Genomic DNA, 57,258 nt, shown 5'->3' with positions numbered 1-57,258 from the left:
AATATGGCCAATATTTTAATCATCGAAGATAACAACGATATTCATGACATTTTAAAAGATTTGTTTGAAACTGAGCACAGGGTTTTCTCGGCTTATTCTGGAACGGAAGGACTTCTTGTTTTTGCGCAGGAAGCAATTGATTTGGTATTGCTGGACATTATGCTGCCAGGGAAAAATGGCGATCAGGTCTTGGCAGAAATTCGCAAAAGCAGTCAGATTCCGGTGGTCATGCTGACAGCTTTGGGTGAGAAATCGCTGGTCAGTCAATATTTGTTGGATGGTGCCAATGACTATATTGTCAAACCGTTCGATCTGGATGAGGTTTTTGCACGTGTGACCGTGCAGCTTCGTAACCACCTTTTACAAGAGCAAGCAACAGAAATTCAAGGGATAAAAAATATCCGTCTTTCACCAGACACATTTGAAGTGGTCAATGGAGAAAAGCGAGTTCGTTTAGGCAAGAAAGAGTATCAGATACTTCAAACCTTGCTTCATCATCCGAAGAAAATTTACACAAAAGAAGAACTGTTTGAGTTGATTTGGGAAGAGGCATATTTTCCGGGAGATAATACGCTCAACACTCATCTAAGCAATCTTCGTAAGAAATTGGCACAAGTAGATGATTCGGAAGAATATATCGAAACGATTTGGGGACTGGGTGTACGGCTTAAGGAGGACTGAGAATGCTTGAATTTATACTAATTATGTTCATTGGTCTGCTTGGGTTCTTGCTCGTGCGTTATCATGTTGCGGTCCGTAATTTTTCACAGCAGATTCGTGAGAAACGAGAAACTGGTAGTCAAATTCGTTTGGCACCTCAAAACCACAGCCAAACGATTGTTGAGTTGGCAAATGAAGTTGAAAAGCTCTTTCAAGAAGTAGAGCAGACACGTTTTATCGCTCGTCAGGAAAAGAAAACCTTGGATATGGCGATTAGCAATATTGCTCATGATATTCGCACACCCTTGACCATTGCTAGTGGCTATACCCAACAACTTATAAAGGGAAAAGAAGAAAATGAACAGCTGTTGAAAATTGCGACCAATCTGTCCGTTGTTTCCAATCGTTTAGAAGCTCTCATGGAATACCGCCGTCTTATGGAAGGTGCAGTTCGACCACAATTTCGGCAAATAGACATTTCCAAACTGGTTGCAAAGCAAATGCTTCCTTATTATGATGTCTTTCAAAAGCAAGGAATTGAATTGCAAGTAAATTTGCAGGAGAGTTTAATGATAGAGTCAGACCCAGAAATTTTGGAGCGGATTGTCCAAAATATGCTGAGTAATGTCCTCAAGCATGGAAAGGAAACTGCCCAGCTGTCTTTAATCCGAAAAGATGCGGCTATTCATTTAAGTGTAAAAAACATTGTCCGTCAGCCCATTCAACATTTGGAAAAATTGACCAATCGTTTTTATTCTGAAAACCTCTCTAACACGGAAGAATCTTCTGGTTTGGGACTTTATATCACTCAACAACTGGTAGATATTCTTGGCGGTGATTTAACCATGAAAGCTAAAGGAGAATGGTTTGAATTGCTTATCCGTTTGTGAATATTTTATACAGAAAAACAGCTAATCTTTGACTAGCTGTTTTCTTTTGTTATAAATCTTTTCTTTTAAATACCTGTATACCACTAAATGTAAAAAGAAGTGTGATGAGAAGAGCGATGGTTATGGTTTTGAAGACCATATCCTGTTTAGAAACCATGTCAAAATAGAATTGCATGTTCAAGTATTTCAACCAGTCAATATCTGGATAAAAGGCAGTTGGCAGACTTAGCAGGGAAACACCGATCAAATAAGTGAAAATAGCAGCTATAATAGAGTTGGTAGCATACAGTACGAAAGAAACAAGGCTAACCCAAGCTAGGGTACAAATAAATTGAACCCCTATCGTAATGAGAAAATTAGAAAGAAAATGTTTGGGTGCGGTTCCCATACCATTGATGAGCGTAGCTGGAATAAATGAGGAATAGGTTAGAATCAATTGAAGTACGATGAGAGTTGCCAGAACAAGGAATTTAGATAAATAGAATTCTGCCCGTGAAATACCACTAGTAATAGAATTTTTATATAATTTCTGAGTGAGATCAATTCCAATCAATAAAACAACAAGGATAATAGTAAAGATAATGGTATTACTAAGATTATCAGAGGTTTTAGTGATAGCCTCAAAGCCAGTCCAACCTCCGTTATCACCCAGTTTTTCAAAAGCTTTTGTATCTGTATGAACTCCGATACTTCCCACAACACCGTAGAGCACACCTAATAAGAGTGTGATGATAAAAAGGATTTCTGTAATCCAAAAACCTTTTGAACGAAAAAGACGATAAAAGTCTGCTTGAATTGTGTGGAACATGATAAACCTCCCTATTCTACCAAATCTGTAAAGTATTTTTCTAAATCTTGGCGAGCATAGTAAATTTCGTTAATGGTAACATTCTCTGCCCCTAGCGTTTGAACAATCTTGTTGATTTCGTGCGAGTGAGTGAAGATGTGTATTTCATCTGTCGCATTCACGACTTTGAGACGGTAGCCTAGTTGATCGTGGAGGATTTTGCTTGCTTTAGCGAGGTCACTTGTTTTCAAAACGATATAATCTTCATTTTCTTCTTCAAACTCTGCTTTAGTGATTTCTTTGATGAGATGACCATTTTCAATGATGCCGAATTTTGTAGCGACCAAGTATAGTTCGCTTAAAATATGACTGGAAATGATGAAAGTCATATTCAATTCTTCATTGAGACGCTGCACCAATTGCCGAAATTCTTTAATCCCGACGGGATCAAGCCCGTTAATCGGTTCATCCAAAATCATCAAATCTGGTTTTGATAGAAGTGCAATGGCAATGCCCAAGCGCTGTTTCATACCAAGAGAAAAATCTCGGAATTTTTTCTTACCAGTATTAGTCAAGCCCACATAAGAGAGAGTTTCTCGGATAACCTTGTCCGCATTTGGGATATGCCGTATCTTACAGCAATAGTTTAAGTTTTCATAGGCCGTCAAGTGATTGTAAGCAGCGGGTGCTTCAATGACAGAACCAACTCGCTTGAGAGCGTGCGTCCATTCGGAGTTATTAGAAGAGCCAAAGAGAGCGACCGTACCGCTATTGGGCTGAATCAACTGGGTAATCACTTTAATAAGCGTTGTCTTACCAGCTCCATTTTTCCCAATCAGACCGTAAATTTCTCCTTGTTTCACGGTGAGACTGACATCATTCAAAGCGAGTTGTTGTCCAAATCTCTTGCTGATGTGTTTCACATTTACAACAGTTTCCATAACATGACCTCCATTTTTTCTATCGTAGAGTTCTCCCTCTTTTCACTATTTAGTATACAAAATGCTTGTCAAATAAGTCTCAAGCAATTCTCAAATATTTCTAAAATTTAAAAAATCTGAGAAAACCTCAGATTTCACAATTTTGTAGGATAAATCTTTCAATCATAGCGGCCATTTCTTGAGGGTGGTCTGTGTTAAGTGTATGATTTCCACCTGAAAGTGTCACAAAATCTGCTTGTGGTAAAGCTGTAGCTAATTTTTTAGAGGAAGGCAGGTTAGGCCAATCTTTGCTGCCACAGATGATGAGGCTGGGAAGTTGTATTGCACTTAGTTGACTTGATAAATCTAAATTTTTCAAGTCTTTTAACAGGCCAACAAAAGATTTTTTATGAAGTCCCTCTTTTTTAAATAGAGAGTCTGGTAGGCAAGAGAAAATAAGCAGCTGGAGTTTATAGAGTAGATTGGAGCTTAGTTTATATTGAGTTCCTGATAAAACGAGTGCTTGGAGCTGAGGAAATTGTTGCCCCACCTTTAAGGCAAGAGTTCCACCGAGGGACAATCCAACTAGAACAAATGGTTCGTTGATGGCTTGAAGTTCCTGACAAAGGTGTTGTTCTAGCTGAGAGACTGTAATGATGTTGTTATTTGTGTAAAAGAGGTCTAAAGCCTCGGTGTCATATTGTGGCAGAAGTTCACGGACTTTATCCCAAGAGTGTTTATCCTGTCCAAGACCGTGTAAAAAAATGATTTTCATGAGTGATTCCTTTTTATTTTCAACAAAAGAGATGGGAACGATTGTAAGAGTAAACCTATTAAAATCTATCATAAATTGGATTACTTGATATCATTATAGCATAAAGAAGGTGCTTGTGTTGCGATAGAATTAGACGATGACCTACTTTAAATGGATAAAAAGACCTTCTAAAAAATAAAATTGATTGTAGTGTTTTTTGTATCAAATTCCTACTTTGGGATAAAAAGGGTTAGATTGATAAGGAGGAAAATCAAGAAGCAAGCAAGGGTGGTGCTTTTTGGTGTTTCTAAATGTCGGTAATAGCTTCGCTTGACAGTCTCATCAAAGCCGTGTGCATACATAGCTTCTACATAGGAATCTCGCCAGTTGAAAGCGATAAAAATTGCTTTGATATAAAAGATTGGCGACCAGAAATGTAAGGTTTTACCTCGCAAGAGACTAGCTTCGCGAACAGCTTGGATTTCTTTTTGAATGACTGGAATGGCGTTTAAGACAACGAGCAGTCCGTAGGTAAAATGACTCGGGAGCCCTTTTTGATGCCAGTAGCGCAAGAGTTGATTGAGATTGACGCCGTATAAAAAGGTCATTCCCAGAGCCGCTAAAGCAAAGGAACGTGTAAAAAGAACAATCGCTTGACTTTTGTCGCCGTGAAGCTGAATAGCCCAAAAATTTGCTAACGCCGGAAGCAATGGCAGAAGGAACACCCAGAAAATGCCCCACCATTTCCTAATATAAGTAAGGTAGATAAGTGTTCCTGCGACAATAGCGCAGTTGAGCCACGTTGATCTGATAAAGGAGATTTCTAATGTCAAGGCAATGAGAAGGAACACAAGTGCGAAGACATTTGTTTCTTCTTTTTTCATAGCGACCTCCTTTCTGTCAGCCCGTCGGACGTCAGCTCGACCAAATGATCACTAATGCCGTCCAAGGGCTCCAAACGATGAGAAATAATTATAAAGCTTTGTTGAGCAGCCTTGTCTTTAATCCAATTGGCAAAAAAATCACAGGATTTTTTATCTAAGCCAGTAAATGGTTCGTCCATGAGTATAACAGGGGTTTCCAAGGTCAAGATAGCCAATAATTGAATGATTTTTTTCTGCCCACCACTTAAGTGGAAAAGACTAGAATCCATTTTTCTGTCTAAACCAAATAAAGTTAAGGCTTCTTGTACCTTTGCTTGGTTTTCATTGGAAAGAGAGGGCAGGTTTAATTCCTCTGCGGGGGTCGTCCGAATGAATTGCTTTTCAGCATCTTGAACAACAGCAGTAATATGGCGATATAACTTCTTGTTCTTCTTAATTTTTCGGCCCTGATAACGCATACTGCCTTTGTATTTTTGCAATTGCAAAATGGCACGAAAGAGAGTGGACTTGCCGACACCGTTAGCTCCGATGAGAGTCGTAATACCTTGCTGAAAAGTAAAGTCCTCAATTGTAAAAAGTATTTTTTTGTCAAATTGACAGGAAACATGTTGCAATTGTAAGAGAGGACTTCGCTGGGTATTTTTACGTACCAGTTGATAGCTTGGGTGAGCCTTTTTTAAAAGAGCTACATCTTGTTCAAAAAGTTTCCCATTTTTTAATTCAACAAGACAGTCGACATAGTCAGCATAGAGGCTACGATCATGGTCACATAAAATAACGGTCTTCCCCATTTTTGTCAAATCTGCTAGTAAATGAATCAAGCGTTTGCGTGCTACTTGATCGACAGAAGCAAAGGGCTCGTCCAACAAAATAATTTGTGAAACCATAGCTAGCAGAATGGCTAGAGAAACTTGTTGTTTTTCTCCGCCAGATAAGGTCAGAAAATTACGATGGAGCAAGTGTTCCACTTTCCCAAGAGTGACAGCGTGCTTGATTTTTTCATCAATCTGTTCAGCAGGCGTTTGGAGATTTTCCAAGGTAAAAATCAATTCCTCATAAAGGGTTGTCATGGTGAATTGACGGCTTGGATTTTGAAACATCATACTAAGATAGGTAACTCGTTCATGAATCGGTAAATGAGACAGCAATGTATGACCTAACTTTACCTCTCCAGCGAAGTCTAATTCATTGAAATTTGTTAAAATCCGAAAAAGGGTTGATTTGCCAGCACCGGTATCACCAATCAAGAGTGTCATTTTTCCGGTTTCAAAGGTAAAGGTTAAGTCTTCAAAGACATCTCTAAGATAAATATGCTCTAATATTAATCCCATATTATTTACCAGCGGCTTGGTTAATCTTGTCATAAAGATTCATAATAATTTTAACTAGAACAGCGCAGAAGAAGAATACAGAGAAGAAGCGAACAATAAGCAATGCTAAGACAAAACCGGGTTTGAAAGCGTAGTAACCAATTTTGAAATATTCATAGGTAAAGCTCAAAAGGGTCGTACCAATGGCGCTGTAAGTAAGTGACAACCAATCATAACGTTTGTATCGTGTTGCTGCAAAACCAAGTTCACTACCAAACCCTTGAATGAGACCAGAAATCAAAGTGCTCATGCCAAATTGGCTACCATATAGTACCTCTGCGAGGGCTGCAAGTACTTCTCCAATCGTGGCGCTACCAGTTTTGCGAATGAGCATAGCTGACATAGGAGCTGCCATGCACCAAAGCCCGAACAAGACTTCATTGGCGAAAGGCTCCAAACCTGCCGGCGCTAAAATAGCTGTCAAAATGTTGTAAAGAAAACCTGAACCGACAAAAATCCCACCGAAAAGAATAGCTAAAAGAGCTAAGAGGACAACATCTCGTAAACTCCATTTTTGAAACATAAAAAACTCCTTCTAACAGAGCAGATGAGGAGTTTTAGCGCGACAAAATAAAATCTAATCACATAAATGATTAGAACGGTTTGGTCTTTCTTATACATTTCCCTGCGGCAGCATTAACTGCATCAGGTTCAATGGGTATAATCTCAGCCTCAGCACCCCAAATGTTCTTTGCTTTTTATTATGTTGTTATTCTAACATCTATTTTCAAAAATAGCAAGCAAAGGATTTTCAAAAATTTTAATGTATGCGGCTGCCATAGCCTTAAACTATATCAAATCATAAAATGTTAAACGACACGCGATGAAATCAACGTTAAATATATATTTGGAATCTTGTTATAGTTTTTAACTATAACAAGATTCCTAGAAATTCCAATTATACAGAGCTTAGATTTTCTGATAAGATAGGTTCGACAAGAAATTTTGGAGGATGACTATGTCAACTACGATTATTGACTTCCCGCGTTTGGGAGAATTCCGAGAATTAAAATTCACAACTGAAAAATACTTTAGGAATGAAATTTCAGCTCAGGAGCTTCTGGCTGCTGCCAAGGAGCTGCGCGCCAAGCACTGGAATATCGTCAAAGAGCACGGGATTACTGAAGTGCCGTCCAACGACTTTTCTCACTATGATAATGTTTTGGATGCCGCCTTCCTCTTTAACGTAGTGCCGTCCTCTGTTCAGGGCCTGGATCTGTCTGATCTGGAGCGTTACTTTGCCCTAGCCCGTGGCTACCAAGGAGAAAAAGGGGACGTCCGTGCCCTGCCCATGAAAAAATGGTTCAACACCAACTACCATTACATCGTTCCAAAGTTTGAAAAAGACACCGAGGTCAAACTGGCCGGTTACAAGATCTTTGATGAATTTGCTGAAGCTAAGGAACTGGGCCTCCTGACCTGTCCGCCGAAGAGAAGGCCCTCTTCCTAGACCTTTATAAGAAGCTATTAGCGGACAAGAAAGGCCTGGGAGTTCTGATCCAAACCTACTTTGGCGACATCCGTGACATCTATGCTGACCTAGTAGAGCTGCCAGTAGACGCCATCGGTCTGGACTTCGTCGAAGGCAAGAAAACCCTGGAGCTGGTCAAGTCCGGCTTCCCGGTCGACAAGACCCTCTATGTCGGAATTGTCAACGGTAAGAATATCTGGCGCAACAATTACGAAAAGAGCCTGGCTATCTTGGAGCAGGTTCCGGCTGAAAAGCTTGTGCTGACCAGCTCTTGCGCCCTGCTGCATGTACCTTTCACCACATCTAATGAAGACTTTGAAGAAGCCATCCTTAAGCACTTTGCCTTTGCGGCTGAGAAGTTGAATGAGCTCCGGGACTTGGATGCTATCCGCAATGACGGTGGTGCAGAAGCACTTGCTGCTAACAAAGCTCTCTTTGCAGCAGAGCGTGTTGGGCAAAATGCAGAGCTGGCTGCTCGCATCGCTGGCTTGACGGATGCGGACTACACTCGCCTGCCGATCTTTGCAGAGCGTGAGGAAATTCAGCACAAGGCGCTCAATCTGCCACCATTGCCGACTACGACAATTGGTTCCTTCCCTCAAACCAAGGAAGTTCGTGCCAAACGCTTGGCTTTCCGCAGGGGCGAGCTGTCAGCAGAAGACTATGACAAGTTCTTGGCTGATCAGATTGATGAATGGCTCAAATGGCAAGAAGAAGTTGGCTTTGACGTGCTGGTGCATGGTGAGTTCGAGCGTAATGACATGGTTGAGTACTTCGGTCAAAACCTGTCAGGTTACCTCTTCTCTAAGAATGGTTGGGTACAATCATACGGTATGCGTGGGGTGAAACCACCAATCATCTGGGGTGATGTGACTCGCCTTAACCCAATCACTGTTAAATGGGTCTAGCTATGCGCAAAGCCGTACTGACAAGCCGGTTAAGGGAATGCTGACGGGACCTGTAACCATCCTCAACTGGTCCTTCCCACGGGAAGATATTCCCATCAAGGACGAAGTTCTGGACCTGGAAGCTACCGGCGTTAAGATTATCCAAATCGATGAAGTTGCCCTGCGTGAAAGCTGCCGCTCCGTCGCAGCGACTGGTATGAAGACTATCTGGACTGGGCTATTCCGGCCTTCCGTCTGGTCCACTCTACCGTTGCACCGGATACGCAGATCCATACCTACATGTGCTACTCAGAGTTTACCGATATTATCTCGGCCATTGACAACATGGATGCGGATGTCATCTCCTTTGAGGCCAGCCGCTCCAATCTGGAAATTCTGGATGAGCTCAAGGGCAAGAACTTCCAGACAGAAGTGGGACCTGGAGTTTACGATATCCACTCTCCTCGTGTACCAAATGAAGGGGAAATCGACCACACCATCGAGGCCATCCTGGCCAAGGTGCCGAGCCGCAAGGTCTGGATCAATCCTGACTGCGGTCTGAAAACGCGTGGTATTACTGAAACCAAGGCCAGCCTGGTCCGTCGGGTAGAGGCAGCCAAGGCAGCGCGTGAAAAACTTTAATCAAAAAATAAGAGCTGACAGAAGGGAGGGCCTGCCCCTGCCCTTGCTGTCCTATACTCTTCGAAAATCAAAATGATACTTTGCCAGTTTCAACAGTCCAGTGGACTGTTGAAAGTTGCGGATAAAGGGAATGCAGTTCCTGTCAAAAACTGTCTGGGAGACTGTTAGAGGTTGCAAATAAAGAAAGCGAAGCTTTTCTCTTATGTAACTCCAGTGCTTTTAATGCAAACTAGGCTTGCTTTATCTGCAACCTCGCCTCGCTTTCGCGTCTAATTTTGATTTTCATTGAGTATTAGTAAAGGGATTGTAAAACATGTCTAGCCCAAGCCCGTCTCTCTCTTTTGAAGTATTTCCTCCCAATCCAGCAGTAGGCAATGAAAAGATTATGGCGGCCCTGAAGGAAATGCAGGATCTGGTGCCTCATTTCATCAGTGTTACAGCGAGTAATAATAAGTTCAATATTGAAGAAACAACGGTGCGTCTGGCGGACTTTATCCGCAATGACCTGCACATCCCGACCATTGCTCACCTGCCTGCGGTTTATCTGACTAAGGAAATGGTTACAGAAACTCTGACAGCACTTGATAAGGTAGGTGTTCATAAAGTATTGGCACTCAGAGGGGATATCCTCCCAGATGTGGAGCCCCAAAAGGATTTCGTCTATGCAACAGATTTGATTGAGTATATTAAGAAAGAAGCTCCTCACTTTGAGATTGTGGGGGCCTGCTATCCGGAAGGTCATCCGGACTCGCCCAATCAAATCTCAGATATCCAAAATCTCAAAAAGAAGGTGGATGCCGGCTGTTCCAGCCTTTTAACACAGCTTTTCTTTGATAATGAGAGTTTTTACGATTTTCAAGATAAATGTATCTTAGCAGGGATTGAGGTTCCTATTCATGCGGGGATTATGCCGATTTTAAACAGAAATCAGGTTCTTCGTTTGCTTAAAACCTGTGAAAACATTTATTTACCACGAAAATTTTGCTCTATTCTAGATAAATATGAACACGATCCAGAGTCGCTCAGAGCAGCAGGATTAGCTTATGCGATTGACCAAATTGTTGACTTAGTCACTCAAGATGTGGCAGGCGTTCATTTATATACGATGAACAATTCCGATACTGCTCATCGAATTTATCAAGCGACGCATACATTTTTTGATAAGTAAGCATGTCCTGACTTGTTTTGGGAACAGGATGTTCTGACCTTTGTTGTTCTGCAGTTGCAGCTAGAAACCTTGAAAGAGTGCTGAAAATGCGCTCTTTTTGGTTTTCTGATAGATAGGAAATATTAAATAATGAAAGAATAGTATCATTATCTCTGACTATTCTACAAGAAAAGGGTTTCAAAAAAGAGTATAATAGAAGTAATCAAAGAATGAGGTGAATGAAATGACAGAAAAACGGTTTCCGAATGGCTTTTTATGGGGTGGTGCGACTGCTGCCAATCAGTATGAAGGTGGCTGAAATTTAGGTGGGCGTGGTCCGGCTACATCTGGTACAGCTAAAGCAGTGCGACCTGAAGAACGTCAAAATTTAGAAGGTTTCTCTGCGCCCATGACCAAAGCAAAAGTAGAAGCTGCTCTTAATGACAAGGAAGGACTCTACCCTAAGCGCTGGGGCTCTGACTTTTATCATCATTACAAGGAAGATATTGCTCTTTTCGCGGAAATGGGCTTTAAAACCTTCCGCCTCTCTATCGCTTGGAGTCGAATTTTTCCCAAGGGAGATGAAACCCAGCCTAATGAAGAAGGGCTGGCTTTTTACGATGCAGTCTTTGACGAACTCTTGAAATATGGCATTGAACCTTTGGTGACCCTGTCGCACTATGAGACACCGATTCATTTGGCATTAGAGTACGGTGGCTGGAAGGATCGCCGAGTTATTGGCTTTTTCGAGCGCTATGTGCGGACAGTTTTTGAACATTATAAAAATAAGGTGAAATATTGGCTGACGTTTAATGAAATCAATATTATGGGCATTTCTGGCTATGTTGGAGGCGGACTGCTTTTTGAAGACGGGAAACAAAATTTCCAAGACTTGTATCAAGCAGCACATCACCAATTTGTAGCTAGCAGTTTAGCAGTCAAAGCAGCGCGAGAAATCAACCCAGACTTCAAAGTCGGTATGATGCTTGCTCGTATGCAAGCTTATGCGGCTACCTGCAATCCTTTGGATGTCATGGAGGAGATTCAGAAAGATCATGAAAATCTTTTCTTCTCGGATGTACAAGTCAGAGGGGAATACCCAAGTTATGCTCAACGCTTTTTCAAACAAAATGGTATTGAATTGCAGATAGAAGATGGTGACTTGGAGCTTCTAGCACAATACCCAGTTGATTTCATGTCCTTCAGCTATTACATGTCTTCTGTAGCGCGTGTTAAAGGAACAGAAGAAGGTGAAAGAACTGCAGGCTTTCTCTTTGGGTGAAAAAAATCCTTATCTAGAAGCCTCTGATTGGGGTTGGCAAATTGACCCAGTGGGTCTGCGCATTACCCTCAATAAGCTCTATGACCGCTATCAGGTTCCGCTTTTCATTGTAGAAAATAGATTGGGTGCTTTGGATAAAGTAGAAGCAGACGGCTCTATCCACGACAGCTACCGAATTGACTACCTCAAGGCTCACATTGAGCAAATGTATGAAGCGATTGAGGATGGAGTGGAGCTTATGGGTTACACGCCTTGGGGCCGTATTGACTTGGTTTCTGCTTCTACTTCTGAGATGAGCAAGCGTTATGGATTTATCTATGTGGATGCAGACGATGAGGGAAATGGAAGCTATGACCGCTCCCGCAAGGATTCTTTCTTCTGGTATCAGAAAGTGATTGAAACCAACGGGGCAGCGGCCTTGGAAGAATAGAGAGGTCAACAGATGAGCAGAAAAATTATCTTTTTAGATGTAGACGGAACTTTGGTGGATTATGACAATCGCATTCCAGAATCCGCTATCCAGGCTATTCGTCAGGCGAGGGAAAATGGGCATTTAGTCTATGTTTGTACAGGGCGCAGTAAGGCGGAAATGCCAGAGGAAATCTGGGCTGTCGGTCTAGACGGTATGATTGGCGGGAATGGTTCTTATGTGGAGCATGAAGGTCAGGTCATCATGCATCAGTTGATTCCTTTAGAGGTGGAAAAGAGAGTGGTAGACTGGCTGCATGAGAGAGGATTGGAATTTTATTTAGAAAGTAACAACGGTCTATTTGCTAGTGAGCATTTCCGTGATGCAGCGCGTCCGGTCATGAAACTTTATGCCAAGAAAAAAGGAAAAACAGATGCGGAAGTTGAACATCAAGAGGTTGAAGATGTGATGCACGGCATGGTCTTTGGTGGCGAGCTTTACCGAGATGATCTGAATAAAATCAGCTTTATTCTCACTTCTTATCAGGAACACTTGGACTCTAAGGAAGCTTTTCCAGAGCTCAAGGCTGGTACATGGGGTGGTCGTGGAGAGGAAGCTCTCTTTGGCGATCTAGGAGTTAAGGATATTACGAAGGCACATGCGATTGATGTACTGCTAGAGCATTTGGGGGCAAAAAAAGAAGATACAATTGCTTTTGGAGATGCCAAGATTGACATTCCGATGTTGGAATATTGTCAAATTGGGGTTTCTATGGGCAATGGCGGCCCAGAAATATTAGCCATGGCGGATATGGTGACAGATGATGTGGCCGAGGACGGTCTCTACAATGCCTTTGAAAAATTAGAACTTCTTTAGAGGAATATTTTATGACAAAAACACTTTATTTGATGCGACACGGACAAACTTTATTCAATAAGCGGCATCGGATTCAAGGCTGGTGTGACGCCCCTTTGACGGACTTAGGAGTGTATCAGGCTCAGGTGGCTAGGCAATATTTTAAAAATGCAGCAATTACGTTTGATGCGGCTTACAGCTCAACATCTGAGCGAGCTTGCGATACTTTAGAAATTGTTACAAATGGTAGTCTTCCTTATCAGCGAGTTAAAGGCCTCAAGGAATGGAATTTTGGAACCTTTGAAGGAGAAAGTGAAGACCTCAATCCTCCTTTGCCATATGAAGATTTTTTTGTGACCTATGGTGGCGAATCTCAAGACCAAGTTCGAGAGCGCACGGCTGCAACCATCCTACAGCTCATGCAAGAAACGAAAGGCAAGTCTGTTCTCATGGTATCTCACGGTGGTGCTATGGCTAATTTTGCTCGTGCTTGGAAAGATAATTGGCAACTGGATGAGTTGGGTCACATGACAAATTGTGGTATTTTGAAGTTTACTTTTGAACATGACCAATTTTACCTAGAAGAAGTGATTGGTCACGATTTTAGCGGCTGGGAGGAAGCGTAAATGAAAGATTTATATCTAATGCGGCATGGTCAAACTTTTTTCAATCAAGAAGGGTTGGTGCAAGGAGTGTGTGATTCACCGCTGACTGATTTAGGTATAGAGCAAGCCAAGCAAGCGCGAGCTTTTTTCGAGAAAAATGGCATTGAATTTGGCGGTATCTACTCTTCCACTCAAGAGAGGGCTTCTGATACCTTGGAAATTGTGACTGGTCGAACAGATTACACCCGTCTCAAGGGGGTGAAAGAGTGGAATTTTGGACTTTTTGAAGCTCAGCCAGAAAGATTGCAGCCCAAGTTTCGAGCTGGTGCGGTGTCTTTTGAAGATTTATACGTGCCTTATGGGGGTGAAGATGTGGCTCAAGTAGGAGAACGCATGCTGACCTCTCTGACAGAAGTCATGAAAAAAACGCCTGCTGTTGAGAATCCAACATTGGTCGTCAGTCACGGTGGCGCTATGTGGGCTTTTTATCTAAAAGTAGGCTATTTGCCTGATCCTAATATTTATTTCAGTAACTGTGCCATTTGTCATTACCAATATGAAAACGACCAGTTTCTGCTTCGACAAGTTATTGACCCATTGGCTAAAACGGTCTATGACTTGTAACGGCAACTTACTTATTATCGCTTAATCTCTTATAGAGAAAATAGCATAGAGTGACTGTTTAATAGTTGAATAAAAGAAAGAAAATGATGACCAAAACCATCATTTTCTTTCTTTTTATATGTAATTTCTCAAATTTCCTTTTTCTGTAGGTGATTGCATTAGTAAACTATCCTGAGCTCAAGTATTTTACGAAAAATCTCGAAGAATTTTTCGAGATCTGCAATATTATAAAAGCTATTCTTCTGTCACCCACACGCTTCTGGTGAAGATCATGGAGAGTAGGGCTAATCCAGCAAGTCCTACTCCTACGTACCAGTAGGGGAGGTCCATTGTGGTGGAGCGTCCAGACAGGTTGACAATGCCACGAAAGAGAACGCCAGTAGCAATGGTTGCAACCGCAGAATTCCAAAGATTGAGACTGAGCCGTGAAAGATTAGGAATCATTTTTTGGAAAATCAGAAGCACCACTCCTCCTATTAGCGGCACTCCAAAGAGATAATGCATATAAACTGAAGTCTCACCAAAGCTGAAGTGCTCGTAAATACGACTAAAAATGAAGAAAAATACTGTGATTAAGGCATAGACAACGGCTGTCTTTTTGAACCGTTTCTTGCTTGCTTTAGTAACCGATGTAGACAATGTCACTCACCGCCCTTTCTGAAATTGTTCCGTTTGTTGTTGGTTTATTGATGACTTTTCCATTAAAGTAAAGAGTAGACGAACCACCGCCATCCAGATTGTAAGCAGTTTTAACACCATAGGATTTCATCACCTGAGCTAGTTGGTAAAGAGACAGGCCTTGACTTTCAGATGTTCGGCCGTCTGATACAACGATAATATAGTGATTTTTGTCAATCATTCCAATAGCTGTACGCGGATTGGAAGACATGGATTGCCCCACTTCCGAATTGCTTGAAACAGCAATCTTACCGTTTTCAACTAAAGTTGGACCAAAAGCGAGAAGGTTTACAACACCTTTTTTAACCAAGTCATCAGCAGAAACATCATTTTCGTAAACAATTCCGAAGCTCCCATCTTTATAAATTGCTAAGTCACCATTACTAGCATCTTCACGAACGGTATTTCGATAGACAACACCATTGCGGATGACATAGCCAGTCGTGTTGGCTCCGTAGTAGTCTCCGTTGATAGCAAGAATGGCGTTGTTATTGGCTGCTGTGACAGAAGTCTTAGCAGTCACGTTATTTCCATAAGTATTTTGCGCTAGAGCGGTTTTGAGATATTCAGGCGAGCTGACCGTAATATCTGCAATGTATACTTTCGTGTTGCTGACGGTTTTTGTAGTAATCTTTACTGAAATATTATCGTCTTTATAGCTCGTATCAGTCGTTGTGGCATTTGTTGTGGCTTCAGCAGCAGTTGTACTTGTCGAGCTTGAAGAAGATTTTACAGTTGTAATAGACTCTGACAAGACAAAGGTTTTTAGCATTGAATAGGTAAATGATCCTGTTAGCAAAATACCAAAGAGACTGGCATAAGCATAGGATTTTTTAAATAATTTCATAATAAGGTATGAGTCCTTTCCTTGAAAATAATTTTTTTTTGCACGAGCCAAGATAGGCAAAAGAGCAACGCTCCGACAATGATTTTAACAATCAGCAAATTGAGACCGAAGATGGCATAAAAGAGTCTAATCAAAAGGGTGTCAAGGATAAACAGGCCCAAGGCTAAACCGAAATAACCAGTCCCTGTTTTGGCGACACTGTCTTTATTTTTAAAGACCAGTTTTTTATTTGCGGAATAATTGAAAATCGAGCTCGTGACACGAGCCACTCCGTTTGCCAGTAAAATTTTGAGACTAGTTGGTACCGCAGCAAGCACCAAAAGGGCTAGCGCATAGACGATATAGTCAACCAAAAAACTACTAATTGAAGAAAGAGCAAATTTAAACATATCTTTATAAATCATAAGCCCATCTCGTACCGGTCTAAAGTGAGAAGCTTGATTGTCATTGATATAAACCGTCTCAATTGGAACTTCAATGATAGGGTATTCTTTGGAAGCAGCTAGTAACATATTCATTTCATATTCATAACGCTGCCCTTCAACCTTCAACATAAATGGAATCATGTTGGTTGTAAATCCGCGAAGTCCTGTTTGGGTGTCTGTCACGGAAACACCAGTCTGTTGCTTAAACAGAAATCGTGTTAATTTATTTCCAAAAGCCGAACGTAAAGGAACGTTGCCAGAAAAAGATCGAGTTCCCAAAATCAACCGATTAGGGTTTTCTTGAGCCTTTTTGCTCACTCGGAAAATATCCCAAAGTTTGTGTTGACCGTCTGCATCAGCTGTGACCACTGCCCCATATTGACCTAAGGAATCAATATAAGAAAAAGCTGTTTTCAGCGCTTGCCCTTTCCCTTGATTTGTTGTATGGCATAGAATAGTAGCATATTTCTGTGCTTCTCGAAAAATGGAATCATCGTTAGCTGGACTGCCGTCATTTACCACGATGATTTGCAGCGAACTCTTTTCCTTCACCTTTTGCAACAAATGAATAAGATGAAGGTCAGGTCTGTATGCGGGAATGACTAAATAGTTCATGTGTTTACTCCTTTCTTAGAAAAGTGATAGAAAATTTACACAACAGTATATAGAGCATAGCTTAAAACTAACTGATATCAGCTTTTTTTAAGGTTTTGAAGTGGAATGGGTAATGGAGTATAGGGAAAAACTGTGCTTTTTACAAAAACAAAAATCGAATTTTTCTTGCTATTTACCAGAATGTTTAGTATAATAGTTATTCGTGAGAAAACCTCACTTACCCCTTGCAATGTCTGGGGGTCATTAGACCAAAAGGAGGAAAAATCAATGGCTAAATACGAAATTCTTTATATTATTCGTCCAAACATTGAAGAAGAAGCAAAAAACGCTTTGGTAGCACGCTTTGACTCTATCTTGACTGACAACGGTGCAACTGTTGTTGAATCAAAAGACTGGGAAAAACGTCGTCTTGCATACGAAATCCAAGATTTCCGTGAAGGACTTTACCACATCGTGAACGTTGAAGCTGAAGATGCTGTCGCTTTGAATGAATTTGACCGTCTTTCAAAAATCAACGCTGACATTCTTCGTCACATGATCGTCAAACTTGACGCATAAGAAGGGTTACTATGATAAATAACGTTGTACTTGTGGGTCGTATGACCCGAGATGCCGAACTTCGCTATACTCCGCAAAATCAAGCGGTCGCAACTTTTACTCTTGCTGTCAATCGCAACTTTAAAAATCAAAGTGGCGAGAGAGAAGCAGATTTTATCAACGTTGTGATTTGGCGTCAGCAGGCAGAAAATCTTGCAAATTGGGCTAAAAAAGGAGCCCTTATCGGAATTACTGGTCGGATTCAAACGCGTAACTACGAAAATCAGCAAGGTCAACGTGTCTATGTGACAGAAGTCGTGGCGGATAATTTCCAACTATTGGAAAGCCGTGCTAGTCGTGAAGGTCAATCTTCTGGTGGCTATGCTTCCAACAACTTCGGAAATTCATCTTCCAATTTTGGGAACGCAACTTCTGCCAACCAAGTACCTAACTTTTCTCGTGATGAAAATCCATTTGGGAATACCAATCCAATGGATATCTCAGATGACGATCTACCATTTTAATGGACAAACAGAATAAATATATAAAGGAGAAAGAACATGGCTCAACAACGTCGTGGCGGATTTAAACGCCGTAAAAAAGTTGATTACATCGCAGCAAACAAGATTGAATATGTTGATTACAAAGATACTGAGCTTCTTAGCCGTTTCGTTTCAGAACGTGGGAAAATCCTTCCTCGTCGTGTAACAGGAACTTCAGCTAAAAACCAACGTAAAGTAACAACAGCTATCAAACGCGCTCGCGTAATGGCTTTGATGCCTTTCGTAAACGAAGACTAAAATATAAAAATGAGCATGAATTTCATAAAATCATGCTCATTTTTTAAAACTCAATCAGCAATTAAATAGGTTGCTTTTCTTATGCTCAAAATTGTTTGAAACGGTTGTCAAAAATACTTATTAGATCTTATTAAAACATCCACCTGTTGAAACAAGCGGATGTTCAAATAAAAATATGACTAAAGTTGTCTTGGTGCGGTTAAAGCACTGCGGATATTGAATTTCTTTTTGAGATAGAAACGAAGTGCCAAAGTTCCTCCACCAAACACAAGGATAAATAAGTTCGGCAGTTTTGGATTTAAAACTGCTGGCAACAGGAAGGTTGTTCCGTAAAGAACAACAGCCCACAAAATCGTAGCAGCTGAAATGATAAGGAGCGATTTGAAAAATGGTGGTTTTTGACTTTGGTCTTGGTCAGCATAATAAAAGCGGTAAATAAAGTAATACATTCCGTAAAATACGAGTGCCCCCACCGCGCTACCAAGTACAATCGTCACAATACCATAATTGCTAGGATTTTTGGAGAATAAGTTAACACTACTATTTAAGATAGTAAATAAACTAAAGACAAATAAGAAAGCATCCATAATCATGAGATACGGATTGGTATTTTCTTTGATAGTTTGAGCTTCTTTTTGTTTTGCTTCTGAAAAATTCGCTGCCCAAACAGTAGGTGCTCCATAAAATCCGCGAGCGGTGATGCCTTTTGCTTGATTTTCAAGAATGGTTGGGATAATTTCCTCTAGCAAGACTTTGATTTCGTCGTCTGTCTTTCCGTCTTTAATGAGTTGATGGGTTGCGATGCGGATGAATTCTTGATTCTTTTTGCTGAGTTTATCCAAAGAAACTTGTGTCATAAGATCTCCTTTTAATTAGAATAATTTTTTGTGAATAAGGTAAACAGTCAGGGAAACACTTATCGCAAAGGCGATAAAAATAATAATCCAAAAAGCGTGCGGTTCCCCGTTGAGTGGTAAGTCATTGTTTTTGAAGTTCATTCCATAGGCTGAAAAAATCATGGTTGGAATGGACATGACAATCGTCACCAAAGCCAGAGCTTTCATGATGTTGTTTTGATTATTTGAAATGATAGAAGCAAATGTATCGGTCATGCTGTGCAAGATATTTCCATAAATATCTGCCATCTCAATCGCCTGCTGGGTCTCGATGAGTGTATCTTCCAGCAAGTCCTCATCTTCTAAATATTTCTTAATATTGCTTGTAGCGCTAGTTAATTTTTTAATCACACGCTCATTGGTTTTTAAGGACGCTTTGAAATAGACAATCGTTTTTTCAAGCTCCATGAGTTCAATCAATTCTTCATTGCGAGTGGATTTGTGCAGTTGACTTTCGATTTGTTCGCTTTTACGATCAATGGAACGAAGCGCTGTCAAATACAGCTCGGCGTTTCGATAAAGAATTTGGAAAATAAAGCGAGAACGCATGAAAGTATAGAAATTACGCAGCCGTCGATTGATAAAAATATCCAATAAAGGAAGCTTTTCCAAACAGGTGGTAATAATCGCCTCTTCGGTAATGATAATCCCTAGAGGAATAGTCACATAATAAGTCTGATTATTTCGTTCTTCTGTAATTGGAACATCCACGATAATCAGGGTGTACTCATCTTCGATGGTGACACGAGACATTTCTTCTGCATCGAGCGGCGCCCTCAAGTCGGTAATGTCAATATCAAAAGCGTTGGCAATTTCAGTAGACTCGCTTTGAGAAGGGTTGACTAAATTGATCCAAGTCCCCGACTCAAGCGTATCAATTTCTTTAAATTCAGTTGTTGTCGATAGAAAGACTTGTTTCATATTTTCCTCCTTCAGTTATTTGCACACCGTACTATTATACTATAAATTTCCGAGTTTTTGGGTAAAAGATTGCAGAAAATTTTGTTATAATAGAAAGAAGTTTAAAATAAAGTGTGGTAAGAATGCAGGATAAAATTATCATTCATGGAGCGCGAGCTCATAATCTAAAAAATATTGATGTCACGATTCCGCGAGACAAGCTGGTTGTCGTGACTGGTTTGTCTGGTTCAGGCAAGTCTAGTCTCGCTTTTGACACTCTCTATGCAGAGGGACAACGGCGCTATGTAGAAAGTTTGTCTGCCTATGCCCGTCAATTTTTGGGCAATATGGAAAAACCAGATGTGGATTCAATTGACGGTCTTAGCCCTGCTATTTCCATTGACCAAAAAACGACCAGCAAGAATCCGCGGTCAACAGTCGGAACAGCTACAGAGATCAATGATTACCTCCGTTTGCTTTATGCGCGTGTGGGAACTCCATATTGTATCAATGGGCATGGAGCTATTAAAGCTTCTTCTGTAGAACAAATCGTCAATCAAGTTTTGGAATTACCCGAACGTCAGAGATTACAAATTCTAGCGCCAGTTATACGTAAGAAAAAAGGACAGCACAAGACAATCTTTGATAAAATTCAAAAAGATGGATATGTTCGGGTGCGCGTGGACGGAGATATTTATGATGTCACAGAAGTTCCAGAGCTTTCTAAAACGAAAAAACACGATATCGAAGTAGTGGTGGACCGAATTGTTATTAAGGACGGTGTACGCAGTCGGTTGTTTGATTCGATTGAAGCAGCCTTAAGAATTGCGGACGGTTACGTGGTGATCGATACGATGGATGGAAAGGAATTACTCTTTTCCGAGCATTATGCTTGTCCAGTCTGTGGCTTTACGGTACCTGAGTTGGAACCTCGCCTCTTTTCTTTTAATGCACCATTCGGCTCTTGTCCTGATTGTGACGGTCTGGGTGTGAAGTTGGAAGTGGACTTGGATATGGTGGTTCCTGACAGTAGTAAAACCTTGCGGGAAGGCGCCTTAGCTCCGTGGAATCCTATTTCTTCAAATTACTATCCTCAAATGCTAGAGCAGGCAATGACGGAATTTGGTATTGATATGGATAAGCCATTTGAGGACCTGACAGAAGACGAGCGGCAGCTGATTTTCTTTGGCTCTGAAGGGCGAGAATTTCATTTCCATTATGAGAATGAATTTGGTGGTGTGCGAGATATTGACATTCCTTTTGAAGGCGTCGTGACCAATATCAACCGTCGCTACCATGAGACCAATAGTGATTTCACCCGTACCCAGATGCGGCTTTATATGAATGAGCTGACGTGTGCAAGCTGCCATGGTTATCGATTGAATCCACAAGCCTTGTCTGTTAAAGTGGGGGGTGAAGGTGGTCTTAATATTGGGCAAGTATCTGATTTGTCTATTGCAAATCATTTAGAATTACTTTCTCATCTGACTTTGACTGAAAATGAAGTGGCCATTGCAACGCCGATTATCAAAGAAATCCGAGATCGCTTGACTTTTCTTCATAATGTCGGACTTAATTATTTAACTCTGTCTCGGTCTGCGGGAACATTGTCGGGTGGGGAGAGCCAGCGGATTCGCCTGGCCACTCAAATTGGTTCCAATCTCAGTGGTGTTCTTTATATCTTGGATGAGCCCTCTATTGGTCTTCATCAGCGGGATAATGATCGCTTGATTGCCAGTCTCAAGAAAATGCGTGATTTGGGCAATACTCTGATTGTTGTTGAACATGATGAGGACACCATGCGTGAAGCTGATTGGTTAATTGATGTTGGACCTGGAGCTGGTGTTTTTGGTGGTGAAATTGTTGCGGCAGGAACTCCAGAACAAGTTGCGAAAAACAAAAAATCCATTACAGGTCAATACTTGTCAGGCAAGCGTAAGATTGAAGTTCCTCTGAAGCGTAGAGTTGGAAATGGGCGCTTTATCGAAATCACAGGTGCGCAAGAGCACAATTTACAAAATATCACAGCGCGTTTCCCGTTAGGAAAATTTATAGCCGTGACAGGCGTTTCGGGCTCTGGCAAGTCTACTCTGGTTAATTCGATTTTGAAAAAGGCGATTGCGCAAAAGCTCAATCGAAATTCAGATAAACCGGGGAAATTTAAAAAGATTTCAGGCATTGAGCATATCGATCGTTTGATTGATATTGACCAGAGCCCGATTGGCCGAACACCAAGATCCAATCCAGCGACGTATACTGGCGTTTTTGATGACATTCGCGACCTCTTTGCTAAGACCAACGAAGCTAAGATTCGTGGGTATAAAAAAGGGCGTTTCTCTTTCAATGTGAAGGGGGGACGCTGCGAGGCCTGCTCTGGGGATGGGATTATCAAGATTGAGATGCACTTTTTACCAGATGTTTATGTTCCTTGTGAGGTTTGCCATGGAACACGGTACAATAGTGAAACCTTGGAAGTGCATTATAAGGAAAAGAATATCGCACAAGTTTTGGATATGACGGTCAATGACGCAGTCGAATTCTTCAAACATATTCCGAAAATCGAGCGCAAATTACAAACGATTAAAGATGTTGGGCTAGGTTATGTAACTTTGGGACAACCTGCCACAACTCTGTCTGGTGGGGAGGCTCAGCGGATGAAACTAGCCAGCGAACTTCACAAGCGCTCAACAGGTAAGTCTTTCTATATTCTGGATGAACCAACTACAGGTCTGCACACGGAGGATATTGCGAAACTTCTCCAAGTGCTATCACGTTTTGTAGACGATGGCAACACGGTTCTCGTCATCGAACATAATTTGGACGTTATTAAGACGGCCGATCACATTATTGACCTTGGACCAGAAGGTGGTATTGGTGGAGGTACTATTATTGCTACTGGTACACCAGAAGAAGTAGCTGCAAACTCTGCTAGCTATACTGGCCAGTATCTAAAAGGAAAGTTAAAATAAGATTTAAAAGACTCTGCTTTTTTAGGCAGAGTCTTTTTTATAATAAATTACGAATTTTTTCTTTTATAAATGGGTTAAGAGAATAGTGTTTATCCAGATATTCTAGGAGTGCTTGAGCAGACTCAGAAATGCGTTCGTAACCTTGCAAAAAGTGAGGCAATTGCTTGGCTTCCTTTGGATAACCTTCTTCAAATCGTCTGTTGGTATTAAAGACATCTATAAAATTAGATTTAGAAGTTGTTTCCAAACTGATTAGTTCAGTCCAAAGTTTGACGGATCTGTTTTGGATGAAATCATAAGCAGCTAATTTTTCGCCTCGCTGATAGCGACCTAGCCCTAAATATAGATTACATGAAATTTCTCCCAACAGCCATTCACGGTCTCTGTTTTCTTTTGATGGCAGTCTTTGTGGCTGACAGATTGTTTCATCAAAACCGACCTCCTTCCAGATAATCTTGCCTTCAGCAAAGGGAATGTTTACTAGTTCATGAGCTTCAAAGACAGCAAATTCACAAAAAACATCATCTTCAAATAGAACTTTATGTCCATCCACTGTATTTTGGTAGTGAAATGCAATTGGTTTTAGCTTACTTAACCAGGTTAGGTCTTGGATATAGGTCTGCTTGTAACCATCTTTTACAATAACAAAGAAGTCTAAATCTGAGTACTGATCCAATCGTTCTCTTTCTGTTCCGCAAGAACCAAGTGCCAGCAAAGCTAGTGCTTCTTTCGAATCTTTTAGAGACTGACCAATCTCATCTAGTCTTTGTAACAGTAATTCAGTTTTATTCATATCGTTACCTCATTCTTTCTTATTTAACAAAAATTATACATTAATTGTACATTTAGCGCTTTCAAATGTCAATTTCATCTAATCCTAACTATATAGATTGTATTATTTTCGGTATTTTTTTGCTATAATAAATTGAATCATTTTACGGAGGTTTTCTCATGTTATCAAGAGTTGAAAAATTTGAAGTAGCCTTAAAACAGACAGAGCGTGATGCTGTCTTGGTAACCAATTTGAAGAATATTTACTATCTGACGGGTTTTAGCGGAACAGAAGCAACTGTTTTTATCAGCAAGAATCGCCGAATTTTTCTGACCGATTCACGCTATACCTTGATTGCCAAAGGTGTGGTAAAAGGTTTTGATATTGTCGAAACACGTGATGCTTTGTCAGAAATTGCGAAGATCATTGCAGATGATAAAATAAAGACTATTGGATTTGATGACGAAATTTCTTATCGTTATTTCAAAACTCTCGAAGAACTTTTTTCAGATTATAAGCTGACAGCAATGACTGCTTTCATTGAAAATCTACGCATGATCAAAGATGAAGGAGAAATTGCCACGATTCGAAAAGCTTGTCAAATTTCTGACCAAGCCTTTCTAGATGTCTTGGATTTTATCAAGCCGGGGCAAACAACGGAGCTACAAGTCATGAACTTTTTAGATGCTCGCATGCGGCAGCTTGGCGCGTCAGGAGCCTCTTTTGACTTTATTATTGCATCAGGTTATCGCTCTGCTATGCCGCACGGAGTAGCTAGCGAGAAGGTCATCCAAACAGGTGAAACCTTGACAATGGATTTTGGTTGTTATTATAATCACTATGTTAGCGATATGACGCGAACTATTCATGTTGGTCATGTGACGGATGAAGAGCGCGAGATTTACGATATTGTATTACGGAGCAACCAAGCTCTGATTGAAGCGGCGAAAGCTGGTGTGAGTCGTATTGAGTTTGATCAAGTACCGCGTAAAGTGATTAACGATGCAGGTTACGGACAATATTTCACACACGGGATTGGGCATGGGATTGGTCTTGATATTCATGAGATTCCTTATTTTGGGAAATCCTCTGAGCCGATTGAAGCAGGTATGGTCTTAACAGATGAGCCAGGTATTTATTTGGACGGAAAATACGGTGTGCGGATCGAAGATGACATTCTCATCACAGACACAGGCTGTGAGCTTTTAACGCTTGCACCGAAAGAGTTAATTGTTATTTGAGAATTGTCAATGTTTATGATAAAATAAAGAGAAATCTATTTTAAAAGAGGTAATAATAATGATTGAAGCAAGTAAGCTGAAAGCTGGTATGACGTTTGAAACAACGGACGGAAAATTGATTCGTGTCCTTGAAGCAAGCCACCATAAACCAGGTAAAGGGAATACTGTTATGCGTATGAAATTACGGGATGTACGCACAGGTTCAACTTTTGATACAACTTACCGCCCAGAAGAAAAATTTGAACAAGCGATTATCGAAACTCGCCCAGCACAATACTTATACCAAATGGACGACACAGCCTATTTCATGGATACAGAGTCATTTGAACAATATGAAATCCCAGTAGCAAATGTAGAGCAAGAATTGAAATTTATTCTTGAAAATTCAGAAGTGAAAATTCAATTTTACGGAAGCGAAGTTATCGGTGTTACAGTTCCAACGACTGTAGAATTAGTCGTAACAGATACACAACCTTCTATTAAAGGAGCAACGGTGACAGGTTCTGGTAAGCCTGCTACTCTTGAAACAGGTCTTGTGGTCAACGTACCGGACTTTATCGAAGTTGGACAAAAATTGATTATCAATACGCAAGAAGGAACCTACGTTTCTCGTGCATAATTTATGCTGAGAACTAAAAGTTCTTGAATTACTATAAAACATAGGCTCAGAGCCTGATAAAAGTTATTTAGGTTTCTGAACGTTTTTGTGTCTTAAGAAAGGACAAGTTATGGCAACTGAACAATTAGGCGAAATCGTTATCGCACCACGTGTCTTAGAAAAAATTATTGCCATTGCAACAGCTAAAGTGGACGGTGTTTACTCTTTCGCAAATAAAAGCATGTCTGACAGCCTTGCAAAACGCTCTTTAGGACGTGGCGTCTATCTTCATACCGCCAGTGACGGCGAAATAACTGTTGACATTTATTTATATTTAGAATATGGTGTAGGGGTTCCAGCAGTAGCTGTTGCTATTCAAAAAGCCGTTAAAAGTGCTGTTTCTGATATGGCAGAAGTTGAATTATCCGCAGTGAACATCCATGTAGCGGGTATTGTGCCTGAAAAAACACCAAAACCAGATTTAAAAGATTTGTTCGATGAGGATTTCCTCAATGACTGATGTACAACTGGAAGCAAGAAGAGAACTACGTGAACGTGCATTTCAAGCATTAATGAGTTTGGAATATGAAAAAGACATTGTAGAAGCGTGTCGTTTTGCATATCTCTATGATAAAGATATGACAAACGATTCTGATGTGGAAATTCCAGCCTTTTTATTGAACCTTGTCATGGGTGTTGAACAGTCTAAAAACGAGTTGGATGACAAGCTTAGCCAGTACCTAAAAGAAGGTTGGACTTTGGAACGTCTTACATTGATAGAAAAAAATATTCTTCGCTTGGGATTGTTTGAGATGACAGAGTTTGATACCCCTCAACTAGTCGCAATCAATGAAGCAATTGAGCTATCTAAGAAATTCTCAGATGAAAAATCGAGCAAGTTTATCAATGGTATTTTAAGTAAATTTGTTATAGAATAATTTTTAAGAAGAAATGAATATAGAATTGAGAGGACGAATTTCGTTCTCTCTTTTTCAATTTTTTTCGCTGAACAGTTTCAGAAAACCTCTGAAGTGACAGGGATGCTGCTCACGAGACCCAGAAGAGATGCACTAAGATAAAAAATAGATAGAAGAAAACCAAAGGGTTCTCCTTCATGCTATCCTTAAGAGGTAAGAGCAAGGAAGGAGAAGGAAATGGAGTTCAAGGAGTTATATGGCAAGGTGAGAGGAATTGTGCTGAAGTGTCGGAGGGAATATTATGTCCACCTGTGGGAATTAAGCGATTGGGAACAAGAGGGCATGTTGGTGCTCTATCAGTTGGTGAGTCGCTATCCGCAGCTAGTAGAAGAAGATCATCAGCTCTATGTTTACTATAAGACCAAGTTCCGCAATCATATCCTGGACATCCTCCGTAAACAGGAAAGCCAAAAACGCAAACTCGACCGACAAGCTTATGAAGAAGTGAGCGAGATTGGTCACAAGCTCAGCCTGAAAGAGTTGTATCTGGATGAACTGGTGATTCTCCGGGACCAGCTAAAGAGTTACCAATCTCAACTGAGTCCAGAGAAACAAGAACAGTACGAGCGCTTACTAGCCGACGAACGGTTCAAAGGCCGCCAAGCGATGATTCGAGAATTAAGAGCCTACTTAAAAGACTATAGCGATTAAACTAAGTCAGAACTTTTCTTTTTCAAAGGTCACAAAAAACAAGAAAAATAAAAAAAGATGAAAAAAGGTATTGACAAGAAGAGGAGGAGGTGATATACTAAGATAGTTGTCGCTTGAGTGGCGACAAAGACCTTTGAAAACTGAACAAGACGAACCAATGTGCAGGCGACTGTTTAAAGACAGTCCGTCAAACATTAAGAAGAAACAATAAATCTGTCAGTGACAGAAATGAGTGAGAGCTCAAACTTTATATGAGAGTTTGATCCTGGCTCAGGACGAACGCTGGCGGCGTGCCTAATACATGCAAGTAGGACGCACAGTTTATACCGTAGCTTGCTACACCATAGACTGTGAGTTGCGAACGGGTGAGTAACGCGTAGGTAACCTGCCTATTAGAGGGGGATAACTATTGGAAACGATAGCTAATACCGCATAACAGTATGTAACACATGTTAGATGCTTGAAAGATGCAATTGCATCGCTAGTAGATGGACCTGCGTTGTATTAGCTAGTAGGTAGGGTAATGGCCTACCTAGGCGACGATACATAGCCGACCTGAGAGGGTGATCGGCCACACTGGGACTGAGACACGGCCCAGACTCCTACGGGAGGCAGCAGTAGGGAATCTTCGGCAATGGGGGGAACCCTGACCGAGCAACGCCGCGTGAGTGAAGAAGGTTTTCGGATCGTAAAGCTCTGTTGTTAAGGAAGAACGAGTGTGAGAATGGAAAGTTCATACTGTGACGGTACTTAACCAGAAAGGGACGGCTAACTACGTGCCAGCAGCCGCGGTAATACGTAGGTCCCGAGCGTTGTCCGGATTTATTGGGCGTAAAGCGAGCGCAGGCGGTTAGAAAAGTCTGAAGTGAAAGGCAGTGGCTCAACCATTGTAGGCTTTGGAAACTGTTTAACTTGAGTGCAGAAGGGGAGAGTGGAATTCCATGTGTAGCGGTGAAATGCGTAGATATATGGAGGAACACCGGTGGCGAAAGCGGCTCTCTGGTCTGTAACTGACGCTGAGGCTCGAAAGCGTGGGGAGCGAACAGGATTAGATACCCTGGTAGTCCACGCCGTAAACGATGAGTGCTAGGTGTTGGGTCCTTTCCGGGACTCAGTGCCGCAGCTAACGCATTAAGCACTCCGCCTGGGGAGTACGACCGCAAGGTTGAAACTCAAAGGAATTGACGGGGGCCCGCACAAGCGGTGGAGCATGTGGTTTAATTCGAAGCAACGCGAAGAACCTTACCAGGTCTTGACATCCCGATGCTATTTCTAGAGATAGGAAGTTTCTTCGGAACATCGGTGACAGGTGGTGCATGGTTGTCGTCAGCTCGTGTCGTGAGATGTTGGGTTAAGTCCCGCAACGAGCGCAACCCTTATTGTTAGTTGCCATCATTAAGTTGGGCACTCTAGCGAGACTGCCGGTAATAAACCGGAGGAAGGTGGGGATGACGTCAAATCATCATGCCCCTTATGACCTGGGCTACACACGTGCTACAATGGCTGGTACAACGAGTCGCAAGCCGGTGACGGCAAGCTAATCTCTGAAAGCCAGTCTCAGTTCGGATTGTAGGCTGCAACTCGCCTACATGAAGTCGGAATCGCTAGTAATCGCGGATCAGCACGCCGCGGTGAATACGTTCCCGGGCCTTGTACACACCGCCCGTCACACCACGAGAGTTTGTAACACCCGAAGTCGGTGAGGTAACCGTAAGGAGCCAGCCGCCTAAGGTGGGATAGATGATTGGGGTGAAGTCGTAACAAGGTAGCCGTATCGGAAGGTGCGGCTGGATCACCTCCTTTCTAAGGAAAAAACGGAAGCCATTGGTCGTCATGTTTAGTTTTGAGAGGTCTTGTGGGGCCTTAGCTCAGCTGGGAGAGCGCCTGCTTTGCACGCAGGAGGTCAGCGGTTCGATCCCGCTAGGCTCCATTAGGATAGAATCCTACTGAACTTAATAAAGAAGTGAAGTTGAATACGAGACTAACTTCTTAGGAAAAAAGATAAACTTCCTTGTGTTCATGGAACACAGCGTCAGTTTCCTATTTTTCTACAGAAGTTTTCGCAAGCGAACCGTCTCTTACTATCCTAAATTTAGCACATTGAAAATTGAATAACGATATCAAATAGTAACAAGAAAATAAACCGAAAACGCTGTGAATATTAATGAGTATATGACTGAGAGGTCAAAAATAAGGTTAAGTTAGTAAGGGCGCACGGTGGATGCCTTGGCACTAGGAGCCGAAGAAGGACGTGACAAACGACGAAATGCCTTGGGGAGCTGTAAGTAAGCGTAGATCCAGGGATGTCCGAATGGGGGAACCCAACAGGTAGATGCCTGTTACCCGTATCTGTTAAGGATATGAGGAGGAAGACGCAGTGAACTGAAACATCTAAGTAGCTGCAGGAAGAGAAAGCAAAAGCGATTGCCTGAGTAGCGGCGAGCGAAAGGGCAAGAGGGCAAACCGAGAAGTTTACTTCTCGGGGTTGTAGGACTGCGATGTGGACTTAAAGATTATAGAAGAAGACCTTGGGAAAGGTTGCCAGAGAGAGTAAGAGCCTCGTATTTTAAATAGTCTTTATACCTAGCAGGATCCTGAGTACGGCGGGACACGAGGAATCCCGTCGGAAGCTGGGAGGACCATCTCCCAACCCTAAATACTCCCTAGTGACCGATAGTGAACCAGTACCGTGAGGGAAAGGTGAAAAGCACCCCGGGAGGGGAGTGAAAGAGAACCTGAAACCGTGTGCCTACAACAAGTTCGAGCCCGTTAATGGGTGAGAGCGTGCCTTTTGTAGAATGAACCGGCGAGTTACGTTATGATGCGAGGTTAAGTTGAAGAGACGGAGCCGTAGGGAAACCGAGTCTGAAGAGGGCGCATAGTATCATGATGTAGACCCGAAACCATGTGACCTACCCATGAGCAGGTTGAAGGTGAGGTAAAACTCACTGGAGGACCGCACCAGGGCACGTTGAAAAGTGCTTGGATGACTTGTGGGTAGCGGAGAAATTCCAAACGAACTTGGAGATAGCTGGTTCTCTCCGAAATAGCTTTAGGGCTAGCGTCGACAGAAAGATTCTTGGAGGTAGAGCACTGTTTGGGTGAGGGGTCCATCCCGGATTACCAATCTCAGATAAACTCCGAATGCCAATGAATTATGGTCGGCAGTCAGACTGCGAGTGCTAAGATCCGTAGTCGAAAGGGAAACAGCCCAGACCACCAGCTAAGGTCCCAAAATAATTGTTAAGTGGAAAAGGATGTGGGGTTGCACAGACAACTAGGATGTTAGCTTAGAAGCAGCTATTCATTCAAAGAGTGCGTAATAGCTCACTAGTCGAGTGACCCTGCGCCGAAAATGTACCGGGGCTAAAACAATTTACCGAAGCTGTGGATCCTTTAGGGGATGGTAGGAGAGCGTTCTATGTGTGGTGAAGGTGTACCGTGAGGAGCGCTGGAACGCATAGAAGTGAGAATGCCGGTATGAGTAGCGCAAGACAGGTGAGAATCCTGTCCACCGTAAGACTAAGGTTTCCAGGGGAAGGCTCGTCCGCCCTGGGTTAGTCGGGACCTAAGGAGAGACCGAAAGGTGTATCCGATGGCCAACAGGTAGAGATTCCTGTACTAGAGTATAGAGTGAAGGAGGGACGCAGTAGGCTAACTCAAGCGTGCGAATGGAAGAGCACGTCTAAGCAGTGAGGTGTGATAGGAGTCAAATGCTTCTATCTGTAACATTGAGCTGTGATGGGGAGCGAAGTTTAGTAGCGAAGTGAGCGACGTCACACTGCCAAGAAAAGCTTCTAGCGTTAATTTATACTCTACCCGTACCGCAAACCGACACAGGTAGTCGAGGCGAGTAGCCTCAGGTGATCGAGAGAACTCTCGTTAAGGAACTCGGCAAAATGACCCCGTAACTTCGGGAGAAGGGGTGCTCAGTGTAACTGAGCCGCAGTGAATAGGCCCAAGCAACTGTTTATCAAAAACACAGCTCTCTGCTAAATCGTAAGATGATGTATAGGGGGTGACGCCTGCCCGGTGCTGGAAGGTTAAGAGGAGTGCTTAGCGGTAACGCGAAGGTATGAATTGAAGCCCCAGTAAACGGCGGCCGTAACTATAACGGTCCTAAGGTAGCGAAATTCCTTGTCGGGTAAGTTCCGACCCGCACGAAAGGCGTAATGATTTGGGCACTGTCTCAACGAGAGACTCGGTGAAATTTTAGTACCTGTGAAGATGCAGGTTACCCGCGACAGGACGGAAAGACCCCATGGAGCTTTACTGCAGTTTGATATTGAGTGTCTGTGCCACATGTACAGGATAGGTAGGAGCCAAAGAGATCGGGACGCCAGTTTCGATGGAGGCGATGTTGGGATACTACCCTTGTGTTATGGCCACTCTAACCCGGATAGGTGATCCCTATCGGAGACAGTGTCTGACGGGCAGTTTGACTGGGGCGGTCGCCTCCTAAAGAGTAACGGAGGCGCCCAAAGGTTCCCTCAGATTGGTTGGAAATCAATCGCAGAGTGTAAAGGTATAAGGGAGCTTGACTGCGAGAGCTACAACTCGAGCAGGGACGAAAGTCGGGCTTAGTGATCCGGTGGTTCCGTATGGAAGGGCCATCGCTCAACGGATAAAAGCTACCCTGGGGATAACAGGCTTATCTCCCCCAAGAGTTCACATCGACGGGGAGGTTTGGCACCTCGATGTCGGCTCGTCGCATCCTGGGGCTGTAGTCGGTCCCAAGGGTTGGGCTGTTCGCCCATTAAAGCGGCACGCGAGCTGGGTTCAGAACGTCGTGAGACAGTTCGGTCCCTATCCGTCGCGGGCGAAGGAAATTTGAGAGGATCTGCTCCTAGTACGAGAGGACCAGAGTGGACTTACCGCTGGTGTACCAGTTGTTCTGCCAAGAGCATCGCTGGGTAGCTATGTAGGGAAGGGATAAACGCTGAAAGCATCTAAGTGTGAAACCCACCTCAAGATGAGATTTCCCATAACGTTATGTTAGTAAGAGCCCTGAGAGAAGATCAGGTAGATAGGTTAGGAGTGGAAGTTGTGTGAGCAATGGAGCGGACTAATACTAATAGCTCGAGGACTTATCCGAGAAGAAGTAATGAGAACGTGAAGAAAAGCGTATGATTTTAGGGAATCAGCGCAGAAGTCATAGGGACTTCAAGCGGATTTATCTAAATCACTAGCTTTTTAGTTCGAATACAATTACTTAAGTAATGAAGGCAGATCTAGTAAGGATTTAGCCGGAGTACAATTTCATTGAGAAAGATAGCGTAGAGGTAAATCTTTTACAATTTGAGACGTTATTCAATTTTGAGTGTGTTAGATACTCAGCAGTTAAGTGACGATAGCCTAGGAGATACACCTGTACCCATGCCGAACACAGAAGTTAAGCCCTAGAACGCCGGAAGTAGTTGGGGGTTGCCCCCTGTGAGATATGGTAGTCGCTTAGCATTTATCCGGCATAGCTCAGTTGGTAGTAGCGCATGACTGTTAATCATGATGTCGTAGGTTCGAGTCCTACTGCCGGAGTTGATATATGATAGAAGCCTTGATATAATCAGGCTTCTTTTTTTGCGATTTTGTTCAAATAGAATGCGGAATCTCAGGTTAAAAATATTATTTATAACACTAATTCAGGTTCTTTTCTACCATTTGTCAAGGATAATGCGGATTTTCAAATCAAAATATTTTTTGAATGAGTATTAGTGGAATATTTAAAGGATAAGTTCGAGCTGCTTTATTTTCCGAACGGATTGTATTATCTCAATCAAATTAAGATTGTTTGGTTTTTAGACTGCTCATGGATGATTATATTTTGTAATAGATTTCCAGGTGAGATGCCTGACGAGTTCACCTATAAATAATGCACTCTGGGGAGATTACGCATAGCAATCAATCAAAATTTGAAAATTTTTAGTTCGTACTCCTACCTACCCTATGCTGTTGCTTTTATCATCAGCTACTGCATCAAGATTTTGGGGTTAATATAATGCAAATGGCTGAGCAAAAAACTCAATTCATGGTCAAAGTGTAATAATCGCTTATAGCGAAAAAAGCTTAAAATCAACGTTTTAATTAATTTGATTTTAAGCTTTTTGGCTATTTTATGAATTTTTACCTAGACTCTCAATTTTATTCAAAAAAAGCTTTGTATAGTGCTTTTATAGCTGCTTTTTCTTGTTCGGAATTGATAACAATCATGATTGAAACTTCACTTGATCCTTGGGAAATCATTTGGATATTAATGTGATTATCTGATAGTGCTTTAGTTGCGGTAGCGGTCAAACCGATGTGACTTTTCATTTTTTCACCGACAATCATAATGATTGAGAGATCGTGTTCGATTTCTGCGTGGTCGACTTCTAACTTTTGTCTTAATTGACGAAGAATTTCTTCCTCTTTAATGGGGGTTAATTCACGATCCCGAAGAATAATAGATAAGTCATCGATACCGGTAGGCATGTGCTCCCAGCGGATATTTAGATCTTCCAATATTTGCAGAACTTTTCTACCAAAACCGATTTCACGGTTCATGAGGTATTTAGACATGTTAATACTGGTGAAATGGGCATCTGCAGCAATACCTACTACAGGGAAGTCCCTGTTGCTGTGCTTTAAAACAATTTTTGTACCAGGATGAGTAGGGTTATTTGTATTTTTAATAACGAGTGGAATTTTCCCACGGTAAGCTGGAATGAGTGCTTCGTCATGTAATACAGTAAAACCTGCATAAGCTAATTCGCGCATTTCTCGATAAGTTAATTCTGGAATGGAGTGTGGCATGTGGATAATGCCAGGGTGTGCTGCAAAAATACCATCAACATCTGTAAAATTTTCATAAAGATCAGCTTTTACACCTGCAGCAATAATAGAGCCAGTAATATCAGACCCACCACGTGAAAAGGTGCAAATCTGGTCGTCTTTTGTTACTCCAAAGAATCCTGGTATAATCAATACTTCATCAGCTTCATTTAATTCTTCGATTTTATCATAACTGGAAGGGAGAAGTCGAGCATTTCCTGGTTCGCTGGATACAATGAGTCCTGCTTCTCTAGGGTGAACATAACGAGCATCTACGCCATTTTGTATAAAATAAGCCGCAATGAGTTTCGCATTGTTATTTTCACCTGCAGCAAGAAAAGTATCGTACAAGAACTTATTATTTTCGATAGGAAGGCTTGCGAGCTTTTGGAAACTTTTTGAAATTCTCTCTAGAATATTTGGTTTGAGTTGCAGTTCTAACGCCATATCTCGATAACGCTGAATAATCCATTGTTGGTGCTTTGTTACGTCATTACCAGCAACATAGTCTCTATAATATTTAACGAGGGCATCTGTTACCTTTGTATCCTGAGTGCTTCGCTTTCCAGGCGCAGAGACAATCACGAATCGACGTTCAGGATCAGCTTTTATAATCTGTAATACTTTTTCTAATTGACCAGCAGAGGCAAGTGAACTTCCTCCAAATTTAACAACTTTCATAAATTCTCCTATAGGCTGATTGTTTAAATTATAGCAAAATTCTGAAATCTTTTCAAATTTACTTGTGCTTACTTGCTAAAGCAAATATTTTATGTTAGAATGTAACCATATTATTTGATATTCAAATAATTTAATTGACAAAGAAAATAATTGTCGGAGGCAATTAAATGCAATTTGAAAATATTTTATATAACGTTAATGACGGTGTTGCAACATTGACTTTGAATCGCCCAGAGGTTTCCAATGGGTTTAATGTTCCCATGTGTGAAGAAATTTTAAGAGCGATAAAAATGGCTTCTGAAGATGAAGAAATCCAAATTTTGCTCATCAATGCAAATGGGAAAGTATTTTCTGTTGGCGGTGATTTGGCAGAAATGCAACGAGCGGTGGAGGCAGATGATATTCAGTCTTTGGTCAAAATTGCTGAATTGGTCAATGAAATTTCTTACTCAATGAAACAATTATCTAAGCCGGTCGTTATGAGTGTAGATGGGCCAGTCGCTGGTGCAGCAGCTAATATGGTAGTCGCCGCGGATTTCTGTATTGCAACGGATCGTTCTCGTTTTATTCAAGCTTTTGTGGGGGTAGGTCTTGCTCCTGATGCGGGTGGTCTGTATTTACTTGCTAGAGCGATTGGTGTGACGAGAGCAACTCAATTAGCAATGACAGGTGAACCGTTAAACGCAGAAAAAGCTTTAAATTATGGTCTTTTGTATAAAGTTTGTGAAGTTGAAAAGTTAGAAACTACAACGAATCAAGTGATTAAGAAGTTGAAACGTCATTCACTTAATTCTTATCGTGCTATTAAAGAATTGGTATGGAAGAGTTTGTTTACTGGTTGGGATGAGTATGCAAAACTCGAACTACAGTTGCAGAAGACATTGGCTTTCACAGAAGATTTCAAAGAAGGGGTGCGAGCTTATGCTGAGAAGCGTCGACCAAAATTTTCTGGGAAGTAAAAAAGTAGTTGCAATTTAATTTGATATTTGATATACTTTTCTAGTCAAATGTTTTGATGTTGAAAGTTTTTTGTTAGAGGAGGATAGATTTTTGGATTACCAATTGGTCAATGATTATTTAACATCTATTTTCAATAATGTATTGGTTATTGAAGAATCTAGTTTGAGAGGCAGTCGCTTCAAAGATATCTCTATCAAAGAAATGCACACGATTGATGTTGTTGGAAAAAATCCCAATGCGACTCCTAGTCGCGTAGCAAAGGAATTGATGGTGACATTAGGAACCGTAACAACTAGTTTAAATAACCTTGAAAGAAAAGGCTATATTGAACGGACACGTTCAGAAGTTGATCGTCGTGTGGTTCATCTGAATTTGACAAAAAATGGTCGCCTGATTTATCGTTTGCATAGAAGATTTCACAAGAGAATGGTTGAAAGAATCATTGAAGGAATGGATGCTGAAGAGATGAAGGTCATGGGGAAAGGGTTAACTAATCTGTATCATTTTCTAGAGGATTTGAAATAATGAACTATGCTAAAATTAGTCAAGTCGCTCATTATGCTCCGAGTCAAGTGGTTACAAATGATGATTTGGCAAAAATAATGGATACGAGCGATGAATGGATTTCAAGTCGAACAGGAATAGAGCGTCGTCATTTATCACAAATAGAATCAACGAGTGTTTTGGCTACCAAGGTGGCAGAACAATTGTTGGAAAAGGCAAACATCAATGCAGATGAGCTAGACTTTATCATTGTGGCAACTATCACCCCAGACTCTATGATGCCTTCAACGGCTGCACGAGTTCAGGCAAATATTGGTGCAAATCATGCCTTTGCATTTGACTTAACAGCGGCTTGTAGTGGTTTTATCTTCGCTCTGTCAACAGCTGAAAAGTTAATTTCTTCAGGTCGTTACCAAAAGGGTTTTGTTATAGGAAGTGAAACCTTATCAAAAGTTCTTGATTGGTCTGATCGTTCAACTGCAGTTCTTTTCGGTGATGGTGCTGGTGGTGTTTTGCTAGAGAGCTCAGAGCGGCAGCATTTTTTAGCTGAAAGTCAATATACAGACGGTTCGCGTGGGGAAAGCTTGACTTGTGGTAAGTTTGGTTTATCTTCACCTTATTCTGAAAAGGAAGAAGCGGCACCATATTTGACGATGGATGGTCGTAAAATTTTTGATTTTGCTATTCGAGATGTGGCAAAATCTATAAAAAATACGATTGAATCCAGTGATATTCAAGTGGAGGATATTGACTATTTACTATTACATCAGGCCAATATTCGTATTTTAGATAAAATGGCGAAAAAGATTGGTGCAGCGAGGGAAAAACTTCCTGCAAATATGATGGAATATGGGAATACGAGTGCAGCGAGTATTCCAATTCTTTTATCTGAGTGTGTTGAAAAAGGACTCATTCACCTTGATGGCAGTCAAACAGTTTTGCTGTCAGGATTCGGTGGAGGTTTGACATGGGGCACACTTATTGTTACAATTTAGTTATTATGTGGTAAACACATGAATATAAATATTTATTTTTAAAGGAGTCTATCATGGCAGTATTTGAAAAAGTACAAGAAATTATTGTGGAAGAACTTGGTAAGGAACCTTCAGAAGTTACTCTTGAGTCAACTTTTGATGATCTTGATGCAGATTCATTGGATTTGTTCCAAGTTATTTCAGAAATCGAAGATGCATTCGATATTCAAATTGAAACAGAAGAAGGATTGAACACAGTTGGTGACTTGGTCGCTTATGTGGAAGAAAAAACAAAATAAAAAATGAAACGGGGCTGAGAGAAGATTCTCGCCCTCTTTTAAAAAAGGTATTGAGGTAGACAGTCAATTTTGCTGGGGTGGAACGATAAAATCAATTTAAAGATGATAGGTTCCACTCCCTCTTGTTTAGGTAATAGTTTGATTTTCAAATTATACAAAGGGTATACTTGAAATGATTGAGCTATTACTTAAGCAATATAAAGGAAGGTATTATGCAAACACGGGTTACAGAATTGTTAAATATTAAATATCCTATTTTCCAGGGAGGAATGGCTTGGGTTGCTGATGGTGACTTGGCTGGTGCAGTTTCTAAAGCGGGAGGTCTTGGCATTATCGGTGGTGGTAATGCACCGAAAGAAGTTGTCAAAGCTAATATTGATAAAATTAAGTCATTGACAGACAAACCTTTTGGCGTGAATATCATGCTGTTGTCTCCTTTTGTGGAAGATATAGTTGATTTGGTCATTGAAGAAGGTGTCAAGGTTGTGACAACTGGTGCAGGAAATCCAAGTAAATATATGACTCGTTTCCACGAGGCAGGTATTACGGTCATTCCGGTGGTACCAAGTGTAGCATTGGCTAAGCGAATGGAAAAAATTGGTGCAGATGCAGTCATTGCTGAAGGAATGGAAGCAGGTGGGCATATTGGAAAATTAACCACCATGACTTTGGTTCGTCAGGTAGTTGAAGCAGTTGATATTCCTGTAATTGCAGCAGGAGGGATTGCCGATGGTCGCGGTGCAGCTGCAGGCTTTATGCTTGGTGCAGAGGCTGTTCAAGTGGGAACACGTTTCGTCGTTGCAAAAGAGTCAAATGCGCACCAAAATTATAAAAATATGATTTTGAAAGCTTGGGATATTGATACAACCATTTCTGCTCAACATTTTGGTCATGCAGTACGAGCTTTGAAAAATAAACTAACTAGAGAATTTGATCAAGCAGAAAAGGATGCTTTTAAGCAAGAAAATCCTGATTTAACTGTTTTTGAGAATTTAGGAGCGGGTGCTCTGGCAAATGCAGTTGTTCGCGGTGATGTTGAACATGGCTCTGTCATGTCAGGACAAATTGCGGGGCTTGTCAGCAAAGAAGAAACAGTTGAAGAAATTTTAAAAGATATTTACTACGGTGCAGCAGAGGTAATCCAAAAAGAAGCTAGCCGTTGGGTAGGAGTAACTAGAAATGACTAAAACAGCCTTTCTATTTGCAGGTCAGGGTGCTCAGTATCTGGGAATGGCTCGTGACCTTTACGATCAGTTTGATGTAGTGAGGGCAACCTATGATGAAGCAAGTCAAGTATTGGGCTATGATCTACGATATCTGATAGATAATGAGGAAGAAAAGCTCAACCAGACACGCCATACTCAGCCAGCAATTTTAACCACTTCGGTTGCTATTTACCGATTATTGCAAGAAAAAGGAATGCAAGCTGATATGGTAGCAGGCCTTTCTCTTGGGGAATACTCTGCCATGGTAGCAGCAGGTGCTTTGGATTTTAAAACAGCGGTTGCTTTGGTTGCGAAACGTGGTGCTTTTATGGAAGAAGCAGTTCCTGCTGGCTCTGGTAAAATGGTTGCGGTTTTAAATGCCGATTTAGCTACAATTGAAGTGGCTTGTCAAAAGGCAAGCCAGCTGGGAATTGTATCACCAGCAAATTACAATACGCCTAGTCAGATTGTCATTGGTGGCGAAGCAGAAGCGGTTGACAAAGCTGTGGAATTGTTAAAAGAAGCTGGTGTTAAGCGTCTCATCCCTTTGAATGTCTCTGGTCCATTTCATACAGCTTTGCTAAAACCTGCAAGTGATAAACTGGTAAAAGTTTTAGAAACAGTTGAATTTGCTGATTTCAAACTTCCTTTGGTAGGCAATATCAAAGCAACTGTCATGGAACAAGGACAAATTAAGGAACTCTTAACTCGTCAAGTTATGGAACCAGTTCGTTTTTATGATAGTATTGCAACGATGCAAAAAGCTGGTGTAACTAATTTTATTGAAATTGGTCCAGGTAAGGTTCTTTCTGGTTTTGTTAAAAAAATTGATAAATCAGCAAAGGTTGCTCACGTTGAAGATGTTAGAAGTTTATCTACTCTTCTAGAAAATAAGGAATAGGTATGGAACTGAAAGGTAAAAATGTTTTTATAACTGGTTCAACACGTGGAATTGGTCTTGCGATGGCACATAAGTTTGCAAGTCTAGGTTCCAACATTGTTTTAAACGGTCGCCGTGAGATTGATGAGGTGCTCGTCTCTGAATTTTCAGATTATGGTGTACAAGTGGCTTCTATCTCTGGTGATGTGTCAGATAGCACGGATGCTAAGCGGATGGTAGAAGAAGCTATCGAAAAACTTGGAAGCGTGGATATTCTAGTCAATAATGCAGGTATTACAAAAGATAAACTCATGCTAAAATTGACAGAGGAAGATTTTGAACAGGTCTTGAAAGTGAATCTTGTTGGTGCTTTTAATATGACGCAAGCGGTTTTGAAGCCAATGTCGAAAGCTCGTCAAGGTGCTGTTATCAATGTATCAAGTGTGGTTGGTTTGATTGGCAATGTCGGTCAAGCAAACTATGCGGCTTCTAAGGCTGGACTGATTGGATTTACTAAGTCTGTAGCGCGTGAAGTAGCAGCTCGCAATGTACGAGTGAATGCTATTGCGCCAGGTATGATTGAGTCAGATATGACCGATGTTTTGTCTGATAAAGTGAAAGAAGCTACGTTAGCACAAATTCCAATGAAACGCTTTGGGAATACCAGCGAAGTGGCAGAAGTGGCAGCCTTTCTAGCTCGTCAAGAGTATTTAACTGGGCAAGTCATTGCCATTGATGGCGGGTTAACCATGAGGTAGAAGATGACTAAAACGTACGAGTTTTAAGCATGTGATATATTTTCTTAATAAAGGAGTTTGAAATGAAACTAAATCGAGTTGTTGTAACAGGATATGGAGTAACTTCACCTATTGGAAACACACCCGAAGAGTTTTGGGATAGTCTAAAAGAAGGGAAGATTGGTATTGGTCCAATTACGAATTTTGATCCTAGTGTGATTGGTGTACATAATGCAGCAGAAATTAAAGATTTCCCGCTAGAAAAACATTTTGTTAAAAAAGACAAAAATCGTATGGATATGTATTCTATTTATGCCATTCATGCAGCTTTAGAAGCGTTAGAAAATGCTCATCTAGATACCGAGACAGTTGACCATGATCGATTTGGTGTCATTGTATCTAGTGGGATTGGTGGCTTAAAAGAATTGCAAGATCAAATTATCCGAATGCATGAAAGAGGAGCCAATCGTATCCAACCGCTCTTCATTCCTAAAGCACTTTCAAATATGGGAGCTGGAAATATCGCTATTCGTGTGGGAGCTAATGGGGTGTGTAAATCTATTACAACTGCTTGTGCGTCTTCTAATGATGCTATTGGAGAGGCATTCCGTGAAATCAAATTTGGTTTTCAAGATGTTATTTTAGCAGGTGGTTCTGAATGCTCTATCAACGAAATTGGCATCGGCGGTTTTGCAGCTCTTACAGCTCTGTCCACAAATGAAGATCCAAAACGTTCATCTATTCCATTTGATAAAGATCGAAATGGATTTGTAATGGGAGAAGGTGCAGGTGTTTTGGTAATTGAAAGCCTAGAACATGCTGAAAAACGTGGGGCAACGATTTTAGCAGAAATTGTGGGGTATGGAAATACTTGTGACGCTTATCACATGACAACACCATCACCAGCTGGTACAGGGGCTGCTAAAGCTATGAAACTAGCCATTGAAGAAGCAGGATTACAACCTTCAGACATTGCCTATGTGAATGCTCACGGGACCTCCACACAAGCCAATGAAAAAGGTGAAAGTCAAGCGATTGTTAGTGTTCTTGGAAAAGAAGTACCAGTTTCTTCTACGAAATCTTTCACAGGTCACCTTCTTGGTGCAGCTGGTGCAGTAGAAGCTATTGCAACGATTGAGGCAATGCGTCATAACTTTGTACCGATGACTGCAGGAACGCAAGAACTTTCAGATGATATCGAGGCGAATGTCATCTATGGTCAAGGGCAAGAACATGATATTCCGTATGCGATTTCAAATACCTTTGGCTTTGGTGGGCATAATGCTGTACTTGCATTCAAGCGCTGGGAGGCTTAAATGAATATCAATGAAATCAAAGATTTGATGGCTCAATTTGACCAATCAAGTCTGCGTGAATTTTCTTATAAAAATCAAAGTGATGAATTAACGTTCAGTAAAAATGAAAGAACAGTTGAATCAATTGCTCCTTCTGCAGAGGATTCAACAGTGAACACCAATCTTGTTTCACAAGTCGAAGTTACCCAGCCAACTGTTCCTCCAATTGTGGAGGAAACCATTAGTCCAGAAATACCCATAGCTGAAGGCGATGTAGTAGAAAGTCCATTGGTTGGAGTTGCTTATCTTGCTTCAGGTCCTGATAAACCTTCTTTTGTTTCCGTTGGCGACCAAGTGAAGAAGGGGCAAACCTTGATGATTATTGAGGCCATGAAAGTGATGAATGAGGTTCCGTCACCTAAGGACGGTATTGTGACAGAAATTCTTGTCCAAAACGAAGAAATGGTCGAATTTGGGAAAGGTTTGGTGCGGATTAAATGATTGATATCAATGCGATAAAAGAAGCTCTTCCACATCGTTACCCTATGCTATTGGTTGACCGTGTGCTGGAAGTGAAAGAAGATGAGATTGTAGCGCTTAAAAATGTTACAATCAATGAGCCTTTCTTTAACGGTCATTTTCCTGAATATCCTGTCATGCCAGGAGTTCTCATTATGGAGGCTTTGGCTCAAACAGCCGGTGTTTTGGAATTGTCCAAGGAGGAAAATAAGGGGAAATTGGTCTTTTATGCCGGAATGGACAAGGTGAAATTTAAAAAACAAGTTGTTCCTGGTGATCAGCTCATCATGACAGCGAAGTTTGTGAAGCGTCGTGGTACCATTGCGGTTGTGGAAGCGAAAGCAGAAGTTGACGGGAAGTTGGCAGCGAGTGGTACTTTAACTTTTGCCCTCGGACAATAAAAAAGGAGATTTCACCATGTTTCGTAAGATTTTAATTGCCAACCGTGGGGAAATTGCGGTCAGAATTATTCGGGCAGCTAGAGAGTTAGGGATTGCGACAGTAGCAGTCTATTCTACTGCTGACAAAGAAGCTCTCCATACTTTACTGGCAGATGAAGCGGTTTGTATAGGTCCAGCAAAGTCGACAGAATCCTACCTCAATATGAATGCGGTTCTTTCTGCCGCAGTTTTGACTGGAGCAGAGGCAATTCATCCAGGCTTTGGTTTTTTGAGTGAGAATTCTAAGTTTGCGACGATGTGCGAGGAAGTTGGTATTAAATTTATCGGTCCTTCGGGAGCGGTAATGGATTTAATGGGTGATAAAATCAATGCGCGTGCTCAGATGATTAAGGCTAATGTGCCTGTAATCCCAGGTTCTGATGGCGAAGTTCATACGTCAGACGAAGCACTTGCGGTTGCAGAAAAAATCGGTTATCCAGTCATGTTGAAAGCTTCTGCTGGCGGTGGTGGCAAAGGCATTCGGAAGGTTGAAAAAGCAGAAGATTTAGTAGCTGCTTTTGAATCGGCTTCTAGCGAAGCCAAGGCGGCTTTCGGAAATGGTGCCATGTATATGGAGCGGGTTATTTATCCAGCTCGGCATATTGAAGTCCAAATTTTGGCTGACCAACATGGTCATGTTGTCCACTTAGGCGAGCGTGATTGTTCACTTCAAAGAAATAATCAAAAAGTGCTGGAAGAAAGTCCGTCGGTTGCGATTGGCAAAACGCTTCGTCAGAAGATTGGGGAAGCAGCTGTTCGAGCTGCAAAATCTGTCGGATATGAAAACGCTGGAACGATTGAATTCTTATTTGATGAAGGCAAAAGAGAATTTTATTTCATGGAAATGAATACTCGTGTCCAAGTGGAGCATCCGATAACGGAATTTGTAACGGGGGTGGACATTGTTAAGGAGCAAATCAAAATTGCTGCGGGGCAAGAGCTGCCTTTTAACCAAGAAGATATTCATATAACAGGTCACGCGATTGAATGCCGAATCAATGCAGAAAATCCTGCATTTAACTTTGCACCAAGTCCGGGAAAGATTTCCAATCTCTATCTACCGAGTGGGGGAGTGGGGTTGCGTGTGGATTCTGCAGTTTATCCTGGCTACACGATTCCGCCGTATTATGACAGCATGATTGCCAAGATTATTGTTCATGGTGAAAATCGCTTTGATGCATTAATGAAAATGCAGCGTGCGCTCTATGAATTAGAAATCGACGGCGTTGTGACAAATAGCGGTTTTCAGTTAGATTTGATTTCAGACCCACATGTCATTGCTGGCGATTATGATACAGCTTTTCTTATGGAGAAATTTTTACCAGCTTATCAAAAGAAAAAGTAGAGGAGTAAAGGATATAAGTCATGGCTTTGTTTTCCAAAAAGGATAAGTATATTCGGATCAATCCAAACCGTTCCAGTCGTGAAAAACCTCAAGTAAAACCAGAGTTTCCGGATGAACTGTTTTCAAAATGTCCAGGATGTAAGCATATCATTTACCAAAAAGATTTGGGAAGTGAACGGATTTGCCCGCAATGTGGCTATACGTTTCGTATTTCAGCTTTTGAACGCCTCAATTTAACGGTAGATGCCAATAGTTTTGAGGAATTATTTACAGGAATTGAAACATCAGACCCCTTGAAGTTTCCTAAATATCGTGAAAAATTAAGAACTGTCCGTGAAAAAACAGGTTTGGATGAAGCGATACTAACAGGAATTGCGACAATCGGTGGTCAAAAAACTGCACTGGGGATCATGGATTCCAATTTTATCATGGCTTCTATGGGAACGGTCGTTGGAGAAAAGATTACCCGCCTTTTTGAATATGCTACAGAACATCAGTTGCCAGTCACTTTGTTCACAGCTTCTGGTGGCGCTCGTATGCAAGAAGGCATTATGAGTTTGATGCAAATGGCTAAAGTATCCGCAGCGGTGAAACGCCATTCTAATGCTGGCTTGTTTTATTTGACGATTTTGACAGATCCGACCACGGGTGGGGTGACGGCTTCTTTTGCCATGGAAGGAGACATCATTTTGGCTGAGACACAAGCGCTCGTTGGTTTTGCAGGCCGCCGAGTAATTGAAACGACTGTTCGTGAAAAATTGCCTGATGATTTTCAAAAGGCGGAATTTTTGCTAGAGCATGGATTTGTAGATGCCATTGTCAAACGCTTGGAATTGCGCTCCACCATTGCAATGCTCTTGGCTTTCCATGGAGGTGAACAATGACAAAGATTACCCGAATTATTAAAGAAGCACGAGATCAGGCGCGGTTGACAGCTTTGGATTTTGCACAAGGAATTTGCGAGAATTTTATTGAATTACATGGCGATCGTTCTTTTCGAGATGACGGAGCGGTTATCGGTGGAATCGGAACTTTAGATGGTCAGCCTATCACCGTTGTTGGGATTCAAAAAGGACGCAATCTACAGGATAATTTGCAACGGAATTTTGGACAACCTCATCCAGAAGGTTATCGAAAGGCACTTCGCTTGATGAAGCAGGCAGAGAAATTTGGTCGTCCTGTCGTTACGTTTATCAATACAGCCGGTGCTTATCCGGGAGTTGGGGCTGAAGAGCGCGGTCAAGGAGAAGCTATTGCGCGTAATTTGCTCGAGATGAGCGATTTAAAGGTGCCGATTATCGCTATTATTATCGGTGAAGGCGGATCTGGAGGAGCGCTAGCTTTAGCTGTTGCAGACAAGGTCTGGATGCTAGAAAATTCAATTTACGCAGTGCTTAGTCCCGAAGGTTTTGCTTCTATCTTGTGGAAAGACGGCAGTCGTGCTATGGAAGCTGCAGAACTCATGAAAATCACTTCTCATGAGCTTCTTGATATGGGAGTAGTGGACAAGGTGATTCCAGAAGCAGGGCTTAGCAATCAGGATTTATTGTATGCTGTGAAACAAGAAATAGTCGCTGAATTAGCAAATTTGTCTCAACTACCACTTGAACAACTTTTAGAAGCACGTTACCAACGATTTCGAAAATACTAATAAAAATCAGAAGTGGATTGGCTTGTACCGTTCACTTCTGTTTTTTTATTTTTAAAATACGCCTTTCTGTGATATTTTCTGCTATAATAGAGAATGGACAAAAGGAGAAGAGATGTTTATTATTGATTTTATCTTGCATATTGATGCACACATTTATAATATTGCTCATGCTGTAGGTGGCTGGACGTATTTGATTTTGTTTTTGGTAATTTTTATTGAGACAGCTGCGGTAGTATTTCCATTCTTGCCGGGAGACAGCTTACTTTTTGCTGCAGGTGCTCTATCAGCTAATCCAGCAATGCATTTTAATGTTCTACTTTTTATGCTTCTATTTTTTGTGGGAGCTTTTGTTGGCGATACCTGTAATTTCTTCATTGGCAGAACCTTGGGTTATCGTTTTGTACATTATAAATTTTTCAGCAAGTTGATAAAAGAAGAGAATATCAAAGAAGCAGAGGTATATTTTGAAAAACATGGCTCCTCTTCCATTATTTTAGGACGTTATATTCCTATTATTCGCACCTTTGTGCCTTTTGTAGCAGGTATTAGCCAATTCCCTGTTCAGTCTTTTCTGAAACGAGCTTTTATTGCTGCTTTGTCTTGGTCTTTGATTGCGACAGGGGCAGGCTATCTTTTTGGGAATATTCCCTTTGTGAAAACTCATTTTTCGGCGATTATTTTGGGAATTGTCATTGTCACCTTACTCCCAACTGTGATAAGTGTGGTTCGAAGTGCAATGATTAAAAAGCGAAACAATCAAATGAAGAGATAAGAAAACTCTGAGATGATTTGAAAATCTCAGAGTTTTTATGTTATTTTGGAGCAATCACTTTCACACCGCCCATGTATGGACGAAGTACTTCTGGAATAGTGACGGAGCCGTCTTCATTTTGATAATTTTCAAGAATAGCTGCAACGGTACGACCAACTGCAAGACCAGATCCATTCAAAGTGTGTAGGAGTTTGACCTTGCCATCTGCTTCGTCACGGTAACGGATTTGGGCACGACGAGCTTGGAAATCTTCGGTATTGGAACAGCTAGAAATTTCACGGTAGGTATTCTGTGCTGGAATCCAGACTTCCAAGTCGTAGGTCTTCGCTGCAGAGAAGCCCATATCCCCTGTAGAAAGTGCAACAACGCGGTAAGGAAGATTTAATTTCTGAAGGATGTTTTCGGCATTAGCGGTCATTTTTTCTAATTCTTCATAAGAATACTCTGGCTTGGCAAATTTGACCATTTCTACTTTGTGGAATTGATGCAAACGAATCAAACCACGGGTGTCACGACCGGCAGAACCAGCTTCAGAACGGAAAGACGGACTCATGGCTGTGAAATAGATTGGCAAGTCTTTTCCATCTAAAATTTCCCCACGGTAGTAGTTTGTCAAAGGAACTTCAGCAGTTGGAATGAGAACGTAATTTGTATCGCTCAATTCAAACGTATCTTCTTTGAATTTTGGATACTGACCAGTCCCAAACATAGAATCGTGATTAACCATGTAAGGAGGAATGACTTCTGTGTAGCCCTCTTTTTGATGCTCGTCTAACATGAAATTATAAATAGCGCGTTCTAGACGAGCTCCTAATCCTTTGTAAAAGAGGAAGCGAGCACCGGTTACTTTTGCCCCGCGTTCCCAGTCGAGAATATCAAGATTTTCGCCAAGATCCCAGTGAGCTTTTACATCAAAGTCAAACACACGCGGCGTCCCCCAACGGCGAACTTCTACATTATCGTCTTCGTCAGCACCTACCGGCACACTATCGTGAGGAATATTTGGCAAAGTCGTTGCAAACTCGGTTAATGTAGCGTCAATTTCTGCTAACTCTGCGTCTAATGCTTTAACTTCAGCAGATAATGTTTGCATGGCAGCAATTTTATCATCAGCATTGTCTTTATTACGTTTCGCTTGGGCAATTTCTGCTGAAACTGTGTTACGCTCAGCTTTTAAATTTTCAACCTTGACCAAGAGTTCACGGCGTTTGCTATCAAACTCTTTCATTTTATCAAGTGTTGCAGCGTCAACGCCACGAGTAGCTAATTTTTTTGCGATGATATCAAAATCTGTGCGAATGCGTTTAATATCTAACATAAGGACCTCCTAGAATAAAAATGCACCTGTGAAACTGTTGGAGTGGCAGAGCCACGGTTCCATCCAACTTCACATAAGTGCACTTGATTGTTTATGAAATTAGTATCACGGTAGAATTTCAAGCTGGCTCCCTATCTGCTCACAGCTGCCGCAGACTTTCTGAAAGAGATACTAGATTTACTTATCCGTTTCCTATGATTATACAAGAATTCTTATTTTTTTGCAAATAGATTTTTAAAAAATTGACCAATTGTTTGAATCAGTGTCGGTAGTTTAACGACTTTTTCATTACCAATATGATTTCGAGCATGTTTCAGAATGGTTCCAGCATCTTTTGAGGCAAAGAGAAATTTGCCTTTGTCAGTAAAGACTTCAAAATGACGACTAATTCGTTTGCCCGAAACATTGGCGCCAATCTGTTTGATAGTATCCCAAGGAATTTGAATGTAGTCTTCGACATTGGCATCGGCATAAAACTCGAGCGCATTATCTCCCACTAAGAATTTACCGACTTTCCCTCCAATTCCCAGATAAGAAGTTCCTGTTGTTTGAAATTCAATTTTTGTATTTTGTGACTGTGCCATGTTCAATCCTCGTTTTATCTATTATCCTCCCTATTATAGCACATTTATTGTCAATAAAAAAGAAGGCCGAAACCTTCTTTTTGTTGTTTACATAATTCCGAAGAAGCGTGCCACAATACCAACGATGAAGAGACCGATGATAATTGTGATTGGAGAAACTTTTTTCTTAAGTAACCACATGCATAGAAATGTAAGAAGAAGGCCCATCAAGCCAGGAATTAAAGCATCTAACTGTCCTTGAAGTGTTTGAGCTTGTATTTTATCAAGTCCAAGACCACTATTTACTTGACCAAGGATATCATGTAATTGTTGACCAGTAACATTTCCTTTAGGGAATTCAATGTAAGCACCTTTAGACAAAGTCTTAGAAGGAAGTCCTACCGTAAAGGCAATGTTTACCCAACGTTCAACAAGAACGGCGATGATGAACATACCGAGGATTGAAGCTCCTTTGGTGATGTCTTGAAGAATACCACCTGACATGTCTTTTGTAATTTCAGAACCAGCTTTGTAGCCAAGTTCTTGAGTGTACCATAAGAAGGCCATACGGATAAGATTCCAAAGTACGAAGAAGAGGATTGGCCCCATCACGTTACCTGCCATAGCAAGTGAGGCACCAAGAGCACCGAGGATAGGACGAACGGTAAACCAGAAGACTGGGTCACCGATACCAGCAAGAGGTCCCATCATACCGATTTTAACCCCCTGAATAGCAGTGTTGTCAATTTCAGCACCGTTAGCCTTTTCTTCTTCAAGGGCAAGTGTCACACCAATGATAGGCGCAGCTACGTATGGGTGAGTATTAAAGAATTCCAAGTGACGTTCAAGAGCCGCAGCACGGTCTTCCTTAGAAGTGTAAAGTTTTTTGATAGCTGGGATAAGTGCATACGCCCAACCTAAGTTTTGCATCCGTTCATAGTTCCAAGAACCTTGCAAGAAAGTTGAACGCCACCAAACTTTTTGACGATCTGATTTTGATAATTGAATTTTTTCTGTCATGGTATTAGTAGCTCCTTTCTTAGTAGTCTTCTAAAATATCACCAATTGGGTCATTTGATGTAGCAGAACCGCCACCACCATTTCCGCCTTTTTTAGAAAGGTTGATGTAAATCAAGGCAATTGCGACACCAATAGTACCCATAGCAATAAGAGTAAGGTTTGATAAAGCTGCAAGTGCAAAACCGATAGCAAAGAATGGCCATACTTCGCGAGTTGCCATCATGTTGATAACCATCGCGTAACCAACGGCAACGACCATACCACCACCGACAGCCATACCACCTGACAACCAAGCAGGCATAGCATTCAAGACACCTTGAACAACTGATGTTGGAACTGCAAGAAGAAGAGCAGCAGGAATAGCAATACGAAGACCTTGAAGAAGAAGTGCAACTAAGTGAGTACGTTCTACAGCACCGATGTTACCTTCTTTAGCAGCAGCATCAGCACCGTGAACAAGACCTACTGAAATTGTACGAACAATCATTGTAAGGAAGAGACCTGCAACTGCAAGAGGGATAGCAGTTGTATAAGCGAAACTGATACCTTTATCAGTGAAGTCGCCACCTTGTACCATGATGATTGCAGATGCTACAGAAGCAAGTGCAGCATCAGGAGCAACGGCAGCACCAATGTTTGCCCAACCAAGAGCAATCATTTGAAGTGTACCACCAAGGATGACACCTGCTTCCAAGTGTCCTGTTACAAGACCAATCAAGGTACAAGCAACAAGTGGTTGGTGGAATTGAAATTGGTCCAAGATTCCTTCGAGTCCAGCAAGAAAGGCAACGAAGACCACTAAAATCATAGAAATAATTGACATATTCTAAATCCTTTCCATTATTGAACGTTGGCTTTTTTAATTAAGTCAAACAAATCTTTTTTGGAGTCATTTGGCACTTTACGTACGTCAAATTCCACTCCGAGGTCACGCAATTTTTCAAAGGTTGCAACATCGTCTTTGTCCATTGACAAAACGTTATTGACCATTGTTTTACCAGTTGAGTGAGCCATTGAGCCAACATTGAGTGTTTTGATATCGACACCGCCTTCAACAGCACGGAGTGCATCTTGAGGAGTTTCAAAAAGAATTAGTGCATGTGTGTTACCAAAACGAGGGTCTTTTGCTACCGCAATCAATTTGTCAATTGGGACAACATTTGCTTTGACATTACCAGGAGCAGCTTGTTTGATTAACTCTTTACGAAGTTTATCAGCTGATACGGAGTCAGAAGCAACGATGATACGGTCTGCTTTAGAATCTGGTGTCCAAGCAGTTGCAACTTGACCGTGAAGAAGACGTGTATCGATACGAGCAAGATTGATTTTCAACTTGCCATCGCCGATAACGGTTCCTTCTGGAATGGCAGCTTGAGCAGTTGGTGCAGCCGGTGCACTTGCTACCTCAGCTACAGGATTTAGTTCTTCAGGAAGAGCTTTCACTCCGTCCTTGGCTTCTTTGATGATGTTTGCGGCAACAGCGTCAACGCCAGCATTGGCATCCATCATTCGTTCTGTATAAGCTTGAATCAACATTGGCAGATTCAAACCTGTAATGATCGCGAACTTACGGTCAGGATTTTCACCCATTACGCGGCTAGCTTGGTTAAATGGAGAGCCACTCCAAAGGTCAGCCAAAACTAGAACTTCATCGTTCGCGTCAAAAGCAGCCACAGCGTCATTGAACTTAGCATACAAATCATCAGGACCTTCGTTTGGCATAAAAGTTACAACTTGAACTTTTTCTTGCTCACCAAAAATCATAGAACCTGATTGATGAATACCCGCAGCAAATTCACCATGGCTTGCAATAATGATTCCGATACTCATTATTGTCTTTCCTCCTTATAAAATGTTTGACTTAAGTTTAAGAAAAATTTAAGACTATTTAAGTATAAAACGTTTTCATGAAAAATGCAATAGTTTGAGCTAAAAAAATCAAAATCTTTCATATTTTTGACAGATTGTAAACGGACAAAACTAGCCATTTAAACAATATATTAACCTTGAAAAACGATTGGAAAAATAATGAAAATTTTGAAAAAATAATTCTATCTACATGAATTATTAAATAAGAAAGAGGAAAATCAATAAAAAATCTAGAAACATTTTAAATTTAAAAAACAAAATTTATAATATTCAATTTATAGCATAAATAAACTGATAGGAAATAATTGAAAATCAACAGCTGATGAGACCGCCCCATGATTGCTAGTGCACAATCAGTCGTAGAAAAATGAAATCTGGGAAGATTACGTGTAAATATTAAAGAGTCAGGCAGAAAACCTGTCCAACTCTAAGTTTCATTATAAAAATAGTTTCAATAATTGATGAGCGACTCCGTCTTGATCATTGGTCAGCGGTAGTTGCTCATCTGCGTAAGGAAGAAGTGTTTGGCTAGCGTTTTTCATGGCATAGCCAGTACCGGCAAAAGCTAACATCTCTGTATCATTGTGCTCGTCACCAAAAGCAATCAAATCTTTTCGCTCCACGTTCAGAACCTCTAATAAATGTTTCAAAGCAAAAGCTTTGTTGACGCCTTTTGGAGTGCATTCAAGGATATTGAGCGGACCGCCCCAAGTGTTGATAGATAATTGTTGTTGATAAAATTGATTCAACTCATCCGCTAAAGCGTATTTATCATTGGCATGCGTTTGCAAAAGGATACAGTTGGGATTTTTGGTAACCAATTCTGGATTAAATTGATTTTCCGGTTGAAAAGATTCTACACCAAATAATTTCGGGTCGGCAATCGTTTCATTGGGGGCTGTGATATAAAATTTCTTTCGATATTCTCCAGCAATGAAGTCTGCTTCAATCTCTTCCTTCCTTTTGACAATGTCTAATAGATATTCTTTATCTAAAGTGATACATCTTTCCTGTTGCCATTTTTTCTCCGGAATATGGGTCAAAGAGCCATTAAAGTTGATCATTGGAGTGTGTAGCTCCAATTCTTTATAAAATTCCCGTGCCATTCGATAAGGGCGTCCAGTTGTGATGACAACATGATGTCCTTTTTTAGAAATTTTTTTAATTGTTTCTTTTGTAAATTCAGATAGTTTGCTGTCAGAATTGAGCAAGGTTCCGTCTAAATCTACTGCAATTACTTTTTTTGTCATAGTCTACTCTTTCATTTGTGCTGTTTTCTATTATAGCAGATTTTAAGATGAAAGTGCAGAATTTGTGATATAATGTTTTCTTATATAATGAAGGAGGACATCGAGTATGCGTAAAACAATTATCATTCATATTTTCTTTGCAATCATTTCTGCTATCGTTTATGTCGAAGGAATTTTAACGAAGGGGCCGGATTTGATCTGGAATATGTTTTTAGCTTTGATTGCCTATGATACAGCTTTTCTAGCCATTCAATTTAAGAAAAAATGGTTTTTCTTACCTGTAGCAATTCTTTGGCTGATGTTTTATCCCAATACGTTCTATATGATTACAGACTTGGTACACATGCACTGGGTGAGTGATACCTTGTGGAACCGAGAAAGTCTGCATCTTTTTATGGCCTTTGTTCCAAGTATTTTCTTCGGGGTTCTATGCGGAATAGAGAGCTGGAATTTGATTTCGGGCTATTTGAAGCTCAAATGGTGGCTGGAATATTTGGCTATTGGAGCTGTCTCATTTTTATCGAGTCTCGCGATTTACATTGGTCGCTATGATCGGCTCAATTCTTGGGATCTAGTCAGTCATCCTAAATTAGTCTTTGAGCGATTGACAGCTGCTTTGCAAAGGGAGCGCCTGCTATTCATTTTAGGGTTTACCTTTATTCAAATCATGTCCTTGGTCTTTTTGAGTAAAAATCAGTCTAAATAAAGATTTTCTGTATAAAACATTGAATTAATTTGTTTGTTTTTAAAACTTCTATTGAAATCGTGAATATTTTGTGATATTATATCTACTATCGTTCGTAAAATTTAAGGAGATTTTAAAAATGGACAAGTTTTTTAAACTAAAAGAGAACGGTACGACTGTTCGTACAGAAGTTCTTGCTGGTTTAACCACTTTCTTTGCAATGAGTTATATTCTCTTTGTCAACCCTGAAATGCTTAGTCAAACAGGCATGCCAGCACAAGGTGTTTTCTTGGCGACCATCATTGGGACTGTTGCAGGGACGCTGATGATGGCTGTATATGCCAACATTCCTTACGCTCAGGCGCCTGGTATGGGACTGAATGCTTTCTTTACTTATACCGTTGTGTTTGCACTGGGGTATACTTGGCAAGAAGCACTTGCCATGGTTTTCCTTTGTGGGATTATCAGCATTATTGTTACGCTAACCAAAGTTCGTACAATTATTATTCATGCAATTCCAGAAAGTTTAAAGTATGCTATTTCTGGTGGGATTGGGATTTTTCTAGCTTATATCGGAGTGAAAAAAGCAGGACTTTTGAAATTTTCAATCGATCCGGGAACATATACTGTTGCGGGAAAAGGCGCTGATAAAGCACAAGCAGCTATTACAGCTAATGGAATGGCAACGCCGGGCTTGGTAGATTTTAACAACCCAGCTGTTCTTGTAGCTTTGTTTGGAATTTTCATCACCATTTTCTTTGTTCTCAAACGCATTCGCGGAGGGATTGTTCTCTCCATTGCGGCAACCACAATCGTAGCCATTTTGGTAGGGGTCGTAGACCTTTCAAAAATCAATTTTGCTTCCAATAATATCGGTGCTGCTGTTCAGGATTTAGGAAAGATTTTTGGTGCGGCACTAGGTAAAGATGGCTTGCTGGCTTTATTTGCAAAACCAGCTCGCATTCCAGAAGTACTTCTTGCTATTTTGGCCTTTTCATTAACAGATATTTTTGATAATATCGGAACGTTGATTAGTACAGGGCGTAAAGCAGGTATCTTTAATATTGCAGATGAAGAAGCTGCTAAAGATTCGTCTGGGCTTCAGACTAAAATGGACAAGGCGCTGTTTTCAGATATGGTTGGGACAACGATTGGTGCGATTGCAGGGACTTCAAATGTCACGACTTATGTAGAAAGTGCAGCTGGGATTGAAGCGGGAGGTCGTACTGGATTGACAGCAGTTGTCGTTGCGGCCTTGTTTGCTATTTCAAGTTTCTTTAGTCCACTTCTTGCTATTGTACCAACGGTAGCAGTAGCCCCTATTCTTATCATAGTCGGAATTATGATGCTTTCCAGCATGAAGGATATCGAATGGGATGATTTGTCAGAAGCAGTACCAGCGTTCTTTACATCTATTTTTATGGGCTTTACTTATAGTATTACTCATGGAATTGCCGCAGGATTCATCATGTATGCTTTTGTGAAAATCATCAAAGGTGAAGCCAAGGAAGTCCACCCTATTATCTGGGTATTGGATGCTTTGTTTATCCTAAATTTTATCAGTCTAGCTCTGGCTTAATGATTGAAAAAATGAGGTTGGAACGAAAGTTCCTAGCTTCAAAGCATACTGTTGAATAAATCACCGATACAGCAGTTGATTGCTCAAAGCACAGCTTTGAGGAGGCGAATAGAGATTGCGAAGCAAGTCTCAAGAATAGTTGCTTTTCAAACTCAGAAGAGTCTTTTTAACAAAAACTCTGTTTCCTTTATCCATTACCTCAATAGTCTCTCAGACTGTTGAGTATCTTTGTGGGAGTGAGACTACGAACTAAAAATTTTCAAAATGAGTTCTGTCCCACCCCTTTTTCTTTTGTCAAATTTTAGCAGAAACAGAAAAATTTTGATATAATAGTAGAATGTTTAGCCATAATGAAGATGAGTTGATGGCGTGGGGCGAGAAATTGGGTGCTTTACTCCAAAAACAAGATGTGTTGATTTTAACGGGTGATTTAGGTGCTGGGAAAACAACCTTCACCAAAGGTTTAGCGCGTGGACTGGGTATCAAACAAATGATTAAAAGTCCGACCTATACTATTGTACGAGAATATGACGGACGCCTGCCGCTTTATCATTTGGACGTTTATCGCATTGGAGAAGATCCAGATTCTATTGATTTAGATGATTTTCTCTTTGGAGATGGGGTGACGGTTATTGAATGGGGCGAATTGTTGGGAGCTAGCTTGCCAAGCGACTATCTAAAATTGACAATTCTAAGAAAAAATGATGGCCGAGAATTGGTCTTTGACGCAAAGGGTCGTCGAGCTAAAAATTTGCTTGAGGAATTTGTCAATGGCTGAGTTAGAATTGCTGATAAGAGAAGCGGAAGCTCAGGATGCCAAACATTTGGTTGATTTTCTTAATCAGGTTGGGCAAGAGTCAGATTACATGACATTAGATGACGCAGGGATTTTGATGACAGAAGAGCAGATGAGCTCTTTCATTCAACATCAAGCCGCGTCAGATAATCAGATTTATCTAATTGCACTATTAGATGATGCGATTGCTGGTCTTGTAAGTATTACGGCTGATTTTCATGAGCGGATTCGACATATTGGACAGGTCTTTATCGTGGTTAAAAGAGCATTTTGGGATCAAGGTTTAGGAAAACTTCTTTTGGAAGAGGCAATTGACTGGGCAGAGAATTCTGGAGTGATTCGACGATTAGAATTGACTGTACAAGCAAGAAATGAACGTGCTGTTCATTTGTATCAGACGTTTGGGTTTGAGATTGAGGGCATTCAAAAAAGAGGAGCCTATCTTGCAGAAGGGAAATTTCTTGATGTTTACCTAATGGGAAAACTGATAGATTAGAATAATATGTTAAAAAAAATTATCTTAATGTTTTTAAGCTTGTGTCTTGTAACGGTTGCAGGACTAGGCGTTTATGGATTTACGATTTATAACCAATCAACAGATGTATTGTCTAAGACTTACAAGAGTTTTGGGAAAGATACAGATGTCATCGCAGCTACCAAACCGCTTACCTTACTTTTAATGGGAGTGGATACCGGTAGTGGCTCTCGTTCAGATCGGTGGGCTGGAAATAGTGACTCCATGATTCTCATGACGGTCAATCCTAAAACAAAAAAGACTACGATGATGAGTTTGGAGCGGGATATTCTCACCAATATAAAAAATGGCGATGAAACCATGCAAGCAAAGCTTAATGCGGCTTATGCAAATGGTGGAGCTGAGCTAGCTATTTCCACAGTGCAAAAGATGATGAATATTCACATTGACCGCTATGTGCTTATCAATATGAAAGGTCTGGTGCAATTAGTTGATGCTGTTGGCGGTATCACGGTCAATAACACACTTGGTTTCCCTATTTCGATTGAAGAAAATGAACCAGAATACAAAGCAGTTGTTGAACCAGGGAAACAACATATCAATGGTGATCAAGCACTTGTTTATTCTCGCATGCGTTATCAAGATCCAGAAGGAGATTATGGTCGTCAAAAGCGTCAACGAGAAGTCATTCAAAAAGTGGTCCAAAAAGTGCTGAGCTTAAACAGTGTCAGCCACTATCAAGCAATTTTAAAAGCTGTTAGCAACAATATGCAGACCAATGTAGAGTTGTCTTCTGGCAGTATTCCGCAATTATTAGGTTACCAAGATGCTTTTAAAAATATTGAAAGTAAGCAATTGAAAGGTGAGGGTGCCACTTTACCAGACGGTGGATCTTACCAAATCGTCACTTCGGAGCATATGTTGGAAATGCAAAATGTTCTGAGAAAATCGCTTGGCTTGGAAGAAGTAACTAAATTGGAAACCAATGCAGTTTTATATGAAGAATTGTATGGCAGTGCTACTCCTAGTTCCAGTCAGTCAGAAAATGGCACAACAACTGGTGCTGCTGATTCTTCTGCGTATTCAAGCAATCCTTATGGAACAGATCAAAATGGACAGTATTACGGTCAATACGGACAATGACATGATAAAAAAGAATTTAGCGTGTGTCTAAATTCTTTTTTATTTCTTAGTTGATGCGAGTGTTCCAGATGTCTTGAATTTGCTGAAGTCGAGCAGTAGTGTCTTGCTCAAAAAGTTTGAATTGGTAAGTTAAATCCTGTGAAATTGTTTGTAGATTGTCTTTTTGCTCTTGAACGGCTTGGAGATTTCGTTGAATATTTTGTAGATTGTCTTGAATTCTGTCCATTAGCTCATAACTTTCAACAGCCTCGTTCATGAGTTTTTCTCTATTTTTAACAAGGCAAAAGCTGGCTGCAGCTGCACCGGTGAATAACAATAGATTACTAAGTTTCATGGTTTCTCCTTATGCTTTTGAAATTTTTTCGGCTAATTCTGCAAGAGCAGGGAAGTTTGGTTCG

Annotated in this window: 55 protein-coding genes, 2 tRNA genes, 3 rRNA genes, 2 pseudogenes and 1 riboswitch (1 of these 63 only partly in view); of the genes and pseudogenes, 41 read left to right on the top strand and 21 right to left on the bottom strand. The window is 41.0% G+C overall.

From position 1 onward, the window contains the following. Positions 1 to 3 precede the first annotated feature (3 nt). Complete coding sequence (locus tag EL079_RS06210; protein WP_003026356.1) at positions 4 to 681, top strand: response regulator transcription factor; 678 nt, start codon at positions 4 to 6, stop codon at positions 679 to 681. A 2-nt stretch (positions 682 to 683) separates the two neighbouring features. After that, positions 684 to 1,550: a sensor histidine kinase gene (locus EL079_RS06205; protein WP_003030547.1), complete on the top strand. Its 867-nt coding sequence runs from the start codon at positions 684 to 686 to the stop codon at positions 1,548 to 1,550. 49 nt (positions 1,551 to 1,599) lie between these two features. On the opposite strand, the gene EL079_RS06200 is transcribed toward EL079_RS06205, so the two are convergent. The 6 genes from EL079_RS06200 to EL079_RS06175 form a co-directional block, all read right to left on the bottom strand. After that, complete coding sequence (locus EL079_RS06200) at positions 1,600 to 2,358, bottom strand: ABC transporter permease (RefSeq protein ID WP_003030518.1); 759 nt, start codon at positions 2,356 to 2,358, stop codon at positions 1,600 to 1,602. 11 nt (positions 2,359 to 2,369) lie between these two features. Further along, positions 2,370 to 3,278 carry an ATP-binding cassette domain-containing protein gene (locus EL079_RS06195; protein WP_003030520.1) on the bottom strand — a complete coding sequence of 303 codons (909 nt, stop codon included), beginning with the start codon at positions 3,276 to 3,278 and terminating at the stop codon, positions 2,370 to 2,372. A 127-nt stretch (positions 3,279 to 3,405) separates the two neighbouring features. After that, positions 3,406 to 4,032, bottom strand: coding sequence for an alpha/beta fold hydrolase (locus tag EL079_RS06190; RefSeq protein ID WP_003030552.1), 627 nt, complete (start codon positions 4,030 to 4,032; stop codon positions 3,406 to 3,408). Positions 4,033 to 4,241: 209 nt separating this feature from the next. Beyond that, positions 4,242 to 4,895 (bottom strand): energy-coupling factor transporter transmembrane component T, encoded by a 654-nt coding sequence (locus tag EL079_RS06185; RefSeq protein WP_003030511.1) that lies wholly within the window; start codon positions 4,893 to 4,895, stop codon positions 4,242 to 4,244. After that, complete coding sequence (locus EL079_RS06180; protein ID WP_003030532.1) at positions 4,892 to 6,226, bottom strand: ATP-binding cassette domain-containing protein; 1,335 nt, start codon at positions 6,224 to 6,226, stop codon at positions 4,892 to 4,894. The genes EL079_RS06185 and EL079_RS06180 overlap by 4 nt, the downstream gene beginning before the upstream one ends. 1 nt (position 6,227) lies before the next feature. After that, the gene (locus EL079_RS06175) at positions 6,228 to 6,788 is read right to left on the bottom strand and encodes an ECF transporter S component (protein WP_003030526.1); all 561 of its coding nucleotides are present in this window, start codon (positions 6,786 to 6,788) and stop codon (positions 6,228 to 6,230) included. An 82-nt stretch (positions 6,789 to 6,870) separates the two neighbouring features. Continuing rightward, positions 6,871 to 6,958, bottom strand: a riboswitch (TPP riboswitch). Between the two features lie 265 nt (positions 6,959 to 7,223). Between EL079_RS06175 and metE the strand changes: the two are divergent. From metE to EL079_RS06145, 6 genes and pseudogenes are all read left to right on the top strand, one after another. Further along, positions 7,224 to 9,265 (top strand): annotated as a pseudogene (gene metE / locus EL079_RS06170) (5-methyltetrahydropteroyltriglutamate--homocysteine S-methyltransferase). Positions 9,266 to 9,578: 313 nt separating this feature from the next. Continuing rightward, on the top strand, positions 9,579 to 10,433 hold the full coding sequence (metF, locus tag EL079_RS06165; RefSeq protein WP_003030514.1) for a methylenetetrahydrofolate reductase [NAD(P)H]: 855 nt from the start codon (positions 9,579 to 9,581) through the stop codon (positions 10,431 to 10,433). A 223-nt stretch (positions 10,434 to 10,656) separates the two neighbouring features. Beyond that, positions 10,657 to 12,124, top strand: a pseudogene (locus EL079_RS06160) (glycoside hydrolase family 1 protein). Between the two features lie 12 nt (positions 12,125 to 12,136). After that, positions 12,137 to 12,979, top strand: a complete 843-nt coding sequence (locus EL079_RS06155; RefSeq protein WP_003030545.1) for a Cof-type HAD-IIB family hydrolase — start codon at positions 12,137 to 12,139, stop codon at positions 12,977 to 12,979. A gap of 11 nt (positions 12,980 to 12,990) precedes the next feature. Then, positions 12,991 to 13,584: a histidine phosphatase family protein gene (locus EL079_RS06150; protein ID WP_003030523.1), complete on the top strand. Its 594-nt coding sequence runs from the start codon at positions 12,991 to 12,993 to the stop codon at positions 13,582 to 13,584. Then, entirely contained in the window at positions 13,585 to 14,187 is a 603-nt protein-coding gene (locus tag EL079_RS06145; protein ID WP_003030549.1) for a histidine phosphatase family protein, read from the top strand. 234 nt (positions 14,188 to 14,421) lie between these two features. On the opposite strand, the gene EL079_RS06140 is transcribed toward EL079_RS06145, so the two are convergent. Genes EL079_RS06140 through EL079_RS06130 form a run of 3 tightly spaced genes read right to left on the bottom strand, consistent with a single transcriptional unit; the run spans position 14,422 to position 16,752 of the window. After that, positions 14,422 to 14,832 carry a hypothetical protein gene (locus tag EL079_RS06140; protein ID WP_018543672.1) on the bottom strand — a complete coding sequence of 137 codons (411 nt, stop codon included), beginning with the start codon at positions 14,830 to 14,832 and terminating at the stop codon, positions 14,422 to 14,424. Further along, positions 14,807 to 15,712 carry a phosphodiester glycosidase family protein gene (locus EL079_RS06135; protein WP_003030515.1) on the bottom strand — a complete coding sequence of 302 codons (906 nt, stop codon included), beginning with the start codon at positions 15,710 to 15,712 and terminating at the stop codon, positions 14,807 to 14,809. Before EL079_RS06135 ends, EL079_RS06140 begins: the two co-directional genes overlap by 26 nt. Continuing rightward, entirely contained in the window at positions 15,709 to 16,752 is a 1,044-nt protein-coding gene (locus tag EL079_RS06130) for a bifunctional glycosyltransferase family 2/GtrA family protein (RefSeq protein ID WP_018543671.1), read from the bottom strand. The genes EL079_RS06135 and EL079_RS06130 overlap by 4 nt, the downstream gene beginning before the upstream one ends. 267 nt (positions 16,753 to 17,019) lie before the next feature. Here EL079_RS06130 and rpsF point away from each other — a divergent pair, with 267 nt between their 5' ends. The 3 genes from rpsF to rpsR are packed head-to-tail and all read left to right on the top strand — an operon-like array spanning position 17,020 to position 18,089. Next, positions 17,020 to 17,310, top strand: a complete 291-nt coding sequence (rpsF, locus tag EL079_RS06125; protein WP_003026325.1) for a 30S ribosomal protein S6 — start codon at positions 17,020 to 17,022, stop codon at positions 17,308 to 17,310. An 11-nt stretch (positions 17,311 to 17,321) separates the two neighbouring features. After that, positions 17,322 to 17,813, top strand: a complete 492-nt coding sequence (locus tag EL079_RS06120) for a single-stranded DNA-binding protein (protein ID WP_003030533.1) — start codon at positions 17,322 to 17,324, stop codon at positions 17,811 to 17,813. A 36-nt stretch (positions 17,814 to 17,849) separates the two neighbouring features. Continuing rightward, entirely contained in the window at positions 17,850 to 18,089 is a 240-nt protein-coding gene (rpsR, locus tag EL079_RS06115) for a 30S ribosomal protein S18 (protein ID WP_000068664.1), read from the top strand. A 179-nt stretch (positions 18,090 to 18,268) separates the two neighbouring features. On the opposite strand, the gene EL079_RS06110 is transcribed toward rpsR, so the two are convergent. Both EL079_RS06110 and EL079_RS06105 read right to left on the bottom strand, forming a co-directional pair. Then, positions 18,269 to 18,946, bottom strand: coding sequence for a DUF1129 domain-containing protein (locus EL079_RS06110; RefSeq protein ID WP_003030531.1), 678 nt, complete (start codon positions 18,944 to 18,946; stop codon positions 18,269 to 18,271). 15 nt (positions 18,947 to 18,961) lie between these two features. Then, on the bottom strand, positions 18,962 to 19,906 hold the full coding sequence (locus tag EL079_RS06105) for a magnesium transporter CorA family protein (protein ID WP_003030529.1): 945 nt from the start codon (positions 19,904 to 19,906) through the stop codon (positions 18,962 to 18,964). A 122-nt stretch (positions 19,907 to 20,028) separates the two neighbouring features. Between EL079_RS06105 and uvrA the strand changes: the two genes are divergently transcribed. Then, on the top strand, positions 20,029 to 22,854 hold the full coding sequence (gene uvrA, locus EL079_RS06100; RefSeq protein ID WP_003030542.1) for an excinuclease ABC subunit UvrA: 2,826 nt from the start codon (positions 20,029 to 20,031) through the stop codon (positions 22,852 to 22,854). Between the two features lie 37 nt (positions 22,855 to 22,891). Here uvrA and EL079_RS06095 read toward each other — a convergent pair whose 3' ends face one another. Further along, entirely contained in the window at positions 22,892 to 23,647 is a 756-nt protein-coding gene (locus tag EL079_RS06095; protein ID WP_003030554.1) for a hypothetical protein, read from the bottom strand. 158 nt (positions 23,648 to 23,805) lie between these two features. Here EL079_RS06095 and EL079_RS06090 point away from each other — a divergent pair, with 158 nt between their 5' ends. From EL079_RS06090 to EL079_RS06045, 10 genes are all read left to right on the top strand, one after another. Beyond that, the gene (locus EL079_RS06090; protein ID WP_003030550.1) at positions 23,806 to 24,867 is read left to right on the top strand and encodes a M24 family metallopeptidase; all 1,062 of its coding nucleotides are present in this window, start codon (positions 23,806 to 23,808) and stop codon (positions 24,865 to 24,867) included. 58 nt (positions 24,868 to 24,925) lie between these two features. Beyond that, a complete protein-coding gene (efp, locus tag EL079_RS06085; RefSeq protein WP_003026309.1) occupies positions 24,926 to 25,486 on the top strand; it encodes an elongation factor P in 561 nt (186 codons plus the stop codon). Positions 25,487 to 25,595: 109 nt separating this feature from the next. Continuing rightward, positions 25,596 to 25,985, top strand: a complete 390-nt coding sequence (locus EL079_RS06080; protein ID WP_003026305.1) for an Asp23/Gls24 family envelope stress response protein — start codon at positions 25,596 to 25,598, stop codon at positions 25,983 to 25,985. After that, positions 25,978 to 26,403, top strand: a complete 426-nt coding sequence (gene nusB, locus EL079_RS06075) for a transcription antitermination factor NusB (protein WP_003030524.1) — start codon at positions 25,978 to 25,980, stop codon at positions 26,401 to 26,403. The genes EL079_RS06080 and nusB overlap by 8 nt, the downstream gene beginning before the upstream one ends. Before the next feature lie 216 nt (positions 26,404 to 26,619). Continuing rightward, the gene (locus EL079_RS06070) at positions 26,620 to 27,093 is read left to right on the top strand and encodes a sigma-70 RNA polymerase sigma factor region 4 domain-containing protein (RefSeq protein ID WP_003030979.1); all 474 of its coding nucleotides are present in this window, start codon (positions 26,620 to 26,622) and stop codon (positions 27,091 to 27,093) included. A gap of 247 nt (positions 27,094 to 27,340) precedes the next feature. After that, a 16S ribosomal RNA gene (locus EL079_RS06065) occupies positions 27,341 to 28,896 on the top strand. Between the two features lie 54 nt (positions 28,897 to 28,950). Then, positions 28,951 to 29,023: transfer RNA gene (locus tag EL079_RS06060), tRNA-Ala, on the top strand. Between the two features lie 264 nt (positions 29,024 to 29,287). Then, positions 29,288 to 32,188, top strand: a 23S ribosomal RNA gene (locus tag EL079_RS06055). A gap of 245 nt (positions 32,189 to 32,433) precedes the next feature. Further along, positions 32,434 to 32,549: ribosomal RNA gene (gene rrf / locus EL079_RS06050) — 5S ribosomal RNA — on the top strand. Together the 16S, 23S and 5S rRNA genes with 2 tRNA genes alongside form the textbook arrangement of a ribosomal RNA operon. 5 nt (positions 32,550 to 32,554) lie before the next feature. Next, positions 32,555 to 32,628 (top strand) — tRNA-Asn (locus EL079_RS06045). Positions 32,629 to 33,231: 603 nt separating this feature from the next. On the opposite strand, the gene EL079_RS06040 is transcribed toward EL079_RS06045, so the two are convergent. After that, a complete protein-coding gene (locus EL079_RS06040; protein ID WP_004224959.1) occupies positions 33,232 to 34,581 on the bottom strand; it encodes an aspartate kinase in 1,350 nt (449 codons plus the stop codon). 167 nt (positions 34,582 to 34,748) lie between these two features. On the opposite strand from EL079_RS06040, the gene EL079_RS06035 reads away from it, so the two are divergent. From EL079_RS06035 to EL079_RS05970, 14 genes are all read left to right on the top strand, one after another. Next, complete coding sequence (locus EL079_RS06035) at positions 34,749 to 35,540, top strand: enoyl-CoA hydratase (protein WP_003033087.1); 792 nt, start codon at positions 34,749 to 34,751, stop codon at positions 35,538 to 35,540. Between the two features lie 91 nt (positions 35,541 to 35,631). After that, positions 35,632 to 36,066 (top strand): fatty acid biosynthesis transcriptional regulator FabT, encoded by a 435-nt coding sequence (gene fabT, locus EL079_RS06030; RefSeq protein WP_004225007.1) that lies wholly within the window; start codon positions 35,632 to 35,634, stop codon positions 36,064 to 36,066. Continuing rightward, positions 36,066 to 37,040 carry a beta-ketoacyl-ACP synthase III gene (locus EL079_RS06025; protein ID WP_004224982.1) on the top strand — a complete coding sequence of 325 codons (975 nt, stop codon included), beginning with the start codon at positions 36,066 to 36,068 and terminating at the stop codon, positions 37,038 to 37,040. The genes fabT and EL079_RS06025 overlap by 1 nt, the downstream gene beginning before the upstream one ends. 53 nt (positions 37,041 to 37,093) lie before the next feature. After that, positions 37,094 to 37,318: an acyl carrier protein gene (locus EL079_RS06020; protein ID WP_003026017.1), complete on the top strand. Its 225-nt coding sequence runs from the start codon at positions 37,094 to 37,096 to the stop codon at positions 37,316 to 37,318. A gap of 212 nt (positions 37,319 to 37,530) precedes the next feature. Then, entirely contained in the window at positions 37,531 to 38,505 is a 975-nt protein-coding gene (gene fabK / locus EL079_RS06015) for an enoyl-[acyl-carrier-protein] reductase FabK (RefSeq protein WP_004225001.1), read from the top strand. Continuing rightward, complete coding sequence (gene fabD, locus EL079_RS06010; RefSeq protein ID WP_003033078.1) at positions 38,498 to 39,424, top strand: ACP S-malonyltransferase; 927 nt, start codon at positions 38,498 to 38,500, stop codon at positions 39,422 to 39,424. The genes fabK and fabD overlap by 8 nt, the downstream gene beginning before the upstream one ends. 2 nt (positions 39,425 to 39,426) lie before the next feature. Continuing rightward, the gene (gene fabG, locus EL079_RS06005) at positions 39,427 to 40,161 is read left to right on the top strand and encodes a 3-oxoacyl-[acyl-carrier-protein] reductase (protein WP_003033081.1); all 735 of its coding nucleotides are present in this window, start codon (positions 39,427 to 39,429) and stop codon (positions 40,159 to 40,161) included. Between the two features lie 62 nt (positions 40,162 to 40,223). Beyond that, entirely contained in the window at positions 40,224 to 41,456 is a 1,233-nt protein-coding gene (fabF, locus tag EL079_RS06000) for a beta-ketoacyl-ACP synthase II (protein ID WP_003033777.1), read from the top strand. Then, entirely contained in the window at positions 41,457 to 41,936 is a 480-nt protein-coding gene (gene accB, locus EL079_RS05995) for an acetyl-CoA carboxylase biotin carboxyl carrier protein (RefSeq protein ID WP_004224978.1), read from the top strand. Beyond that, a complete protein-coding gene (gene fabZ / locus EL079_RS05990) occupies positions 41,933 to 42,355 on the top strand; it encodes a 3-hydroxyacyl-ACP dehydratase FabZ (protein ID WP_003043557.1) in 423 nt (140 codons plus the stop codon). Before accB ends, fabZ begins: the two co-directional genes overlap by 4 nt. Positions 42,356 to 42,371: 16 nt before the next feature. Further along, on the top strand, positions 42,372 to 43,739 hold the full coding sequence (locus EL079_RS05985; protein ID WP_004224972.1) for an acetyl-CoA carboxylase biotin carboxylase subunit: 1,368 nt from the start codon (positions 42,372 to 42,374) through the stop codon (positions 43,737 to 43,739). 20 nt (positions 43,740 to 43,759) lie between these two features. Further along, complete coding sequence (accD, locus tag EL079_RS05980) at positions 43,760 to 44,623, top strand: acetyl-CoA carboxylase, carboxyltransferase subunit beta (RefSeq protein ID WP_004224967.1); 864 nt, start codon at positions 43,760 to 43,762, stop codon at positions 44,621 to 44,623. Continuing rightward, positions 44,620 to 45,390: an acetyl-CoA carboxylase carboxyl transferase subunit alpha gene (locus EL079_RS05975; protein WP_003025997.1), complete on the top strand. Its 771-nt coding sequence runs from the start codon at positions 44,620 to 44,622 to the stop codon at positions 45,388 to 45,390. Before accD ends, EL079_RS05975 begins: the two co-directional genes overlap by 4 nt. Before the next feature lie 112 nt (positions 45,391 to 45,502). Beyond that, on the top strand, positions 45,503 to 46,162 hold the full coding sequence (locus EL079_RS05970) for a VTT domain-containing protein (RefSeq protein ID WP_004225010.1): 660 nt from the start codon (positions 45,503 to 45,505) through the stop codon (positions 46,160 to 46,162). A gap of 40 nt (positions 46,163 to 46,202) precedes the next feature. Here EL079_RS05970 and serS read toward each other — a convergent pair whose 3' ends face one another. From serS to EL079_RS05940, 6 genes are all read right to left on the bottom strand, one after another. Beyond that, complete coding sequence (gene serS / locus EL079_RS05965; RefSeq protein ID WP_004224989.1) at positions 46,203 to 47,480, bottom strand: serine--tRNA ligase; 1,278 nt, start codon at positions 47,478 to 47,480, stop codon at positions 46,203 to 46,205. 212 nt (positions 47,481 to 47,692) lie between these two features. Continuing rightward, positions 47,693 to 48,064 carry a DUF956 family protein gene (locus tag EL079_RS05960; RefSeq protein ID WP_004224994.1) on the bottom strand — a complete coding sequence of 124 codons (372 nt, stop codon included), beginning with the start codon at positions 48,062 to 48,064 and terminating at the stop codon, positions 47,693 to 47,695. Positions 48,065 to 48,151: 87 nt separating this feature from the next. Further along, entirely contained in the window at positions 48,152 to 49,063 is a 912-nt protein-coding gene (locus EL079_RS05955) for a PTS system mannose/fructose/sorbose family transporter subunit IID (RefSeq protein ID WP_003033774.1), read from the bottom strand. 19 nt (positions 49,064 to 49,082) lie between these two features. Beyond that, on the bottom strand, positions 49,083 to 49,886 hold the full coding sequence (locus EL079_RS05950) for a PTS mannose/fructose/sorbose transporter subunit IIC (protein ID WP_003033793.1): 804 nt from the start codon (positions 49,884 to 49,886) through the stop codon (positions 49,083 to 49,085). Positions 49,887 to 49,903: 17 nt separating this feature from the next. Then, positions 49,904 to 50,893 (bottom strand): PTS sugar transporter subunit IIB, encoded by a 990-nt coding sequence (locus EL079_RS05945; RefSeq protein WP_004344531.1) that lies wholly within the window; start codon positions 50,891 to 50,893, stop codon positions 49,904 to 49,906. 476 nt (positions 50,894 to 51,369) lie between these two features. After that, positions 51,370 to 52,182, bottom strand: a complete 813-nt coding sequence (locus tag EL079_RS05940; protein WP_004224970.1) for a Cof-type HAD-IIB family hydrolase — start codon at positions 52,180 to 52,182, stop codon at positions 51,370 to 51,372. 106 nt (positions 52,183 to 52,288) lie between these two features. Here EL079_RS05940 and EL079_RS05935 point away from each other — a divergent pair, with 106 nt between their 5' ends. The 5 genes from EL079_RS05935 (at position 52,289) to lytR (ending at position 56,860) form a co-directional block, all read left to right on the top strand. Continuing rightward, positions 52,289 to 52,888, top strand: a complete 600-nt coding sequence (locus tag EL079_RS05935) for a DUF1361 domain-containing protein (protein WP_004224997.1) — start codon at positions 52,289 to 52,291, stop codon at positions 52,886 to 52,888. Positions 52,889 to 53,006: 118 nt separating this feature from the next. Further along, positions 53,007 to 54,446, top strand: coding sequence for an NCS2 family permease (locus EL079_RS05930; protein WP_004225012.1), 1,440 nt, complete (start codon positions 53,007 to 53,009; stop codon positions 54,444 to 54,446). 337 nt (positions 54,447 to 54,783) lie between these two features. Continuing rightward, complete coding sequence (gene tsaE, locus EL079_RS05920) at positions 54,784 to 55,224, top strand: tRNA (adenosine(37)-N6)-threonylcarbamoyltransferase complex ATPase subunit type 1 TsaE (protein WP_004344533.1); 441 nt, start codon at positions 54,784 to 54,786, stop codon at positions 55,222 to 55,224. Continuing rightward, entirely contained in the window at positions 55,217 to 55,738 is a 522-nt protein-coding gene (locus EL079_RS05915; protein WP_003033089.1) for a GNAT family N-acetyltransferase, read from the top strand. The genes tsaE and EL079_RS05915 overlap by 8 nt, the downstream gene beginning before the upstream one ends. Before the next feature lie 6 nt (positions 55,739 to 55,744). Then, positions 55,745 to 56,860: a glycopolymer--peptidoglycan transferase LytR gene (lytR, locus tag EL079_RS05910; protein WP_004224985.1), complete on the top strand. Its 1,116-nt coding sequence runs from the start codon at positions 55,745 to 55,747 to the stop codon at positions 56,858 to 56,860. A 46-nt stretch (positions 56,861 to 56,906) separates the two neighbouring features. On the opposite strand, the gene EL079_RS05905 is transcribed toward lytR, so the two are convergent. Both EL079_RS05905 and EL079_RS05900 read right to left on the bottom strand, forming a co-directional pair. Beyond that, positions 56,907 to 57,194, bottom strand: coding sequence for a hypothetical protein (locus tag EL079_RS05905; RefSeq protein ID WP_004224964.1), 288 nt, complete (start codon positions 57,192 to 57,194; stop codon positions 56,907 to 56,909). 9 nt (positions 57,195 to 57,203) lie between these two features. Next, positions 57,204 to 57,258: the final stretch of an HIT family protein gene (locus EL079_RS05900; RefSeq protein WP_004344535.1), read on the bottom strand. 356 nt of this gene lie beyond the right edge of the window; 55 of the gene's 411 nt are visible here — the last part of the coding sequence; its start codon lies beyond the right edge, outside the window; its stop codon occupies positions 57,204 to 57,206.

Source organism: Streptococcus anginosus, from assembly GCF_900636475.1.
GTDB classification, from domain to species: Bacteria; Bacillota; Bacilli; order Lactobacillales; family Streptococcaceae; genus Streptococcus; species Streptococcus anginosus.
Note: the sequence above shows the minus strand (reverse complement) of the source record. Positions and strands in the feature narration are given on the sequence as shown.

Excerpts from the sequence above, each read along its gene's own strand:
- EL079_RS06210 (WP_003026356.1), top strand. The coding sequence starts at position 4 with ATGGCCAATATTTTAATCATCGAAGATAACAACGATATTCATGACATT.
- EL079_RS06205 (WP_003030547.1), top strand. The coding sequence starts at position 684 with ATGCTTGAATTTATACTAATTATGTTCATTGGTCTGCTTGGGTTCTTG.
- EL079_RS06200 (WP_003030518.1), bottom strand. The coding sequence starts at position 2,358 with ATGTTCCACACAATTCAAGCAGACTTTTATCGTCTTTTTCGTTCAAAA.
- EL079_RS06195 (WP_003030520.1), bottom strand. The coding sequence starts at position 3,278 with ATGGAAACTGTTGTAAATGTGAAACACATCAGCAAGAGATTTGGACAA.
- EL079_RS06190 (WP_003030552.1), bottom strand. The coding sequence starts at position 4,032 with ATGAAAATCATTTTTTTACACGGTCTTGGACAGGATAAACACTCTTGG.
- EL079_RS06185 (WP_003030511.1), bottom strand. The coding sequence starts at position 4,895 with ATGAAAAAAGAAGAAACAAATGTCTTCGCACTTGTGTTCCTTCTCATT.
- EL079_RS06180 (WP_003030532.1), bottom strand. The coding sequence starts at position 6,226 with ATGGGATTAATATTAGAGCATATTTATCTTAGAGATGTCTTTGAAGAC.
- EL079_RS06175 (WP_003030526.1), bottom strand. The coding sequence starts at position 6,788 with ATGTTTCAAAAATGGAGTTTACGAGATGTTGTCCTCTTAGCTCTTTTA.
- metF (WP_003030514.1), top strand. The coding sequence starts at position 9,579 with ATGTCTAGCCCAAGCCCGTCTCTCTCTTTTGAAGTATTTCCTCCCAAT.
- EL079_RS06155 (WP_003030545.1), top strand. The coding sequence starts at position 12,137 with ATGAGCAGAAAAATTATCTTTTTAGATGTAGACGGAACTTTGGTGGAT.
- EL079_RS06150 (WP_003030523.1), top strand. The coding sequence starts at position 12,991 with ATGACAAAAACACTTTATTTGATGCGACACGGACAAACTTTATTCAAT.
- EL079_RS06145 (WP_003030549.1), top strand. The coding sequence starts at position 13,585 with ATGAAAGATTTATATCTAATGCGGCATGGTCAAACTTTTTTCAATCAA.
- EL079_RS06135 (WP_003030515.1), bottom strand. The coding sequence starts at position 15,712 with ATGAAATTATTTAAAAAATCCTATGCTTATGCCAGTCTCTTTGGTATT.
- EL079_RS06130 (WP_018543671.1), bottom strand. The coding sequence starts at position 16,752 with ATGAACTATTTAGTCATTCCCGCATACAGACCTGACCTTCATCTTATT.
- rpsF (WP_003026325.1), top strand. The coding sequence starts at position 17,020 with ATGGCTAAATACGAAATTCTTTATATTATTCGTCCAAACATTGAAGAA.
- EL079_RS06120 (WP_003030533.1), top strand. The coding sequence starts at position 17,322 with ATGATAAATAACGTTGTACTTGTGGGTCGTATGACCCGAGATGCCGAA.
- rpsR (WP_000068664.1), top strand. The coding sequence starts at position 17,850 with ATGGCTCAACAACGTCGTGGCGGATTTAAACGCCGTAAAAAAGTTGAT.
- EL079_RS06110 (WP_003030531.1), bottom strand. The coding sequence starts at position 18,946 with ATGACACAAGTTTCTTTGGATAAACTCAGCAAAAAGAATCAAGAATTC.
- EL079_RS06105 (WP_003030529.1), bottom strand. The coding sequence starts at position 19,906 with ATGAAACAAGTCTTTCTATCGACAACAACTGAATTTAAAGAAATTGAT.
- uvrA (WP_003030542.1), top strand. The coding sequence starts at position 20,029 with ATGCAGGATAAAATTATCATTCATGGAGCGCGAGCTCATAATCTAAAA.
- EL079_RS06095 (WP_003030554.1), bottom strand. The coding sequence starts at position 23,647 with ATGAATAAAACTGAATTACTGTTACAAAGACTAGATGAGATTGGTCAG.
- EL079_RS06090 (WP_003030550.1), top strand. The coding sequence starts at position 23,806 with ATGTTATCAAGAGTTGAAAAATTTGAAGTAGCCTTAAAACAGACAGAG.
- efp (WP_003026309.1), top strand. The coding sequence starts at position 24,926 with ATGATTGAAGCAAGTAAGCTGAAAGCTGGTATGACGTTTGAAACAACG.
- EL079_RS06080 (WP_003026305.1), top strand. The coding sequence starts at position 25,596 with ATGGCAACTGAACAATTAGGCGAAATCGTTATCGCACCACGTGTCTTA.
- nusB (WP_003030524.1), top strand. The coding sequence starts at position 25,978 with ATGACTGATGTACAACTGGAAGCAAGAAGAGAACTACGTGAACGTGCA.
- EL079_RS06070 (WP_003030979.1), top strand. The coding sequence starts at position 26,620 with ATGGAGTTCAAGGAGTTATATGGCAAGGTGAGAGGAATTGTGCTGAAG.
- EL079_RS06040 (WP_004224959.1), bottom strand. The coding sequence starts at position 34,581 with ATGAAAGTTGTTAAATTTGGAGGAAGTTCACTTGCCTCTGCTGGTCAA.
- EL079_RS06035 (WP_003033087.1), top strand. The coding sequence starts at position 34,749 with ATGCAATTTGAAAATATTTTATATAACGTTAATGACGGTGTTGCAACA.
- EL079_RS06025 (WP_004224982.1), top strand. The coding sequence starts at position 36,066 with ATGAACTATGCTAAAATTAGTCAAGTCGCTCATTATGCTCCGAGTCAA.
- EL079_RS06020 (WP_003026017.1), top strand. The coding sequence starts at position 37,094 with ATGGCAGTATTTGAAAAAGTACAAGAAATTATTGTGGAAGAACTTGGT.
- fabK (WP_004225001.1), top strand. The coding sequence starts at position 37,531 with ATGCAAACACGGGTTACAGAATTGTTAAATATTAAATATCCTATTTTC.
- fabD (WP_003033078.1), top strand. The coding sequence starts at position 38,498 with ATGACTAAAACAGCCTTTCTATTTGCAGGTCAGGGTGCTCAGTATCTG.
- fabG (WP_003033081.1), top strand. The coding sequence starts at position 39,427 with ATGGAACTGAAAGGTAAAAATGTTTTTATAACTGGTTCAACACGTGGA.
- fabF (WP_003033777.1), top strand. The coding sequence starts at position 40,224 with ATGAAACTAAATCGAGTTGTTGTAACAGGATATGGAGTAACTTCACCT.
- accB (WP_004224978.1), top strand. The coding sequence starts at position 41,457 with ATGAATATCAATGAAATCAAAGATTTGATGGCTCAATTTGACCAATCA.
- fabZ (WP_003043557.1), top strand. The coding sequence starts at position 41,933 with ATGATTGATATCAATGCGATAAAAGAAGCTCTTCCACATCGTTACCCT.
- EL079_RS05985 (WP_004224972.1), top strand. The coding sequence starts at position 42,372 with ATGTTTCGTAAGATTTTAATTGCCAACCGTGGGGAAATTGCGGTCAGA.
- accD (WP_004224967.1), top strand. The coding sequence starts at position 43,760 with ATGGCTTTGTTTTCCAAAAAGGATAAGTATATTCGGATCAATCCAAAC.
- EL079_RS05975 (WP_003025997.1), top strand. The coding sequence starts at position 44,620 with ATGACAAAGATTACCCGAATTATTAAAGAAGCACGAGATCAGGCGCGG.
- EL079_RS05970 (WP_004225010.1), top strand. The coding sequence starts at position 45,503 with ATGTTTATTATTGATTTTATCTTGCATATTGATGCACACATTTATAAT.
- serS (WP_004224989.1), bottom strand. The coding sequence starts at position 47,480 with ATGTTAGATATTAAACGCATTCGCACAGATTTTGATATCATCGCAAAA.
- EL079_RS05960 (WP_004224994.1), bottom strand. The coding sequence starts at position 48,064 with ATGGCACAGTCACAAAATACAAAAATTGAATTTCAAACAACAGGAACT.
- EL079_RS05955 (WP_003033774.1), bottom strand. The coding sequence starts at position 49,063 with ATGACAGAAAAAATTCAATTATCAAAATCAGATCGTCAAAAAGTTTGG.
- EL079_RS05950 (WP_003033793.1), bottom strand. The coding sequence starts at position 49,886 with ATGTCAATTATTTCTATGATTTTAGTGGTCTTCGTTGCCTTTCTTGCT.
- EL079_RS05945 (WP_004344531.1), bottom strand. The coding sequence starts at position 50,893 with ATGAGTATCGGAATCATTATTGCAAGCCATGGTGAATTTGCTGCGGGT.
- EL079_RS05940 (WP_004224970.1), bottom strand. The coding sequence starts at position 52,182 with ATGACAAAAAAAGTAATTGCAGTAGATTTAGACGGAACCTTGCTCAAT.
- EL079_RS05935 (WP_004224997.1), top strand. The coding sequence starts at position 52,289 with ATGCGTAAAACAATTATCATTCATATTTTCTTTGCAATCATTTCTGCT.
- EL079_RS05930 (WP_004225012.1), top strand. The coding sequence starts at position 53,007 with ATGGACAAGTTTTTTAAACTAAAAGAGAACGGTACGACTGTTCGTACA.
- tsaE (WP_004344533.1), top strand. The coding sequence starts at position 54,784 with ATGTTTAGCCATAATGAAGATGAGTTGATGGCGTGGGGCGAGAAATTG.
- EL079_RS05915 (WP_003033089.1), top strand. The coding sequence starts at position 55,217 with ATGGCTGAGTTAGAATTGCTGATAAGAGAAGCGGAAGCTCAGGATGCC.
- lytR (WP_004224985.1), top strand. The coding sequence starts at position 55,745 with ATGTTAAAAAAAATTATCTTAATGTTTTTAAGCTTGTGTCTTGTAACG.
- EL079_RS05905 (WP_004224964.1), bottom strand. The coding sequence starts at position 57,194 with ATGAAACTTAGTAATCTATTGTTATTCACCGGTGCAGCTGCAGCCAGC.